This window comes from Haloarcula sp. CGMCC 1.2071 (assembly GCF_037078445.1).
GTDB lineage: Archaea > Halobacteriota > Halobacteria > Halobacteriales > Haloarculaceae > Haloarcula > Haloarcula amylolytica.
This window is the reverse complement of record NZ_JAYMGY010000011.1, coordinates 1-57,671: the sequence shown is the minus strand read 5'-3', so window position 1 is coordinate 57,671 and position 57,671 is coordinate 1. Positions and strand designations below refer to the sequence as shown.

At 58.0% G+C, this 57,671-nt stretch carries 51 protein-coding genes (1 of these 51 running past the window's edge); 30 read left to right on the top strand and 21 right to left on the bottom strand.

Annotated features, from left to right (window positions below):
• The 4 genes in view from VI234_RS16935 to VI234_RS16920 are tightly spaced (at most 8 nt apart) and all read left to right on the top strand, a layout consistent with a single transcriptional unit that may run on beyond the window.
• Positions 1-846, top strand: partial view of an ABC transporter substrate-binding protein gene (locus VI234_RS16935; protein WP_336330661.1) — the 3' portion only. The gene continues 402 nt to the left of window position 1, outside the view; 846 of the gene's 1,248 nt are visible here — the last part of the coding sequence; its start codon lies off the left edge, out of view; it ends in the stop codon at positions 844-846.
• An 8-nt stretch (positions 847-854) separates the two neighbouring features.
• A complete protein-coding gene (locus VI234_RS16930) occupies positions 855-2,879 on the top strand; it encodes an ABC transporter permease (protein ID WP_336330660.1) in 2,025 nt (674 codons plus the stop codon).
• Positions 2,872-3,636: an ABC transporter ATP-binding protein gene (locus VI234_RS16925; protein ID WP_336330659.1), complete on the top strand. Its 765-nt coding sequence runs from the start codon at positions 2,872-2,874 to the stop codon at positions 3,634-3,636. The genes VI234_RS16930 and VI234_RS16925 overlap by 8 nt, the downstream gene beginning before the upstream one ends.
• The gene (locus VI234_RS16920) at positions 3,633-4,355 is read left to right on the top strand and encodes an ABC transporter ATP-binding protein (RefSeq protein ID WP_336330658.1); all 723 of its coding nucleotides are present in this window, start codon (positions 3,633-3,635) and stop codon (positions 4,353-4,355) included. Before VI234_RS16925 ends, VI234_RS16920 begins: the two co-directional genes overlap by 4 nt.
• Positions 4,356-4,611: 256 nt before the next feature.
• Here VI234_RS16920 and VI234_RS16915 read toward each other — a convergent pair whose 3' ends face one another.
• Both VI234_RS16915 and VI234_RS16910 read right to left on the bottom strand, forming a co-directional pair.
• Entirely contained in the window at positions 4,612-5,364 is a 753-nt protein-coding gene (locus VI234_RS16915; protein WP_049942837.1) for an IclR family transcriptional regulator, read from the bottom strand.
• A 1,181-nt stretch (positions 5,365-6,545) separates the two neighbouring features.
• On the bottom strand, positions 6,546-7,676 hold the full coding sequence (locus VI234_RS16910; RefSeq protein WP_336330657.1) for an ABC transporter ATP-binding protein: 1,131 nt from the start codon (positions 7,674-7,676) through the stop codon (positions 6,546-6,548).
• Positions 7,677-7,807: 131 nt separating this feature from the next.
• On the opposite strand from VI234_RS16910, the gene VI234_RS16905 reads away from it, so the two are divergent.
• Together VI234_RS16905 and VI234_RS16900 are read left to right on the top strand one after the other, a co-directional pair.
• Positions 7,808-9,025 carry an aminotransferase class V-fold PLP-dependent enzyme gene (locus VI234_RS16905; protein WP_336330656.1) on the top strand — a complete coding sequence of 406 codons (1,218 nt, stop codon included), beginning with the start codon at positions 7,808-7,810 and terminating at the stop codon, positions 9,023-9,025.
• Between the two features lie 44 nt (positions 9,026-9,069).
• Entirely contained in the window at positions 9,070-9,774 is a 705-nt protein-coding gene (locus VI234_RS16900; protein ID WP_008308403.1) for a PIG-L deacetylase family protein, read from the top strand.
• A 39-nt stretch (positions 9,775-9,813) separates the two neighbouring features.
• Here the strand turns inward: VI234_RS16900 and nagZ are convergent, their stop codons facing one another.
• The 4 genes from nagZ to VI234_RS16880 form a co-directional block, all read right to left on the bottom strand.
• Positions 9,814-11,385: a beta-N-acetylhexosaminidase gene (gene nagZ, locus VI234_RS16895; RefSeq protein ID WP_049942839.1), complete on the bottom strand. Its 1,572-nt coding sequence runs from the start codon at positions 11,383-11,385 to the stop codon at positions 9,814-9,816.
• A 75-nt stretch (positions 11,386-11,460) separates the two neighbouring features.
• Positions 11,461-12,378 carry a carbohydrate ABC transporter permease gene (locus VI234_RS16890; protein ID WP_008308406.1) on the bottom strand — a complete coding sequence of 306 codons (918 nt, stop codon included), beginning with the start codon at positions 12,376-12,378 and terminating at the stop codon, positions 11,461-11,463.
• 1 nt (position 12,379) lies between these two features.
• On the bottom strand, positions 12,380-13,240 hold the full coding sequence (locus tag VI234_RS16885) for a carbohydrate ABC transporter permease (RefSeq protein WP_008308407.1): 861 nt from the start codon (positions 13,238-13,240) through the stop codon (positions 12,380-12,382).
• A 332-nt stretch (positions 13,241-13,572) separates the two neighbouring features.
• Positions 13,573-14,940 (bottom strand): extracellular solute-binding protein, encoded by a 1,368-nt coding sequence (locus VI234_RS16880; RefSeq protein WP_336330655.1) that lies wholly within the window; start codon positions 14,938-14,940, stop codon positions 13,573-13,575.
• Positions 14,941-15,183: 243 nt separating this feature from the next.
• On the opposite strand from VI234_RS16880, the gene VI234_RS16875 reads away from it, so the two are divergent.
• The 4 genes from VI234_RS16875 to VI234_RS16860 all read left to right on the top strand — a co-directional run bounded on the left by VI234_RS16875 (position 15,184) and on the right by VI234_RS16860 (position 19,827).
• Positions 15,184-16,191: an SIS domain-containing protein gene (locus VI234_RS16875; protein WP_336330654.1), complete on the top strand. Its 1,008-nt coding sequence runs from the start codon at positions 15,184-15,186 to the stop codon at positions 16,189-16,191.
• A 177-nt stretch (positions 16,192-16,368) separates the two neighbouring features.
• The gene (gene dgoD / locus VI234_RS16870) at positions 16,369-17,517 is read left to right on the top strand and encodes a galactonate dehydratase (RefSeq protein WP_008308410.1); all 1,149 of its coding nucleotides are present in this window, start codon (positions 16,369-16,371) and stop codon (positions 17,515-17,517) included.
• Positions 17,518-17,569: 52 nt separating this feature from the next.
• Complete coding sequence (locus VI234_RS16865) at positions 17,570-18,316, top strand: IclR family transcriptional regulator (RefSeq protein ID WP_336330653.1); 747 nt, start codon at positions 17,570-17,572, stop codon at positions 18,314-18,316.
• A gap of 452 nt (positions 18,317-18,768) precedes the next feature.
• Positions 18,769-19,827 (top strand): glucose 1-dehydrogenase, encoded by a 1,059-nt coding sequence (locus VI234_RS16860; RefSeq protein WP_008308412.1) that lies wholly within the window; start codon positions 18,769-18,771, stop codon positions 19,825-19,827.
• A 588-nt stretch (positions 19,828-20,415) separates the two neighbouring features.
• Here VI234_RS16860 and VI234_RS16855 read toward each other — a convergent pair.
• Complete coding sequence (locus VI234_RS16855) at positions 20,416-21,000, bottom strand: HD domain-containing protein (RefSeq protein WP_008308413.1); 585 nt, start codon at positions 20,998-21,000, stop codon at positions 20,416-20,418.
• A gap of 1 nt (position 21,001) precedes the next feature.
• On the bottom strand, positions 21,002-21,721 hold the full coding sequence (locus tag VI234_RS16850) for an EthD family reductase (RefSeq protein WP_008308414.1): 720 nt from the start codon (positions 21,719-21,721) through the stop codon (positions 21,002-21,004).
• 104 nt (positions 21,722-21,825) lie between these two features.
• Here VI234_RS16850 and VI234_RS16845 point away from each other — a divergent pair, with 104 nt between their 5' ends.
• Together VI234_RS16845 and npdG are read left to right on the top strand one after the other, a co-directional pair.
• A complete protein-coding gene (locus VI234_RS16845; protein WP_336330652.1) occupies positions 21,826-23,187 on the top strand; it encodes an NAD-dependent succinate-semialdehyde dehydrogenase in 1,362 nt (453 codons plus the stop codon).
• A 132-nt stretch (positions 23,188-23,319) separates the two neighbouring features.
• Positions 23,320-23,991: an NADPH-dependent F420 reductase gene (npdG, locus tag VI234_RS16840; protein WP_008308418.1), complete on the top strand. Its 672-nt coding sequence runs from the start codon at positions 23,320-23,322 to the stop codon at positions 23,989-23,991.
• Between the two features lie 113 nt (positions 23,992-24,104).
• On the opposite strand, the gene VI234_RS16835 is transcribed toward npdG, so the two are convergent.
• The 6 genes from VI234_RS16835 to VI234_RS16810 all read right to left on the bottom strand — a co-directional run bounded on the left by VI234_RS16835 (position 24,105) and on the right by VI234_RS16810 (position 31,929).
• A complete protein-coding gene (locus tag VI234_RS16835; protein WP_336330651.1) occupies positions 24,105-26,105 on the bottom strand; it encodes an AMP-binding protein in 2,001 nt (666 codons plus the stop codon).
• A gap of 70 nt (positions 26,106-26,175) precedes the next feature.
• Positions 26,176-26,559 (bottom strand): PaaI family thioesterase, encoded by a 384-nt coding sequence (locus VI234_RS16830; protein ID WP_008308422.1) that lies wholly within the window; start codon positions 26,557-26,559, stop codon positions 26,176-26,178.
• Positions 26,560-26,725: 166 nt separating this feature from the next.
• Positions 26,726-27,730 carry an LLM class flavin-dependent oxidoreductase gene (locus tag VI234_RS16825; RefSeq protein WP_336330650.1) on the bottom strand — a complete coding sequence of 335 codons (1,005 nt, stop codon included), beginning with the start codon at positions 27,728-27,730 and terminating at the stop codon, positions 26,726-26,728.
• A gap of 86 nt (positions 27,731-27,816) precedes the next feature.
• Positions 27,817-29,085, bottom strand: a complete 1,269-nt coding sequence (locus VI234_RS16820; protein ID WP_008308427.1) for a M24 family metallopeptidase — start codon at positions 29,083-29,085, stop codon at positions 27,817-27,819.
• Positions 29,086-29,201: 116 nt separating this feature from the next.
• Positions 29,202-30,164, bottom strand: coding sequence for an NAD-dependent epimerase/dehydratase family protein (locus tag VI234_RS16815; RefSeq protein ID WP_008308429.1), 963 nt, complete (start codon positions 30,162-30,164; stop codon positions 29,202-29,204).
• Positions 30,165-30,225: 61 nt separating this feature from the next.
• Positions 30,226-31,929, bottom strand: coding sequence for a thiamine pyrophosphate-binding protein (locus VI234_RS16810; protein ID WP_336330649.1), 1,704 nt, complete (start codon positions 31,927-31,929; stop codon positions 30,226-30,228).
• Positions 31,930-33,194: 1,265 nt separating this feature from the next.
• Here VI234_RS16810 and VI234_RS16805 point away from each other — a divergent pair.
• From VI234_RS16805 to VI234_RS21320, 11 genes are all read left to right on the top strand, one after another.
• On the top strand, positions 33,195-34,400 hold the full coding sequence (locus tag VI234_RS16805; protein WP_008308434.1) for an ABC transporter substrate-binding protein: 1,206 nt from the start codon (positions 33,195-33,197) through the stop codon (positions 34,398-34,400).
• 186 nt (positions 34,401-34,586) lie between these two features.
• Complete coding sequence (locus tag VI234_RS16800) at positions 34,587-35,705, top strand: pyridoxal phosphate-dependent aminotransferase (RefSeq protein ID WP_008308436.1); 1,119 nt, start codon at positions 34,587-34,589, stop codon at positions 35,703-35,705.
• A 333-nt stretch (positions 35,706-36,038) separates the two neighbouring features.
• Positions 36,039-37,136, top strand: a complete 1,098-nt coding sequence (locus tag VI234_RS16795) for a branched-chain amino acid ABC transporter permease (RefSeq protein ID WP_008308437.1) — start codon at positions 36,039-36,041, stop codon at positions 37,134-37,136.
• Positions 37,133-38,440, top strand: a complete 1,308-nt coding sequence (locus VI234_RS16790; RefSeq protein WP_336330648.1) for a branched-chain amino acid ABC transporter permease — start codon at positions 37,133-37,135, stop codon at positions 38,438-38,440. Before VI234_RS16795 ends, VI234_RS16790 begins: the two co-directional genes overlap by 4 nt.
• Complete coding sequence (locus tag VI234_RS16785; RefSeq protein WP_008308439.1) at positions 38,433-39,260, top strand: ABC transporter ATP-binding protein; 828 nt, start codon at positions 38,433-38,435, stop codon at positions 39,258-39,260. The genes VI234_RS16790 and VI234_RS16785 overlap by 8 nt, the downstream gene beginning before the upstream one ends.
• Complete coding sequence (locus VI234_RS16780) at positions 39,257-39,961, top strand: ABC transporter ATP-binding protein (RefSeq protein WP_008308440.1); 705 nt, start codon at positions 39,257-39,259, stop codon at positions 39,959-39,961. Before VI234_RS16785 ends, VI234_RS16780 begins: the two co-directional genes overlap by 4 nt.
• 682 nt (positions 39,962-40,643) lie before the next feature.
• Positions 40,644-41,792, top strand: a complete 1,149-nt coding sequence (gene pdhA, locus VI234_RS16775) for a pyruvate dehydrogenase (acetyl-transferring) E1 component subunit alpha (protein WP_008308441.1) — start codon at positions 40,644-40,646, stop codon at positions 41,790-41,792.
• Positions 41,789-42,805, top strand: a complete 1,017-nt coding sequence (locus VI234_RS16770; RefSeq protein ID WP_336330647.1) for an alpha-ketoacid dehydrogenase subunit beta — start codon at positions 41,789-41,791, stop codon at positions 42,803-42,805. The genes pdhA and VI234_RS16770 overlap by 4 nt, the downstream gene beginning before the upstream one ends.
• Position 42,806: 1 nt before the next feature.
• A complete protein-coding gene (locus VI234_RS16765) occupies positions 42,807-44,339 on the top strand; it encodes a dihydrolipoamide acetyltransferase family protein (protein WP_336330646.1) in 1,533 nt (510 codons plus the stop codon).
• Positions 44,339-45,772 (top strand): dihydrolipoyl dehydrogenase, encoded by a 1,434-nt coding sequence (gene lpdA / locus VI234_RS16760; protein WP_336330645.1) that lies wholly within the window; start codon positions 44,339-44,341, stop codon positions 45,770-45,772. The genes VI234_RS16765 and lpdA overlap by 1 nt, the downstream gene beginning before the upstream one ends.
• Before the next feature lie 1,722 nt (positions 45,773-47,494).
• Positions 47,495-47,830 carry a DUF7576 family protein gene (locus tag VI234_RS21320; protein ID WP_023842931.1) on the top strand — a complete coding sequence of 112 codons (336 nt, stop codon included), beginning with the start codon at positions 47,495-47,497 and terminating at the stop codon, positions 47,828-47,830.
• Between the two features lie 81 nt (positions 47,831-47,911).
• On the opposite strand, the gene rdfA is transcribed toward VI234_RS21320, so the two are convergent.
• A complete protein-coding gene (gene rdfA / locus VI234_RS16755; protein WP_008308448.1) occupies positions 47,912-48,526 on the bottom strand; it encodes a rod-determining factor RdfA in 615 nt (204 codons plus the stop codon).
• 128 nt (positions 48,527-48,654) lie between these two features.
• Positions 48,655-49,539 (bottom strand): universal stress protein, encoded by an 885-nt coding sequence (locus tag VI234_RS16750; RefSeq protein ID WP_008308450.1) that lies wholly within the window; start codon positions 49,537-49,539, stop codon positions 48,655-48,657.
• Between the two features lie 354 nt (positions 49,540-49,893).
• On the opposite strand from VI234_RS16750, the gene VI234_RS16745 reads away from it, so the two are divergent.
• The 3 genes from VI234_RS16745 (at position 49,894) to VI234_RS16735 (ending at position 51,235) form a co-directional block, all read left to right on the top strand.
• Positions 49,894-50,184, top strand: a complete 291-nt coding sequence (locus VI234_RS16745; protein ID WP_008308452.1) for a DUF211 domain-containing protein — start codon at positions 49,894-49,896, stop codon at positions 50,182-50,184.
• A gap of 6 nt (positions 50,185-50,190) precedes the next feature.
• A complete protein-coding gene (locus VI234_RS16740; RefSeq protein ID WP_008308454.1) occupies positions 50,191-50,772 on the top strand; it encodes a VIT1/CCC1 transporter family protein in 582 nt (193 codons plus the stop codon).
• 73 nt (positions 50,773-50,845) lie between these two features.
• Positions 50,846-51,235, top strand: a complete 390-nt coding sequence (locus VI234_RS16735) for a DoxX family protein (protein WP_008308456.1) — start codon at positions 50,846-50,848, stop codon at positions 51,233-51,235.
• Between the two features lie 242 nt (positions 51,236-51,477).
• Here VI234_RS16735 and VI234_RS16730 read toward each other — a convergent pair whose 3' ends face one another.
• Complete coding sequence (locus VI234_RS16730) at positions 51,478-51,618, bottom strand: hypothetical protein (protein WP_336330644.1); 141 nt, start codon at positions 51,616-51,618, stop codon at positions 51,478-51,480.
• 626 nt (positions 51,619-52,244) lie between these two features.
• Between VI234_RS16730 and VI234_RS16725 the strand changes: the two genes are divergently transcribed.
• Positions 52,245-53,201, top strand: a complete 957-nt coding sequence (locus VI234_RS16725; RefSeq protein WP_442905030.1) for a DUF7139 domain-containing protein — start codon at positions 52,245-52,247, stop codon at positions 53,199-53,201.
• Positions 53,202-53,365: 164 nt separating this feature from the next.
• The gene (locus tag VI234_RS16720; protein ID WP_014030841.1) at positions 53,366-54,394 is read left to right on the top strand and encodes a hypothetical protein; all 1,029 of its coding nucleotides are present in this window, start codon (positions 53,366-53,368) and stop codon (positions 54,392-54,394) included.
• Positions 54,395-54,483: 89 nt separating this feature from the next.
• Here the strand turns inward: VI234_RS16720 and VI234_RS16715 are convergent, their stop codons facing one another.
• Positions 54,484-54,957 (bottom strand): hypothetical protein, encoded by a 474-nt coding sequence (locus tag VI234_RS16715; protein ID WP_336330643.1) that lies wholly within the window; start codon positions 54,955-54,957, stop codon positions 54,484-54,486.
• A gap of 81 nt (positions 54,958-55,038) precedes the next feature.
• Between VI234_RS16715 and VI234_RS16710 the strand changes: the two genes are divergently transcribed.
• A complete protein-coding gene (locus VI234_RS16710) occupies positions 55,039-55,740 on the top strand; it encodes a hypothetical protein (protein ID WP_442905029.1) in 702 nt (233 codons plus the stop codon).
• A gap of 69 nt (positions 55,741-55,809) precedes the next feature.
• Here VI234_RS16710 and VI234_RS16705 read toward each other — a convergent pair whose 3' ends face one another.
• Together VI234_RS16705 and VI234_RS16700 are read right to left on the bottom strand one after the other, a co-directional pair.
• Positions 55,810-56,625 (bottom strand): DUF7093 family protein, encoded by an 816-nt coding sequence (locus VI234_RS16705; protein ID WP_239642263.1) that lies wholly within the window; start codon positions 56,623-56,625, stop codon positions 55,810-55,812.
• An 87-nt stretch (positions 56,626-56,712) separates the two neighbouring features.
• Positions 56,713-57,003 (bottom strand): hypothetical protein, encoded by a 291-nt coding sequence (locus VI234_RS16700; RefSeq protein WP_336330641.1) that lies wholly within the window; start codon positions 57,001-57,003, stop codon positions 56,713-56,715.
• Positions 57,004-57,113: 110 nt separating this feature from the next.
• Between VI234_RS16700 and VI234_RS16695 the strand changes: the two genes are divergently transcribed.
• Positions 57,114-57,320, top strand: a complete 207-nt coding sequence (locus tag VI234_RS16695; RefSeq protein WP_049942843.1) for a hypothetical protein — start codon at positions 57,114-57,116, stop codon at positions 57,318-57,320.
• Between the two features lie 166 nt (positions 57,321-57,486).
• Here the strand turns inward: VI234_RS16695 and VI234_RS16690 are convergent.
• Positions 57,487-57,671: hypothetical protein (locus VI234_RS16690; protein ID WP_336330640.1), on the bottom strand; the 185-nt coding region annotated here is incomplete at its 5' end.

Here is a 57,671-nt window from a genome sequence, read left to right as displayed (position 1 = left end):
CAATCTGAGCATATCTACTTCCCCGGCGGCGCAGCGGTGCCGATCACCGGGTCCGCCTGCAACGAATGGGTGTTCCGCTTTGAAACGAATACTGCACAGATCGCCGAGGCGATATCGGCGTATTCAGTCAACAATCTGGGGAACAACGTCTGGTTCCACTACGCGGACTACGCGTACGGCGACTCGGTGTACAACCGCACGAGCAGACGAATGGAGAACGCCAGCGACGACTACACCGAGGTCGGGACATCAACGTCGGCGTTGGGTGCCAGCAACTACGGTTCGTTCATCACGCAGATCAGCAACTCCGACGCTGACGTGGTCGTGTTGGGGATGACCGGTGGTGATCTGGTGAACTTCACCAACCAGGCCGCAGATCAGGGCCTCACCGACCAGATTGCTGTTGTCGGTCCGACCCAGACGTTCCAGAGCGTCCGTGCCGGGACCGGGTCGAACAGCGTCGGCACCTTCGGCGGCGCTCGGTATGACCCCTCGCTCGAGACCGGGGACAATCAGGCATTCGTCGAGGCCTACGCCAGCGAGAACGACAGAGAGCCCGGCAACTTCGCCCGCGTCGGCTACGACTCGATGCGGCTGATGGCCAAAGGAATGAACGAAGCCGGGAGCACCGAACCGGGGGATGTCCGAGACGCCCTCGAAGGAGGCACGTTCACGACAGTGCTGGGGGACATCACGCTTCGGGAGAGCGATCACCAGGCCACCAATCCGACGTGGATGGCCGAACTCGTCGCGGGCGATGGCGACACAGCGGATGTCGAACTCCTCGAGCAGGTCCCGGGTTCGGAGACGCTGCCACCGGCCAGTGACCTCGGCTGTGAGATGTAGGTAGTACGATGGTTGCTGCCGATTTCATCGAACAACTGCTGAATGGCCTCACCCTTGGGATGGTTTACGTCCTGCTAGCCGCCGGACTGTCGGTCATTTTCGGCGTGATGGACGTGATCAACTTCTCCCATGGCGAACTGTTCGCACTCGGTGCGTATTTCTCCCTCAGCATCATCGCGCCGTTCGGCGCGGGGACTGGGTTCTGGATCGCGATAGTGGTTGCACCGGTCGCCGTCGGTCTCATCGGTGCCGCTATCGAGCGAACGACTGTCCGACCGCTGTACGGTCGAGACCCGCTATATCACATTCTCCTGACGTTCGGGCTCGTGCTCGTAATCAACGACGGCATCCGTCTTATCTGGGGGACACAGCAACGACAGCTAGCTGTCCCGGAGTATCTGAGCCGACCAGTGTCCATACTGGGCGTCCAGGTGTCCGTGTACAATTATTTCATGATCGTCTTTGCGGCGCTGCTCGCGGTAGTGACGTGGTACCTGCTGAACCGGACGAAGTACGGGATGATCATCCGTGCCGGATCGCAGGACCGTGAAATGGTCCGCAACGTGGGTATCGACATCGACCAGTACTACACGCTGGTCTTCGGTGTCGGTGCGGCGCTCGCTGCTGTCGCCGGGATCGTCCTCGGTGGCTACCAGAACGTGAACACCGGGATGGGGAACAGCGTCATCATCCCGGCGTTCGTTGTCGTCGTCCTCGGCGGCCTCGGTAGCTTCAGGGGTGCCGTCTTCGGCGGGTTGCTCGTCGGTGTCGTCCAAACGCTGATGCGGGCCTACAGTGGGTCTGTCGTGGCAACGATCGGAGACGTCACGCTGAGCGTTCCCAATCTCGAGGGGTTGACTGTGTACCTGCTCATGATCGCCGTGTTGCTCGTGAAACCGCAAGGACTGTTCGGAACGCGAGGTGAAGAGTCGGAAAGCGAGGGAGAGATTCTCGTCGGGGGGTACGGCGGGGTACTGGCGGACAGCACGCGGGTACGGCTCGGCGGTATCGCCGTTGTCGCGCTCGCGCTCGCCCCACTCGCGATTCTGTTCATGGGCGACCAGTACTACCTCGTCGTTCTCAACGAGATCCTGATCTGGGCAATCTTCGCATTGAGTCTCGATATCGTGATGGGCTATGCCGGCCTGGTCCCGCTGGGCCACACCATGTTCTACGGCGTCGGTGCGTACACCGCCGCGCTCGTCATGTTGCACTATTCGCAGTCGGTTTTCGTCGTCTTACTCGGGGCGATTCTCATCTGTGCCGTCCTAGCTTGGATCGTCGGCAGCCTCTCGATTCGGGTGTCCGGCGTGTACTTCGCCATGATCACGCTGGCGTTCGCGGAGCTGCTCTACAGTGCTGTGTTCAAGTTCGACTTTACCGGCGGGAGCGACGGTCTGCTGGGCTTCGAGGCGTTCCTCGGATTCGGTACTGTCGGGGCGTCGCTCTCGAACATCGAGTTCGGGCTCCTCGGCTACGAACTCGGACAGCAGTTCGTGTTCTACTATCTCGCCCTGCTCATCGCCGTGCTGTCGCTCCTGTTCGCTCGGCGCATGATGAACGCGCCGTTTGGCAGTGTCCTGCAGTCGATTCGGGAAAGCGAGGAGCGAGCGGAGTTCATCGGGTACGACGTCAACAGATACAAGCGCCGAGCGTTTGTCATCAGCGGCGGAATGGCTGGACTGGCTGGCGGCCTCCTCGCAGTTAGTCCATCGACTGTCATCATTTCGCCGGACCAGACCCTCAACTGGATCCACTCTGGTGAAGTCATCGTCATTGCGCTGTTCGGTGGAATGGGGACACTATACGGTCCCATGATCGGCTCCGGTGTCTTCTTCGGTGCCGAGGAGTTCCTCTCGTCGTACACCGACCAGTGGCGGCTTATCATCGGGACGATGTTTATCCTGTTCGTGCTGTTCGTCCCACGCGGTATCGTATCGATTCCGTCTCTCGTCGCACAACGGCTGGAGACGGCCAACAACGCGGACGGTCCTGTTGACATGGATGAGCCGGAAGTGAGAAGCGATGACTGAGACTGTACTCGAAACGGACGGACTGACGAAGCGGTTCGGCAAGCTCACCGCCGTTGACGACGTGTCGCTGTCGGTTGCGGACGGTGAGTTCAGGAGCGTTATCGGGCCAAACGGGGCCGGGAAGACAACGACGTTTAACCTCATCACTGGCGCACTATCGCCGTCAGCGGGCGTCGTGCGGTTCAAAGGTGAGGACATCACTGACGTCGCGCCACACGAACGGGTTGGCCGCGGACTGGGCCGGTCGTTCCAGATTACGAACGTTTTCGGTGGTCTCACCGTTCGAGAAAACGTTCGGCTGGCAGCACAGTCCGTCCACAGTGACGAGATCAACCCCGGCGAAGCGCTGTTCCGTGACAAGAACGGCTTCGACGAGATCGCGGAGCAAACCGGGACAGTACTGGAACAGATCGGGCTCCAAGACAGGGCTGACGAGCACGCGGAGGCCTTGGCGTACGGCGATCAGCGACGACTCGAACTGGGGCTCGTGCTGGCGACAGACCCCGACCTCGTCATGCTCGACGAACCGACCGCAGGAATGAGTAGCGAGGAAACACAGGCCACGATGAACCTCATCGATGAGGTCCTCTCAGACCGGTCGTTGATGCTCATCGAACACGATATCGACCTCGTGATGCGTGTTTCGGACCGGATTACCGTCCTTACTCGCGGCGAAGAACTCGCAAGCGGGACACCCGACGAGATCGCAAACAACGAAGACGTCCGCGATGCGTACCTCGGTGGTGTCCGCGAATGACCGACCCGCTCCTCTCTCTCGAAGATGTCCGGGCCGGGTACGGGATGACCGAGGTGCTACAGGGCGTCTCGATGGATGTCGAACGCGGAAGCGTTGTGTCGCTGGTCGGGCGCAACGGCGTCGGCAAGACGACGACGCTACGGTCGATTGTCGGGAACATCACCCCGACTGGTGGGTCAATAACGTTCAATGGCGACGATATCACGACACTCAACGCCGAGGCGACGATCCGGAGCGGCATCGGGTTCGTTCCCGAAGAGCGACGGATCTTCCCCGAGTTGACCGTCCGAGAGAACATCAGAATGGGCGAAATCGGCGCCGAGTCGCCTGACGGGCCGTCAGTCGACGACGTGCTGGACATGTTCGAGAACCTCGCGGAGCGAGAACACAAGGACGGGTCGGTCCTTTCCGGTGGCGAACAGCAAATGCTCGCGGTCGGCCGTGCCCTGACTGCCGACCCGGATCTGTTGTTGCTTGACGAACCGACGGAAGGGCTCGCACCCTATGTCGTCCGACAGATAGAGGACCTTATCCTCGAACTGAACGAACAGGGTATCACGGTGCTGGTTGTCGAGCAGAACATCCCGGTCGCACTGGAGGTCTCGGAGTACACGTACATCCTCGAAAAGGGCGAAATCGTCCACAAGGGGACTGCGGCGGAGATCCAGAACAACGAGGACGTACTCGACAGACACCTCGGCGTCGGTGTCACTGACTGACTATGGCGACAATCGCCGGGCGACGACCCGATCCCCGGTCACTTGCCGTATAGCGCAGGGCCCCGTCGGGACGGGGCTTACCGACCATAGTTCGAACTCCATGCACCGAGCAGTAGCGACCATCAGTGTGTGAACATACCCCATGGCTCGTTCTATTCTATTGAATCGGTTTCTATCGTGTCAAAGCGTTATTCCGGAGGTATCGAGCGGTTTCACAGGTTTCTTGTCCAGAATAGCGGTGTTCGAGTCAGTAGAACTACTGATACGAGAGATTCACCTGTAGCTCGCCGGAGATTCCACGGATGAGGTCCGTCAGTTCGTTTTCGATGCGTTCCGAGTCCAGCCGGTTCGCTGGTCCCGAGACGCTGATGGCACCGTACGTGTTGCCGGCGTTGTCTACCAGCGGGGCACCGACGCCGGCCACGCCTTCGAGGAACTGGTCGATGCCGTAGGCGACGCCGCGGTCCTGAATCTCGTCGAGTTCTGCTTCGAGTTCCTGCCGATCCCGACCGTCGGGGAGAGGGTAGTCGTAGCTTTCGAGGATTGTCTCCCGCCGGTGTTCCGGCAACACTGAGAGGATTGCCATGCCACCAGCGAGCCTGTACAGTTCGGTGTACTGGCCGATCTGTGAGTTTGTCTGAATCGCCCGACTGCCGAGCGCTTTGGCCAGGAAGACCGCCTTTCCGTTCTCTTCGACGATCCACCACGCTTTCTCGTCGGTTTCGTCGGCTATCTCGTTCAGTTTCGGGGCGACCTCCTGGTACATTTCCTGTCGCTCGCGGACTTTCATCCCGATATCCAGAAACCGCAAGCTCAGCCGATACGCCTTGTTCTGGTCCTGGACGACGTAGCCTCGGCTCTGGAGTGTCGAGAGATGAACGTGGACTGTGCTCTTGGGCATCTCCACTCGCTCTGCCAGCTCAGTGACGCCGAGTGCCTGTTCCGTTTTCAGTGCTTCAATAATGTCCAGCACCCTCCCGGCGGACTCTATCGGGCCTTGTCCTGTCATACGCGTATATTCGGCTAACTGTTTATAAAATTATTCAACAAGATTGAATCATGTGCCCGGGGACTGTGCTATCAGGTGTATTCCCAGTGGCGTCGCGACGACTGAACCATGATATACCTACCCAAAACTCGGCAATCCAGTAACCCTCCTAAATTCCGTCCGTTCCGTTTACGTACCTACTGACCACTGTATTGCCACTGAGAAACGGAGTAAGGCGGTGTCGTCCCGGTATTCTAGTGCCGGCCGATGCAGATGTCGGACGCTGGCACTTTTGCTGTACACCACGCTGTTCAATCAGCTTGAACTCGGCCGCAGCATACGAAATACAAATGAGAACATAGCGAGGATAGCAGCGTTACCGGGACTAGTCCTGTCACAGTCTCCCAGTCCGCTTCGATTCGCCTTGTTCGTGCTCAGCACTCTCCTTGCACAACCGCAATCACTTCTCGTATCGCCTCGATACTGGTCTGCTGCACTCCAACGCCGATACTATCACCTACAGCCGGTAACTCTCAGGCCGACTCTGAAAAAGATAACATCCGTACGCCTGTTATCTTATGGGCGTATCTCTGCGGTATGCGCGCTCCAGAGTCGCAGTGCAACCATCCGGCCTACAGTGAGGGTTGTTCACAGGTGTTGAATCTCAGTCAGGGTTACATCTGTCTCTCCGCTACTCTCGACCGCCTATAGTAGCCATTGAAAATCAATGCACACCTGATCGCCCGACGGCAGTTCGATCAGTGTGTACATCGTTTCAATTATTACTATAGTGAGACGTGTAGATAAGCCGACCACTCCGATAATATCTGTACGCCTGTTATCTGAAGGCAACGCAGATGTCGTATTACGAAACACAGCGCCGTTGCGGTCCTGACGCCTCAAAACGACAACAGTTCATATCGCAAGTGACTGCGCCTCGCTGGTGACTGCGTGAATACATTTCACATTACGAAACGAACTCCCATACTCGCTCGCAGAGCGGGAATATTGAATACTAAGTAAGCACGTCTCAGATAGTCTCGTCAGCCAGCCCTGCTCTCAGCGCGCTGTTAAAGCGGGTCCGTTCCGCGGTGCTTCCTCCCAGTGGCTCCTTGGGTATTCTCCCGGCCGTCACTACCACTGGGAACCCTTCACGGGTACTCTCAAGCCACATTCTATCGAGCGTTGCGGAATGAGCAAAATCAGGCTGCAACCGGACTCTCTTCGTCGATTTCCGTTTCACTGTTCTTGATCGCAGTGCCGGAGTCCGCATCAAAGAGATGGATGACCTCCTCTGGGAACCGCAATCCGACCGTGACGCCATTCCCGAGGTTTGACCCATCCTCGACGGTGACCGTATACTGCTGCCCGTCGATAGTCACGTACACATGAAACAGGTCCCCAAGTGGCTCGACGACGTCGACGGTCGCGGTAACGGTCTGCTCCGGGCCAGTCGCGGTGCTGAGCTGAATATCTTCGGGCCGGACACCGAGGATGACTTCCTCGTACCCGTCGAGCTGGGCGGTGGTTTCAGCGGACAGCCCGTAGGTAAACTCCTGGTGCACTAGCGACCCGTCCTCGACAGCGGCAGGAATGAAGTTCATCGAGGGCGACCCGATGAACCCGGCGACAAACCGATTGGCTGGACGGTGATAACACTCCAGTGGCGTTCCGACCTGCTGTAACACGCCGTCGTCCAGAATAGCGATACGGTCGCCCATCGTCATTGCCTCCGTCTGGTCGTGAGTAACGTAGATCGTTGTCACGTCGAGTTCGTTCTGGAGGCTCTTTAGTTCGGTCCGCATTTTCGTCCGGAGTTTGGCATCCAGATTGCTCAGTGGCTCGTCCATCAAGAACACCGCTGGGTCCCGAACGATTGCTCTCCCGAGCGCCACCCGCTGTTGCTGGCCCCCAGATAGCTCCTTTGGCGGATCATCAAGCAAGTCCTCGATGCCCATCATCTCGGCTGTCTCGGTTACACGCTGTTCAATCGTTTCTGTATCCAGATCCGTCGTCATCTTCAACCCGAACGACATGTTCTCCTCTGCGGTCATATGTGGATAGAGCGCGTAGTTCTGAAAGACCATCGCGATATCGCGGTCACGGGGCTCGGTGCCGATAACAGACTCGTCTCCGATCAGAATATCGCCCTCAGTCACCGTCTCAAGCCCGGCGACCATCCGCAAGGTTGTCGATTTTCCACAGCCGGACGGGCCGACCAGTACCAGAAACTCGCCGTCGTTTAGCGACATATTCACCGTATCGACAGCGACAACCTCGTCGCTCCCGTCGGAAAACGTCTTGATAAGGTTATCGAGCTCTAACTGTGCCATGCGATACCTGTTATTGTTCCACAGAGATATATAATAGTTTGTGTTCTTCGATTATAGATGGGAACCTTTCATATACCTGGAGCGGGTTTGAGTTCGTATACGGGACTAGCGGTAGTGAAAAGAGCACAACTATGGTTCCATTCACAACAGAGTCAGAGTCGGTGTATCGTCAGTTGGATGTCACGCCGGTCGTCAATGCAGCGGGCACAAAAACGCGGATTGGCGGCAGCCTCATTCGAGAGGAAGCCGCGGACGCCATGCGCGCTGCTGCCGACGAATTCGTTCAGCTGAGTGACCTAGAGGCAACGGCTTCCGAACAGATCGCTGAGATCGCCGGGTCGGAAGCCGGATACGTTTCGCCGGGTGCTGAGGCCGGCCTGTTGTTGGCCGCGGCTGCCGCGATCGCGGGGGACGACCCGAAAACTATGTCGGAGTTACCCCATCCGACAGACGCACCAAACGACATCGTGATGCCCCGGACTCACCGGACGGGGTACGACCACGCACTGCAAGCGGCTGGCGCAAACATCGTCGATGTCGGGACAAACGATTACCACCTCGGCACTGGCGCAACAAACGTGGAACCCTGGGAGATCGAAAGCGCCATCGACGAAAACACTGCCGGGGTCGCGTACGTCCAGAAAACATACACACAGCCGGACCTCTCGACGGTCTCGGAGATCGCACACCGACACGATGTCCCCGTGATTGTCGACGCTGCCGCCGAGGTGCCGCCCATTGAGAACCTCTCTCGTTTCGTCGAGCAGGGAGCCGACATGGTGGTGTTCAGCGGTGGCAAAGGAATCCGCGGCCCACAGACGACGGGTATCATCGCCGGCAAACGTCAGTATATCCGTTCAATCGCTGTGCAGCATCAGGATATGCACGTCGACCGCCGGGTCTGGAACCCACCCAGCTCGCTTATCGAGACGGAACGGTTCGATGGGGTCCCCAGACAGGGAATCGGACGGTCGCTCAAGGTCGGTAAGGAGGAACTTGTCGGCCTCATTCGCGCGCTGGAACTGTTCATCGAGGAGGATCAGGAAGCGATTGTCGCCGAGTGGGAGAACCTCGCCGAAAACATGGCGAGCCAGCTCGAGGCAGCGGGCGTGGAGACCACAGTCGTCGCTGGTGGTGAGCAGAGTGTTGCTCCACGGGTCGTTGTGGATATAACTCACTCCCAATCTACCCTCTCGGCAGCCGCGCTGGTGACAGAACTGCAGCGCGAGGACCCGCGCGTGTATGTCGGTGAGGACCGCATCGACGAGGGAGAGATCGTTCTCAACCCAATGTGTCTCGACGAAGACGGTGCTGCGTACGTCGTCGACCGCCTGCTCACACATCTGTAACAGAGAAAAGATATAAATAATAACTTACAATACCATAGCATAGTATGGACGTCCTCGTAGTAGTTGCCCACCCAGACGACGCAGATGTCTTCTGTGGCGGTACGATAGCAAAGCACGCTGAACGCGGTGACGAGGTCAGTATCGTACACATGACTCGGGGAGAGTACGGCGGGCTGCGAACGGACTCACAGGAAGCCGTCGGGAGGGTCCGTGAACAGGAGGCCCGCGACTCGGGGGCGGTGTTAGGCGCCTCGGAAGTCGCGTTCCTCGAGTTCAAAGACGGGCGGATCACTTACTCCCTGGAGAACCGTGTAGAGATGGTGGATGTCATCCGGGAGTACGACCCGGACGTCATCCTCACGCACTACAAAGACGATCTGCATCCAGACCACCGAGCGACGTCACGTTTAGTTACGGACGCGTACTACATGGCTTCGCTCCCCCTCGTTGAGACGGATTTCGAACCCTGTGATCCGGACAACATCTACTACTTCGGCAAGCCGACATCGGAGTTTACACCCTCCATGTTCATCGATATCGATGGGTATCTGGAACAGAAGGTCACGGCGATCAAGAAACACGAGTCACAGGTGGAGTTCCTCGTCGAGCACGGGGGCATCGACGCCGAGTTCGACAACCTCATCGACGGACTTCGCGCCGAGAATCTCGTGTTCGGGAAGCAGGCCGGTGCCCGCAGTGCGGAGGGGTTCGTCCCGCTGCACGAGTCCGCACAGGAGTTTCTCGGATAGGGTCGCCAGCGTTTCACCAGCACTGTCGTTGAAGCTACCTCAGTCGGGAATCGTGACCGGAAGCGTCCCCGTTGGGTCGACTGTCCCTGCCAGTGCTTTCGCCGCTGCCTGAATCGCACCTGGCGAGTAGCCGTACGTCGTCAAAAACGTAGCCGCATCTGGACAGACAGAGAGGTCGTATGGGTTCCGTACGGCAAGGACTGCCAGCCGGTCGTGGTGCGCAATGAGTGTCCGGAGCGTCGCTGCCTGTGACTCGTTTGCCAGGGCATCGTAACTGACAGCGACAATCTGCTCGTTCGCTGCCGCTATCTCGACAGTCTCACCGGTCGCCACTGTCTGTGTCGTGATTTCAAACCCGACCTCGCTGAGCGCAGCAGCGACCATCTCTGGGTCGTATCGCTCGTCCTCGGCGGGCGACCCCCGCGTCCCGGTAAAGCTGACCACATGCAGGTGACGCGACGTATCGAACGGCAATGTCTCGCTGTCGTCCCTGACGAGTGTTACCCCACAGTTTGCGATTTCGGTTGCAAGCTGTTTCGATTCGGTCGCACAGCGATTCCACTCCGGCTCTTCGGCAGTCTCAGATGCACCCATCCGTTGCTGTTTACAACGCCGGATGCGCTGCAGCGACCGGTCGATTCGCTCCTCGGTAAGCCGTCCCGTTCGGACGGCGGCAAGCACGGCCTCAATCGCTGCACGCTGTCGCTCGAGCGTATGTGAAACAGTGACGATATCACACCCGGCCTCGATTGCACGGACAGCCCCTTCGGCGGGACCGACGCCTTCGGCAATCGCATCCATCTCGAGACAGTCCGTGACGAGTAACCCATCAAACCCCAATTGCTTTCGAAGCAGTGCTGTCTGGACTGCCGACGATATCGTCGCTGGCAGTTCGTCGTCACCTGTTATCGCCGGAAAGGCAACGTGTGTGGTCATGATCGCGTCGATACCGCTCTGTATCGCCGCTTCGAACGGTGCGAACTCCACGCGTTCCAGTCGGGATCGCTCGTGGGCGACCACCGGCAGGTCGAGATGTGAATCGACTGCCGTGTCGCCATGACCGGGGAAATGCTTCCCACAGGCCGCGACAGCCACGGACTGGAGGCCCTGGGCCATGGCTGCGCCCAGCGCAGCCACACGCTCGGGGTTTTCACCGAAGGACCTGACGCCGATTACGGGGTTGTCCGGGTTGTTGTTGACGTCGAGGACTGGCGCGAGGTTCAGATTGATTCCGAGGCTCCGTAGCTCCCGTCCGACGGTCACACCTGCTTTCCGAGCCATCGCTTCGTCATCACAGGCCCCAATGAGCATCTGACTCGGCAGTTGCGTGCCCCAGTCGAGGCGTGAGACGACGCCACCCTCTTGATCGGTGGCGACGAACAGTGGGAGGCCAGCGCCGACTGCTGTGGCTTCTGACTGCAACTCCGCCGAGAGGGCTGCCACCTGCGCGGGCGACGTAATATTTCGGGTGAAATAAATGATGTTGCCGAGGTTGTACTCACGAATCAGTTCCCGTATCCCATCAGTCGGTTCGGTGCCGTCAAAGCCAGCCATGAATAACTGGCCGACTTTCTGTGCTAATGGCATACTCGCCACCGTCTGAGTCTGCATATGACAACATCCGACGTGCTGGGGATATAAAACTACGTTTGGAATCGCGAACCGCCACAAAACTGGAGCCGAAGATTACTGCTTGACACTCCCGGACGTCAGCCCGGAAACGATCTGCCGCTGGAACACGACGAAGATTGCGAGCAGTGGGACAGCGGCGAGCGTCGAGGCAGCCATCATCTGGCCCCACATCGTCTGATCCTGCTGCTGGAAGTTCTGAATCCCAATGGAGAACGGCGTGACGTTGTCGGTCGCCAGGACCGACGCGAAAAGCACCTCGTTAAACGCGAGCAGGAACACGAACATCCCAGTCGCGGCCAGGCCCGGTGCTGCAAGCGGCATGACGACGCGGAACAGGGCCTGTGTCCGCGTACAGCCGTCGATCCGCGCGGCTTCCTCCAGCGCGGTCGGTATCGTGTCGAAGTACCCACGAAGCATCCAGATGGTGAACGGGACGGTAAACGTCGTATAGAGGAATATCATTCCATGGTACGTGTCTTTCATCGGCACGTTCGCCGACTGGTCCATGACGATGAACAACAGAAACATCGGGATGAGGATGAGTACTCCGGGGATCATCTGCGTTGCGAGTGCCCCCATCTCGAACTTCTCCTTGCCGGGGAACTCATATCGCGACAACGAGTAGGCAGCCAGTCCACCGATGAACAGCGAGAGGACCGTTGTCACACTCGAAATGATCAGGCTGTTAACGTAGTAGTCGACGAGCGGGAACCGCTGGAACATCAGGAAGTAGTTCTGGACATAGGGGTCCGCCGGAATTATGTCGAGCCCGAGCTGCAGCACTTCATCACGGGTTTTGAACGACGTCGTGAACATCATCCAGACGGGGAATATCGCGAATATGAGAACGAGGATGAGCACGGAGCGCCAGAGTAGTTGGTACACGAGCTCTTTGCCGTCGGCAGTCAGTCGCATTTCGTCGGGCACCACCGTACTTTCTGACCCAACGGCAGCCATGAGCGAACTGAGCATCTCAGATAGCACCTCCGTCGTAGCTCGACGCCACAACGCGCTTGTAATAGACGTATGCGATGGTCATAGAGAACAGGAACAGCATCGCGCTGAGCGCGGACCCGATCCCGTACGCACTCTGTTTGAAGCCAAAGGAGTAGATGAGCAACATCAGGACGTTCCCCGATTCGCTCGGTGACCCGCCCAGCAAAATATACGGGACGGGGAAGTTGATGAAGGTCCAGAGGATCAACAGCAGTAGAATGACGGCAGAGACGGGCTTCAACTGTGGCAGCGTCACGTACCGCAGTTTCCCCCATCGGCCGGCCCCGTCTATCTCTGCAGCCTCGTACAACTGCTCCGGTACCGACTGCAGTCCGGCGTACAACATGATCGCCGCATACGGGAAGTTCCGCCAGACGTTCGCGATGATTATCGCGTACAGCGAGTTCGGGCCCAGAAGCCAGAACAGGGACCCCTCGATGAGTCCGGCCTGCCGGAGTAACGCGTTGATGACTCCAGTATCGCTCCGGAACATCATCCGCCAGGTGAGAAGCGTGACGACAACCGGTGTCACGTACGGAATCAGAATCACGGTCCTCGCGACAAGCTTCCCTCGGAATTGCTTATCGAGGGTGAGTGCGGTGACGAGCCCGAGAACGTACGTCCCTACGACCGAGCCAACCGTGTACAGAATGGTGACTTTGAGCGAGTTCCAGAACTGTGCGCCATAGATCGTATCCTTCTGGAAGACCTTCGCGAAGTGGTCAAGCCCGACGAACGTCTCTGGGCGGAACCAGTCAGTGTATCTGAGCGACGGGAACTCGTAGAAACTCATAACGAACCCGAGGATGACTGGAATCCCGTGGACGAGAAGCATCATTGCCAGAGCCGGGGCAATGAGCTTGAGCCCGAAGCGCTGGCTTGCAGGTAACGAGCTAACGTATGGGATATGAACCGCTGGGAGTCGACGTCTGACTCGCTGGTACGCGGACAGGAGCATACACAATCGATTATTATGCAATGTATTTAATCGTTCTGCACGACGTAGAGTGACACGGTCCCGACACAAAGCTATAGTAGCCGTTGAAAATCAATGCACACCTGATCGCACGACGGCAGTGCGATCAGTGTGTAAATCGTTTTAATTGCTACTATAGTAGCTATTCGACGGGACAAGCACAGACCCACACTCCAACGATCTGTTTCCGGAGTTTATCCCTGAAGCGCGTTCTCTGCCTGCATCGCAGCCTGTTGGAGTGCCTTCTCGGTATCGCCTTCGGACCAGGAGTCCGTTGCTGCCTTCGTGAGTACCTTCGTGACAGCCCCCTTGATCGCTCCGGAGACATCACCCCAGCCCACGACTTGCGGCGCTGTCTTGGCGTTTGTGTTGTTCAGAACGTCTTCACTGAAGGACTGATACAGCTCACCCTGGAAGGCGTCTTGCTCGAAGCTACTCTTGATCGTCGGCAAGAAGCCAGAGCCCTTCGCGAGTTCTGCGTTGACCTCGGGCTGCATCAGATACTCGATGAAGGTCGCGGCTTCGCTCTTCTTCTTCGTCCAGGGATGGATGCCCATGAGGTTCACTCCGAAGAAGGTCGACGACTCTCCCCGGGGACCGGCCGGCGGCTTGCCGACGCCGAGTTCGGCGTCGATATCGTTTGCTACCCTGAGCCCCTGCCACGTCGAGGCTATCCGTTTGCTGCTAAACGCGTTGTTCCGTGCAACGCCGTTCCACTCGACTGAGGCCTGTGGGGACGCTTTGTGCGTCGTCGACAGGTCCTTGTAGAAATTCAGCGCCTCCACCGCCGCGTCGCTGTCGAATGTCGGCTTGGACCCGTCGATCACGCTCCCGCCGTTTTGCCAGATGAGCATCATATAGTACTGGACGACTGCCCAGTTGTTCGCACCAGGAATGCCGAACAGGTACCTCGTGTTGTAGCCTTCCTGTTCCCACTTTTCGGCCTGCGTGTTGTACTTCGACGCATCATTCGCGAGTTCGTCCCAGGTCGACGGAGGGCCGTCGATACCGGCTTCCTCGAACAGCGATTTATAATAAATGTGCCCGCGGGGTCCCCAGAACCAGGGGAACCCAGCCCGGACACCGTCGAATTTGCCGATCTGAAGCGGCGAATCATAGATATTGTCTGTCGGCATCGAGACGCCGGCTTCTTCGAGGTCCATCCAGCCGTCGGAATTGACCTGTTGTGGCATCCACGTCGATGCGATCTCCTCGACGTCCGGACCGGTCCGAGTGGAGATACTGTTGTTTTGCTTCTTCCGAGCGACGCCCCAGCCCATCGTCTCGAAATCCACGCTGATCCCGTGTTCTTTCTTCAGTATGGGATTGTGCTTCTCGTAGAACGTCTCAATGTGGTCATTGACGAAGTGACGGACAGTGAGTGTCGTTATATCGTTCGATTGCTCCCCGGTGCTCGCGCCGGAGTCGCCATCCCCGCCGTCCCCGTCGGAACTCTCTGAACTTTCGTTGCCGCCACAGCCCGCGAGCAGCGTGACCGTTGCCGCTCCGGCGCTTTTGATGAAGCGACGTCGCTTGCCACTCCGCAAACTACTGTCTGACATATGCTATCACCAACGACCCATGTAGTATATATAATTAATTGTTTAGGATATTCTTCGCAACAGATCCTACAGCCTATCACAAATACCTATCGTATGGTTTTATTATCCACTGCCATCAATCAGTAATCTAAGTGATCGCAGAGCGAGTCCGATCAGTCAGACAGTCGCTGGCTGACCGGAGCGTCTCTGCCGGCGTTGTCGTTGAAACAACTGACCACGGTGCCGCCCCTTGAACACCAAAACATGACTACACACGCAGTCTACGACGAGATCCGAACCGGTATCGATCGACTGAATCATTTCGAACTGAGTACGCACGACCTTTCCGAGCCACGCGAGCGTATTGCACACGCTGACCGAGTCCACTTCATCGGCTGTGGGTCCTCGTACTGGACCGGCGTGATCGGTCAGTATGCGTCTTTCCAGAGCGGCATCGATGCAACGGCGCACGCCGCGTCAGAATACCTGTTCGCCGGTCCGCCGATTACTGAGGAAACGGTTGTCGTCGCCTACTCCCAGTCCGGCGAGACGTCTGAAACCGTTACAGCCGCTCGACGAGCAAAAGAGGGGGGTGCGGTCGTTATCGGTGTTACAAACAGTGACGATTCGACGCTGGGGTCAGTAGCGGACGAGGTCCTCGTCACGCCGGCGGGGACCGAGAAGGCAGTCCTCGCTACCAAAACAGTCGATGCCGCGCTGATGCTGACGTTCTCGTTGCTCGAAAGCAAATACAGTGAGTACACACCGAGCGAACTGCAACGCACATGCCGGAACGTCATCGATCAGGACTTTCAGGCAGCCGTCGCCGTCCTCGCGGAGGCCAAGACACTCTACACTCTCGGACAGGGGATCGAATATGGACTTGCAGGCGAGGCGGCGACGAAGTTCGGCGAGGGTGCACTGTTGCATACGACAGCGCTCCCGACACCGGAAATCAGCCACGGTCCCATCGCAAACGCTGCCGGTGAGCCGGCACTCGTCATTGCGACCCGAGAATCGAAGTCGTCGTTGACCAGCGAGGTCGTTTCAAAGCTACGCGACGCCGGAGTGACCACAATTGTCCTGCGGCGGCCGACGAACGACTACGGTGGAGACATCTCAATCGAACTCCCGTCCCAATCGCCAGACCACCCCATAGTCCCGTTGAAGATTCTGCAATCGCTCACGTACAAGACGGCCGTGAAGAAGGGATACGATCCGGACGATCCACCGGAACTCTCGAAACATATCGAGTGGAGTGCGCTGGGATAGCGGGCTACACCAGCAACCCTAGCGAATGGCACGTATCGATCTGGAGTCCTGTCGATAGCTGCCAGCGGGACGAACGCCACGATACACAGCCGCACAACCGATATTAATCCCGGCGGGCGCTGGATTATGCAGATTATATCATGAAGGTTAATCACACTCCGGATACGATGCGGCAGTATGCAAATCACCGGATACGAACTGTTCGAAATCCCTCCCCGCTGGGTCTTCCTGAAACTAGAAACCAACACCGGAGTTCTGGGGTGGGGTGAGCCCGTCATCGAGGGGAGAGCGAAAACAGTTCGAGCGGCGGTCGAGGAGATGCTGGACCAGTATCTCATCGGGAAGGACCCGTTTAGAATCGAGGATCACTGGCAAGCGCTGTACCGTGGCGGGTTCTATCGCGGCGGACCGATCCTGATGTCTGCAATCGCTGGTATCAATCAGGCGCTCTGGGATATCAAGGGAAAACACTTCGGTGCACCTGTGTACGAACTGCTGGGTGGCAAAAGCCGCGATAAGGTCAGAGTGTACAAATGGATAGGCGGTGACCGGCCTGAGGATGTCGCTGCAGAAGCGACGCGGTTAGCCGAGGCTGGCTACACCGCACTCAAAATGGATGCGACGAATCAGACCCGGTTCATCGAAACAAAGGCGTCGCTCGACGAGATCACAGAACGGATTCAGCACGTTCGAACAGCAGTCGACGACCGAGTGGATATCGGGATCGATTTCAGAGGCCGAGTATCAAAATCGATGGCCAAGACCCTCACCAACCGCCTCGAATCCGTCGAACCGATGTTCATCGAAGAGCCGGTGCTTCCCGAGAACATCGAACACCTTCCGAACATCGCGGCCCAGACACGCGCACCAATCGCAGCAGGTGAGCGACTGTATTCGAGATGGGATTACAAAGACCTCCTCAAAACGGGGGCGATTGACGTGATTCAGCCCGATGTCTCTCATGCAGGCGGTATTTCAGAGATGGTCAAACTGGCTAACATGGCGGAGTCACACGACGTCGCCATTGCACCGAACTGCCCACTGGGTCCAATTGCGCTGGCTGCGTCGATCCAGGTCGATACGGTCGTTCCGAACCTGTTAGTCCAGGATCAGGGGTTCGACGTACACTCTGAGACGACCAGTCCCGCACACGACCTGCTGAATTCGAACCCGTTTGCGTTCGACGACGGCTACCTGAAGACGCTGGACGGCCCGGGACTGGGTATCGACGTAGCGCTAGACGTCGTTCGGGAGAAGGCAGAAGCCGATCTCGACTGGCACAACCCGATATGGCGGCACGAGGACGGCAGCGTCGCCGACTGGTAACGATTGTTTCATAATAATAAAAACTTAAGCTATAGACGGGAGTAGTAATCTTATGCCCGATAAAACTGAGACAGCAACACTTTCGGCACCGATGAAGACGTTCGCCATCGTCGACGTGCTCAGAGACGCCGACGGGCCGCTTGGCGTCTCAGAGGTGGCCGAGCAACTCGGGTACACTCGGAGTACGACATACAAGCACCTGAATACGCTGTTGCAGTCAGGCTACGTTACAAAGAGTACAGGGAACTATCAGCTGACGTTACAGTTTGCCGATATCGGCGAACACGTCAAATCTCAGGCACCCATCTACCACGATACGAAGCCCCAGATAGACCAGATATCGGCGACGACCGGCGAGTCCGCCGGACTGGTTATCAAGTGCGAAAAGCAAATTGCCGACGTCTATCATACCGCCGTTGACGACTCTCCGAGACACGTAAACTCCCCGTGTTTTCACTGCAGCGCTCCGGGAAAGGCAATCCTCGCGGCGACCGACCCAGAGGCGGTCGATGCTATTTTAGACCACACTGGTCTGCCTGCAATGACCGAGAACACGATTACGGATCGCCAGACGCTCACCGCCGAACTCAACAATATCCGGGACCGGGGTATCGCGTTTGAGCGTCGCGAGCAGTATCCAGACGTAAACTGTGTCGCGGTTCCGATTCAGGACCAGTCTACAACCGCAGCCGTGTACGTGGCAGGACACGCTGAACGGCTGAGCGGGAAGCGGTTACAGGAGGATGTCCCCGGGATGATTCTGAGCGCCGTCAGGCAACTCAATGCGGAGCAAATCTGAGTCATTCGTCAGCCATCCCTGTTCACGGCCATTATCAGGACAGCCAATCGGCAATGCCCAGTACAGTCGCATCAACCCCGGTCCTATTTGATCGACGGCAGTTTCAGCAATGCCAGACATATCTCAACAAAAACTTTCATCCGAGATAGAGTATTTCTTTTAGCGAAACTATTTGAGAGCGTGCCGCGAATGAAATAATAGGCGTACACTTATTATACCAATCCACTTAGTTGAACCCAGCCTCTCCCAAATCTGCACATATCATCCTGTAGCCGTGCTGGACCGGTCCGCTTTCATCTGCTTGCCGTTCCACCGCTGTCGTTCAGTATGCTTCCCGCATCCCCACAGCTTTTCATAATACGAAATAATTTCGCCGAACTCCCTCTGTCGATTGGTCGAAACATTCAACTGTTGATGGATGGTGCGTTTCACTCACGGGGATACCTACAACAATGGATGCAATCGCTGTCAAGCGGGGGAAGACTCGGCCAGAACGCATCGACATCGAGCGCCCGGAACCGGACGAGGGAGAGGTGCTCGTGCGGACGCTCCGTGTTGGCATCGACGGAACGGACTTTGAGGTGCTATCGGGATCACATGGCGAGTTTCCCGAGGGCAGCGACTACCAGATACTGGGCCACGAGGCCGTCGGCGTCGTGGAGTCCTCGAACGGGACCGCGCTGAACGAGGGAGAGATTGTCGTCCCGACAGTCCGGCGGCCCGCAAACACGTCGAGCCGGTTCTTCGAGAACAACGAGCCCGATATGGCTCCACCAGGTGAGTATGTCGAACGGGGGATTGCGGGGGCGCACGGCTACATGGCCGAGTACTTCACCACACCCGCATCGTTTCTCGTCCCAATTCCGGAACCACTGGCAGATGTCGGATTTCTGGTCGAACCGATCAGCAATGCCGAAAAGGCACTTGAGCTGGCACAGCGCTCCAGATCGACCTTCGAGTGGCAGGATTCTGCCGGACTCGTCCTCGGAAACGGACCGCTAGGACTGCTCACATTGGCGATGCTTGCAGACCGGTGTGAGCGGACGTACTGTCTCGGCCGTCGTGAACGGCCGGACCCGACCATCGACATTATCGAGGAACTAGGGGCTACCTACGTCAATTCTCGACAGACGGCCGTCGACGAGATACCCGATGTCCACGAGCCGATGGATCTGGTGTTCGAGGCGACGGGGCACGCAAAACACGCGTTTTCGACGGTCGAGGCACTCGGTGCGAACGGAGTCGGCGTCCTCCTCGGTATCCCCGAGGATTGGGAATTCACTGTCAATGGCGGGGCGCTTCACAGGCAGTTGGTCCTCCAGAACAAAGCGTTGCTCGGGAGCGTGAACTCCAACGTCCGGCATTACAAACGCGCTCGTAACACACTTGCAGAATACCCGGACTGGTTCCTTGCGTCTATCATGACGACCCAGTGTTCGGTGTCGGAGTTTGCAGACGCATTCGAGGAGTCACCGGAGACTATCAAATCGTACATCGAATTCAGCACATAAGCTGCAGCATACCATCGATATGTGCATATTCACTTGAGAGAGTGGTATCCCCTCCGCATTTCTACATAAATAATCGCCTTAGTCACTCTTTTGACGAGAAAATTCGATACCGGGCTTCTCTGGAGGCATTTATGTCGACAATATTGTTATATGAAGATACCTACGGCATGTTTAGACGTAAGTATCTGTTGAGAGCGTAGAAATACATTGAACCCTCAAAATGAAACCCTCAAAACTGCTTCCGTACACATTATTTAGCTGCTGAATCCCAGAGCACGTTCGAAGCGGTCGACTGTTTTGTTATTGAATGCACAGCTATCCCTTCGGTTGTCCCCCAAAACGCGTTCGGAGACTGACGATGTGGTCTCGACTCATTGCCGCACGGACAGTGGACGCGCTGCGTCGTCCCGCCCCGCCCGCTCGAAATGCGAGTGAGGGTAATCGTGGTTAGTGTCTCCGCGTACCGTCGAACCCGAAGGTGTCAGCGAACTTTGAAGGGGAGATAGCATACCTCCGACCAGTGATCGCAAATGGACTAATTTCGCCGGTCGACGCCTTAGCAGAGCGCGCTATCGTTCGCGCCAGTGGCTACGTCTGGGAGTACTCATCGACCCACTCCTGCAGCGTGATGCCCATCGTTGACTGCGTAATCGCGTTCGAGGACGCGGAGTTCGCACTCTTGACGAGTTCGGCTTCCAGTGTCCGCGTCGGAATCTCGCCGATAAAGTGCGGAATCGCTCGCTGGACCGCCAGCGGACAGCCGACCTCGTGTGCGAGTGCATAGCCCGACAGGGAGTGTGGGACCTCTTCGGTTGCGTATCTCGGGTCCGGGTCGAGGAGCTTCTCGTCCTCGACGAAGTCGACGTACTCGTAGCACTTTCCGACGTCGTGGAGTAGTGTGGCTGCCACGATGACGTCCATATCGGGATCGGCACCGTGGAACTCCTGCTGCTCGATAGCGGATTCCCGTGCGATTCTGGTGACACCGCGGACGTGCCTGACGTTGGTTACCTCGTGGATGTTCCAGGCGTAGGGGATATCCGTAATGTCGCGCCAGCCACCTCGGTCGAGCGCGAGTGTCCACGCCTCGATGACGTTGCTGCGGAGGCTGTCCGACGAGATGTAGTCGAGTTCCGGGAACGCCTCCGTGACTTGCTCCTCGTAGTCGGGCATACTACCCCTCGTCCTTGACGAGCTGTTCCTGGCCGATAAACCGGGGCCGCTCGTCGATAGCCAAGAAGTTATCCACGTCCTCGCGGGCCGCTTTCGCTTTCCCTCTGTCAGGCGCGTAATCCCGCGATCCTTCGCTGCCGAGCGCGTCGTATAGCTTCTCGAGGTCGTCAAAGTAGAGCTCGGCGACGCCGTCGAACTCGGCGTTCTCGGGGTCAGTGGGGATGACCGTATTGTACTTGACGACGCCCTCGATCTCACGGGCGATCGGCGTATGGTTGGTCTGCCAGTAGTCGACGAACTCATCGTGTGTCATGTCGTCCTGCCGGACGAGAAACGCCGAGTGCTTGTAGAGGCCGTCGGTGTCGCCGTCGACCTCGTCTTTCTGGACGATCTCCTCGCCGATAATACGCGGCCGCTCCTCGACAGCAAGGAAGTTGTTCACGTCCTCGCGGGCCTTCGCGGCGACCGCTTTCGTGGGGTCATAGTCACGGGAGCCGGGACTACCCAGCGCCTCGTGCAGGTCCGCAAGCGTCTCGAAGTACAGCTCCGCCAGTCCGTCGAATTCGGCGTGTGCTGGTTCTGTTGGAAGGACTTGCTGGTAGCGAACCACGCCCTCGATGTCCTTCGCGATCGGCGTATGATTGGTCTGCCAGTAGTCGACGAACTCCTCGTGAGACATATCGTCCTGTCTGACTAACAGGGCTACGTGCTTGTACATCATCAGCACATTTCTGACCTATGAATATAAAAGCTAACGCTGTCGTCTATCAGATTAGTTAGGTCAGTAAAGATTAATGTACGCGTGACGCCGAAGACTGAACCGATATGGAGTCAGTAAACCCAGCCACGGGTGAGCGGCTAGACGTGTATGACCCCGATGCTGACGACGCAGTCGAACGAAAACTGGACCGAGCCGCATCGACGTTCGAGGAATGGCGTGATGTCCCGTTGCGTGAGCGCGAGCAATTGCTTGTAAACGCCGGCGAGGTCCTCCGGGAGAACAAACAGCGGTACGCAGAGCTGATGACCCGGGAGATGGGCAAACCCATCACTCAGGCCGTCGCTGAAGTCGAAAAGTGTGCCTGGGCGTGTGACCACTACGCTGAATACGCGCACAAATATCTCTCCGATGAGCACCACCCCAGCCCGCCGGGGACAGAAGTAAAGACGGTCCACGACCCGCTCGGGCCGGTACTCGCGGTGATGCCCTGGAACTACCCGTTCTGGCAGGTCGTTCGCTTTGCCGCGCCCTATCTCACTGCCGGCAACGTCGGCCTCCTCAAACACGCCTCGAACGTTCCCGGGTGTGCGCTCGCGCTCGAAGAGGTGTTTACCGAAGCGGGCTATCCCGAAGGCGCATTCCAAACGTTGTTGGTCGGCTCTAGCGACGTCGACGGCGTTCTCGCAGACGACCGCGTTCGCGCGGCGACGCTTACCGGAAGTGGTCCCGCTGGTCGTGCCGTCGCCGAAACAGCCGGTAAACATCTGAAAAAGACCGTGCTGGAACTCGGTGGGTCCGACCCGTTTATCGTCCTCGACGACGCGGACCTCGATGCTGCCGTTGAGACTGGGGTACAAGCACGGACACTCAACGGCGGACAATCGTGCATTGCCGCCAAGCGCTTCATCGTTCACACAGACGTCTACGAGGAGTACGTTGATCGGCTCGTCGCTGCCTTCGAAAACCTCACTGTCGGCGACCCGATGGCCGACGAAACCGACGTCGGCCCGCAGGCTGATCCGGACCTCATGGCCGAACTCCACGAACAAGTACGGGATAGCGTTGCCGACGGTGCAACGGTGCTGACTGGCGGCGAACCGCTTGACCGGCCCGGGGCCTTCTACCCGCCGACAGTACTGACTGACGTTCCTTCAGGGTGCCCTGCTGACACCGAGGAGACGTTCGGCCCAGTGGCGACCGTCTACGAGGTCGCCGATGCGGAGGAAGCGATTGCAGTCGCGAACGACACCCGTTTCGGGCTGGGTGCGAGCCTCTGGACTGCGGACAGGGAACGCGGCCAGCGTCTGGCACGAGAGGTCTCCGCGGGCTGTGTCTACATCAACGAGATGACCAAATCAGATCCGCGGGTTCCGTTCGGCGGCATCAAAGACGCCGGCTACGGTCGTGAACTCTCGGAGATGGGAATCAAAGAGTTCGTCAACAAAAAGACGGTCTGGGTCGAATAACCGTTCGCGTTTTCAACTGGGTGGTCTTCACATTGCTGACGCGCTCGGCTCTCGTCTGCCAGCATCAACTACGATCCAGCGGTTCGCGCGATAGAACAAACCTTCTTGTTTCAAGGGACATTATGCAAGCGCATGGAGTTAGCAATACTGGGCGGTACTGGTGACATCGGTGAGGGACTCGCGATGCGGTTTGCCTCGGACACGGACCATACGATTACGATCGGCTCACGGGACGCTGCAAAAGCCACCGACCGGGCGAGCGCGTACGAAGAACGACTGTCCGATCACGGCGTCGAGACTGGAATCAACGGGACAGACAACAGTAGCGCCGCGGCCGGTGCAGACGTGGTTATCCTGGCTATTCCGCCACACCACGTCGGCGATACGGTTGAAGCACTGACTGCGGATGACGTGCTCTCGGACCAACTGCTCATCAGCCCTGCCGTCGGGATGAACGGCGACGGGGATGGGCTCCACTACCGACCGCCGTCGACGGGAAGCGTAACTGAGTTTGTCGCGGAGCGGGCCCCTGAATCGGTTCCAGTGGCCGGCGCGTTCCATAACCTCGCCGCGGACCGGCTAGCGGATCTGGAGGCCACGCTCGATGTGGATACGCTAGTGGTCGCGGACGACCCGGCGGTCAGTGAACGAGTCGTGGCGCTAACCGATGACCTGGCGGGCGTCCGACCGATCCCTGCTGGGCCGCTTTCGAACGCCGCGGAAGTCGAGAGTCTGACGCCGCTGCTCATCAACATCGCTCGATACAACGAGGATATGCACGATGTCGGTGTGAGCTTTACGTAGACGCCGGCCGCGCTTCCGTCCGCCGCCGCGGTTCGATAGTATCGTAGCGAGATCGGCGACGTCCTCGCGTTTGCCTGTATCTGTAAACAGTCGCAACCAGGTCGGGAATTATCTCATCGCGCGTTGTCGATTTCGTCGATCGCGTCGGGGTTTTCGATACTCGAGAGGTCCCCCAGTGCTGCCCCCTCGTAGACGTTCTGAACGATTCGACGGACAATCTTTCCCGACTGGGTCTTCGGGAACGCGTCGACGAAGTGGAGTTCACGCGGTCGGAACGGCTTGCCGAGCGCAGTCCCGACCTGCGTCCGCAACGTCTCGCGAAGCTCGTCTGATTCCTCGTACCCCTCGTTGCAGATGACGTATGTGACGACCGCGGTCCCCTTCGTTTCGTCGTCCGCACCGATCGCAACAGCGGCGTTGACCGCATCGTGTTCGATGAGTGCGCTCTCGACCTCGGCCGGGCCGACCTTCCGGCCGGCGACGTTGAGCACGTCGTCCGAACGACCGTGCAGGAACCAGAAACCGTCCTCGTCTTTCTGGGCCCAGTCGCCGTGGTCCCACATATCGCCGAACCGCGACCAGTACTCTTCGAGGTACCGCTCGTCACCGCTCCACAGCGATTTTGTCATCGACGGCGCTGACGACTGACAGACCAGATACCCCTTCTCGTTGGCTTCGGCGACGGATTCCCCCTGTGCATCGACGACGTCGATGTCCATGCCGAGCGCCGGGCCGCCGAGCGTCCCCGGCTTCAGCGAATGCAGCGGCGTCGGCTGGAGGAAACAGCCGAAAATCTCCGTTCCCCCGGAGATGTTCATAATCGGTGTCGTCCCGCCGCCGACGTTCTCAAGGAACCACTCCCAGGAGTCCGGGTCCCACGGCTCACCGGTCGAACCCAGCAGGCGCAGCGTCGAGAGGTCGTGTCCCTCCAGCCACTCGTCGCCGTGTTTCTGTAGCGCACGGATTGCTGTCGGTGAAATTCCGAACACCGACAGATTGTGGGTGTCGATCAGCTCCCAGAACCGGTCCGGGTCTGGATAGTCGGGTGCCCCCTCGTACAGGAAGACGGTTCCACCGTGGGCGTGATTGCCGATTAGCGTCCACGGCCCCATCATCCAGCCGATGTCCGAGACCCAGAAAAAGCGGTCTGCGGGCTTGTGGTCGAACGAAAAGAAGATCTCCTTCGCCGGCTGGACGAGCCCGCCAGCGTGCGTGTGGACGATACCCTTGGGTTTGCCCGTTGTCCCGGACGAGTACAGCAGCATCGACTCGTGATCGGCGGGAAGCGACTGGGTCTCGTAGTCGGCAGACTGGGAACCGACTGCATCCGCCCACCATTCGTCACGAGCGGGGTCCCACGAGAGGGCAGACTCCGCAGAACCTAGCCGATTGTAGACGATTGTGTGCTCGACGTGGCCGGCCGCTTCGATAGCCTCGTCTGCGGCCGACTTCAGGTCGATTTCGCTTCCCCGACGGTAGAAGCCATCACCGGTGAACAGGACTGAACACTCGGCGTCTTCGATGCGGGTTGCTGTCGCGTCGACCCCGAAGCCGGAGAAGATAGGGACGGCAATCGCACCCACTTTGAAACAACCATACAGTAGCGGGACGATTTCCGGGACCATCGGCATGTACAGCCCGACGGTGTCGCCGGTTCCGACACCGCGCTCTTCGAGTGCATTGGCGACTTGATTGGCCTGCTGGTGGAGTTCGTGATAGGTGACCTCACGGACGGTCCCGTCCTCGCCTTCCCAGATTGTCGCGACGGTATTTCGGTTCTCTGAATCTGGGGCCGCGTGACGGTCGACGACGTTGTGAGCGATATTGAGTTCTCCACCGACGTACCAGTCCGTGAACTGCGGACCGTCTGTGTCATCGCGGACTTGCTCGTACGCCTCGTAAAATTCCAGGTCGAGATAGTCGACTATCTCGTCCCAGAACCAGTCAAGTCCGGACGCCGGCTCACCGTCGATATCGGTGACCGTCCGTCTGTGGAGTTCTTCGAAGGTCTCGATGCCGTGCGCTTGCATGAACGCGTAGACGTTGCTCTGGGTGACGAACGCCTCGCTCGGTTCGTACCGTACCTCCTCGAGTGCTGTGAGTGAGTCTGACATTGGATTCAAGTGGCTGTGACAGTGTCCGGAAGCTGTGCAGTCGCTGCAGTCGAGCTACCGTCTAGTTGAGCTACCCCGTCTTGTAGACGCCGCGTGCGTCCGCGACCTGTGTGCCGTCTTCAGCGTACACGTCAACACTGACGACACCAACGTCTCCCCCGTGGCGAACCACGTCCGCCTCCGCTCGGAGGTCACCTGTCCCGGCTTCGAGGTAGTCGATACGCATGTCAATGGTCGGCACCGGCTGGTCGACGAGGGACACGAGCGCGGCCCCGCCAACGGTGTCTGCGAGCGTGAATGTAACGCCGCCATGGGCCATTATCTGGTCTTCGTTCCACGACAGTTCTTCGCGCATTTCGATATGGCCTTCGGCGTACCCGTTGTCGACTGTGGTTATTTCGATATCGAGCAGGTCGGCAAACGGCATGTTCTCGAAGAACGCTTCGATGTCCATACTCATCTATTCGGTTCTTCACCTGGGGAAATAAGTATTGGTGTTCACAGGGGGCCGGACCACACGGGCGGCATCAAGGGAGTCCCCTGGCGCTCGTAGTGTCTCAGTCCCTTTGGCCCGGACTTCGTCTGGCGTCTCGCCGGTCACAGACACGATGTCCCAGTTCTCACCTGACCTTCGGCTGCACCTCTTCACCCAGCCGCCGGATACACTCGGCCATCTCCTGCGTTCCGGTTCCCGGGTGGTACGTCCGGAAGATGAAGTGAATGTCGTCGCCCAGCGCCTCGCGGTACGTTTCGAGTTCCGCCGTGACTTGCTCGGGCGTCCCGAAGATAGCCTGTTCTTTGAGTTCCTGTTTGCGGTCTTCGTCCAGTTCCGCAACCGTCTCGCCGGAGAATATCTCCTCGTACCGGCGCTGGATGTAGAGGTAGCCGTCGCGCATCCGCTCCCACGCGTCCTCGCGGGAGTCGCCGACGAACCCATGCTGCAGGACATATACCTGAAAGTCGCCCTCGATATCCTCGTCGTCGCGGACGTTACGGATGTCCTCAACACGCTTGCGGACGCCACCGACTGACAGTGACGACGGGGCACACCATGCGTCGGCGGTTCGGGCGGCCCGCCGGACGGCAGGCCGCGACGCGCCTCCGAGCATGAGTGGGACGTCGTGGGCAGGCTTCGGTGTCACGGTGACGTCCGACGAGATGTCGTGGAACTCCGGGTCGTAGTTAAGCGGCCCGTCAGACCAGGCCCCGCGAAGTGTGTTGACCGTATCGACTAGCCGCTCGGCCCGTTCGTCGTCAGGAATCCCGAAAGCGTCAAACTCGGAGACGTTGGAGCCAATCGCCAGCCCGAGCGTCGTGCGGCCACCGGATATCTGGTCCACCGTTGCGATATCCTCGGCGAGCCGGATCGAATCGTACAGCGGCGCGAGTGCGATGCAGGACCCGATTTCGATGTCGTCGGTGACTGCGGCTAACGCCCCAAGCGCCGGCGTGACGCCCGATAGATAGTCGTCGTCGAGGAAGTGATGCTCTGAGACCCAGGCGCTATCGAGACCCGCATTGTCGATAACTTCCCCCAGTTCGAGCATTTCGTCGTAAATCTCGCTGGTTTCGCGGTCGTCGTCCGGGCGCTGCTGACAGGTAAACAGGCCTGTTCCCAGTTGCATAAATCCCCGTTACGGCGCGACCGACTTAACGGTAGTGGCGCGCCGGCACCCAAACAGTGCGTGAGACCGGCCGCGATGCCTGCCAGTCAGTAGTCGATCCGAGTGATCTCCGACACGGGCCACTCACTGAGGATTTCGACGCCGTTCTCACGGACGACGACCATCTCCTCTACGCGGACGCCCTGCCGCTCCGCGGGCTGCATCGTCTCGACAGCCATCGTCATGCCCTCCTCGATTTCAATCGGGTGGTCCGGCGAGAGCCCGCGCCAGATGAGCGGCGTCTCGTAGAGCTGTAGCCCCAGCCCATGGGCCCAGTGGTTGGTCGTCATCTGCCAGAACTCGTCGGCGTCGTACCAGTCCATATGCTCCCCCTCTCTGTCGGGGAAGCCCTTGCAGATCTCGTCGGTCGTGGCCCCCGGCTCGATTCGTTCGAGGACGTCGTAGAGGTCGTCACGCGCTTTTTCGTAGGCGTCTTTCTGTGCCTGCGTCGGTTCGCCCATGCTGAACGTTCGGTAGTAACAGGAGCGGTAGCCCAGGTAGCCGATGTTGTAGAAATCCGCGTAGACGAGGTCGTTCGGCCGGATCATTCGGTCGGTCGTGTTCGCCTGGTGTTTCGGCCAGGTGTTCGGACCAGCGGTCACGTAGCCACCCTGGGCCATCGCGCCGTGGCCCCAGAGTTCGCCGACTGCGTCGCCCCAGACTTCCGATTCCCGCTTGCCCGGTTTTGCACTCTCCGTAATCTTCTGGAAACCCGCTTCACAGATGGCAGCGACCTGTCGCAGACACTCGACCTCGTCGCGGGTTTTGGTCTTCCGCGCGTCGAGCATGATGTCGGTCGCTGCACTGGTGTCGACATCGACGCCGCGGTCCTCGAACTTCTGGATGAGCGTCCCGTTCCCCACGTCGATACCCATCGGCTCCCGGTCGACACCGTACTCCTCCATGGCCGTGTACACCGTCTCGGCCATCTTGTCTTTGAGCCAGTCACGCGCGGAGGCGCTGCCTGACGCCCGGGGAACGTTGCCGAGCCCGGGACAGGCATACCGGATGTCGTCGAGCCAGGGACAGTTGAACCGCTGGTTCGATGCGTGGTCCGCAGTGTCCCAGTGGACTACGTCGCCGTCTTCGGTCAGGAGCGTGTAGTGATCTGCCCCGCTCCCACCGGTCATCGCCAGCCCAGTGACGTACCGGACATTCGGGTCATTGATAAGCAGCATCGACCCCAGTTCGGAGTCCTGCAGTCGGTCGAGGGCTCGCTCTTTGCGCTCGCGTCGCATCCGCTGGACGTCGATCCGCTCTTCCCAGTCGACGGCCATGGTGCCACGCGTTCCTTCCATGAAGTCGCGCTCGTACATCACCTGTGCGTACACGGAGGTCCCTAATCAAACACCGGGTTCACCCTGATACAATGAGGCAAACACGCTCGCAGCCACTCCTGTTCGGAAGCACGCACACAGCCGGCGGGCCAGTGTCAGAGCGGTTCGAGCCCGTTCTCTTCCCGGAGCGTGTTGATGTAGGACCGGAACCCGGATTCGAGGTCGTACTCGACCTCGTAGCCGAGATCGTTCTGCGCAGCGGTCATATCGAGATTCTGCGTCCAGGGGAGTTCGCCCTCGTCGGAGACATCGAGGTCGGCGTCCGGGACGATTTCCCGGACAGCGTTGGCGGCTTCACGGATAGTCGCGAGGACGCCGCGGACGTTGTAGATACGCTGGCTGAGGTTGTCCTCGTCAACGAACGTCGCTTTCCGGAACGCCTGCGCGATATCGCGGGCGTGTTGCCAGTCGATCACCTGGTCACCGTACTCGACGCTGAACGGTTCGCCGAGTGCCGGTTTTTCGATGATGTTTGCGAGGAACGCCGACCCACCGGTTTCGCGGTAGGGGCCGTACGCGACTGTCGGACGAAGCCCAACGTGGTCAACGCCGTAGTCCTCGTGGTAGACACGGGCCTGATGTTCGTTGTACTCCTTGGTCGCGCCGTAGAGCGTGTCAGGATAGACGAGTTCGCTCTCGTCAACGTACTCGGCGGCGTAGTTGTGTGGCGGCGCGTACACTGCAGCGCTGGAGGCCCAGGTGACACGCTCTATCTGGTCGTCGAGGGTGCGTGCGGCCTCGAAGACGTTGTTCGTCCCTTTGATGTTGACATCGAGGCCAGCCCGCGGGTTGTCCCGTGCTGTGTTCGTCAGCAGTGCCGCAAGGTGAACGATGTGTGTCGTCCCCGTCTCCTTCACCGCCCGGATCACGTCCGTCGCCTCCGAGACGTCACCGCGTCGGATGGTCACGTCGTCGGCGACACCCAACTTCGAGAGGATGTGGTCGTCCGTCGAGAGGTCGTAGGCGACGACGTCGTGACCGTGTTCGATGAGGTCCTCGACCACATACGAGCCGAGGAAGCCGGTTCCACCAGTGACAAGCACCGTCGTATCTGTCATTGTTATATCAGTGTGTGTTCCGTGGTTGATTTATATTCTTTGCTAACCCGTGTCTGGGACGTCATTCGTGGAGCCCGCCGACTTCCTTGTAGAACGACGACTGGAGGGACTCGACCATCTCTTCGTCCCGGTCGATGCGAACGTCGATGACGAACGGGACATCGGCGCTGGTCCCCTCAGCGAGTGCATCCGCGAGTTCAGCAGGCGTCACAGCCTGCGTCGCTTCGGCACCGAACGCCTCGGCTGCCTTCACGAAGTCGGTATCGTGGAACTCGACGCCGGCGATATCGCCCGCCTCGTGTTGCATCTGACGGACCATCCCCAGGCTGGTGTCGTTGAGGACGACGAACGTGGGCGCGACGCCGTTCTCGACGGCTGTCTCCACACTCGTCATCGTCATGGTGAAGCCACCGTCGCCGGCGACGGCGATGACATCTTTTTCCGTCGTGATGGCGGCGGACACCGCGGCCGGCGTTGCCCATCCCATCGCGCCGACGCCACCGCTGCCGTAGTAGGTCCCGGTGTCCGGTGTCTGGAGGTAGTTCAGCAACCAGAATCGGTTATTGCCCGAGTCGGCGGTCACGATGGTCTCCGAATCAACCACTGCCTCGATCTCCTTGACTGCCCGCTGTGGCTTGATCGGCGACGCGTCCGACTCGCATCTGGGGGCGTAAAACGACTCCTGCGCCGCGGCCGCACGGTCGCGCGCCCAGTCGTTTCCAGCGCTCTCGGGGAGGTTTGCCGCCAGGTCGTCGAGGCTCTGTGCGGCGTCACCGATGAGTGCAACATCTGCGGGGTAGACCCAGCCAGCGTTGCGTGTGTCGATGTCAGCGTGGATGATTGTCTGCTCGTCGGGTCGGATGAACTCCGGTGACTGCCAGTTCGTGTCCATCGGGTTCATCCGACAGCCCACGACGAGGAGGACGTCTGCCTCGCTGACAACCTGATTTGCGCCCTCGTGCCCGAAGGAGCCGATAACGCCCGCAGCCAGGTCGTGGGTTTCGGGGAACGTCGACTTGCCGAGATAGGAGGTAGTGACGACGGCATCAGTAGCCTCAGCGACAGTTTCGAGCTGGTCGTAGGCGTCGGCCGCGTGAACGCCGTTGCCGGCGATGATGACCGGTCGGTCAGCTTCGCTCAGGGCTGTTATCGCTGTCTGGACGTCCTCGCGGGCCGGTCGCGATTCCCAGTTTTGCACCTGATCGTGGCCGTCCCAGACCGGCGGAATCGGGTCCTCGGGCATCTCCTCGGTGACGGCGTCACCGTCGAGGATTATTGCCGTTGGCCCCGGCCGGCCGGCAGTCGCGTGTTTGAACGCGAGCTGGAGGCTCCGTACCGTCTCCGTCGGTGAGCGCGGGAACCAGTTTTCCTTGGTGTAGGCATCGAGCGCGGACGGCAGGTCCAGTCCGCCGTAGTCACCGCGAGCCTGCTGGTACGGCGCGAGCGTCGAATAGTCGCCACGCTCGCTCGCCTCGGTAATGACGACCATTGGGGAGGAAGCGAGCTTTCCCTCCATCTGGCCGATCGCGCCGAGGCTCCCGATCCAGGGGCCCTGCCCCGCGAGGACCCCGGGATTGCCGGTGAGGCGCCCGTGCATCTCGGCCATGACGCTGGCTTCGCGCTCGTCGCGCGGTCGAACCATCTCGACGTCGGCATCCGGTACGTGATCGAGAATCTCGATGGCACGACCGCCGGGATATCCGAAGACGTACTCGACGCCTTGTTCGTCCAGTTCTTCGACAAGGCGCTTTCCTGTTTCAGTCATGGGTAGTGAATTTGGGAGTCATTATCGATTGTCGCGTTACGTCCCACTGTGGGTGACTCCCAAGATATAGAGTTTGGGGTCAACGTTGCACCAATCCCGGTTGCACGGACGTACTATTCGGGGCCCTGCGAAACTAGATGTCCTGCCGCGGTGTTCAAGTAATTCGACCAAGCCATAGTACCAATTTCTAGCAGACTCGGTCCTTTGACCGCTCGGATTCCTCGTTATAGCTCCCGAAAACTGTTCTAATAGTTAGAACAGAATAAATTCCAGTGAAGAATATATAGATTCATATATCCACAGAAGTGATAGATTATCCGAATAGTCGGTAAAGCCCCTCTAAGTTCGACTTCACCTACTGAGTAAGACACCTGAACCTTGGAGCATCGGATACTACGGTTGGGGGATTACAGCGTTACTGTTGTAACAGCGTTTGTCACACGATTTCCGCATACTGTTACACTCATATAGCTGTAACAGAACTGCTGTGCAGGCTCGTTTGTCATTGTCCTCATATCTTTGTTATTTCCCTCGACGAATAACTCTTGCTTGGAGCGGAACTATCGGTTCTTCGATGCTGTAGAGGCAGTAGCGGTTCTGAGGAGTCCGTAGCAGCTGGGGACTTATTCACCGAACTACAGACGGGGGTTCAGTGGGCGTGGCTGTCTGTTTGTTCGAATAATTCGAACCACTACGCTCTACGATTGATTTATATACCAGAAACCTCCGGATAGCTGTCTGTCCGAGCGGAGAGTGACGACGGATCGCCGAATCTGAGACCCCATTCCGGTACCGGACTGCGCGTTCGGTATAGCTATAGTAGCCATTGAAAACCAATGTACACCTGATCGAACGACGGCAGTGTGATCAGTGTGTACATCGGTTCAATTGTTACTATAGTCCAGTGCTGGTGCTCGATTGGACGCTCGAACCAGAACTCTCGCATCGGATACCCGTACCTATGTGGGCCAGAAGTGCGCTGTAACGGTTATAGGGCACGTCGAGCGCCCTGTCGCGGACACCGTTCGTATGGTTCGAACGAATATCGGCACTGGCGCGGCACGCACAAGACAACGTGGACAATACAGGCACGTCAGGTGAGAGCCTTTTGCGTATCGGTGTGTTCGAGATCGGATCGGACTCGTCCCTCTTAGGGCCCGTTTCGTCTCTGAGCAGAACCGCTACGGTTCATAATAACGTTTATCACGAAAGATGGTGTCATGGGTAGTGTTGCGATGCACGATACAGTCAGCCGTCGAACTGTCATGAAGAGCATTGGTGCCGCAGGCGCTGTCGGACTTGCAGGCTGTTCGGCAGATGGTGGTGATGGTGGCAGCGAGAACACCATCAGCATGGGTATCCTAATGGGAGTCACAGGTGGTCTGTCCGAAGTGGGTCCCGCGATTCGGGACGCAGCAGAACTAGCCGTAAAACAGGTCCGAGACGCGGACAACGGGTTCGCAGTCGATACGCAGTTTGAGAATACGGAGACCAAGCCCAGTCGGGGTGTGAGTGGCGCGGAAGCCCTCGTGAACGGTGGCTACCCGATGATTTGCGGGGGGTTGGCGTCATCGGTGACACTGCAGGTCGCGGAGAACGTCGCAATCCCGAATCAGACGGTGATGTGCTCACCATCGGCGACGTCGCCGGACGTCACATCACTGGAGGATAACGACTTCGTGTACCGGACGCCGCCGACCGATAAGTTGCAAGGATCACTGCTGGCACAGATAGCGGCCGAACGGCTTGAGAAGGAGAGCGCAGCTATCCTCTTTCTCAACAACGCGTACGGGAACGGCCTGTCGAACGGATTCACGAAGACGTTCGAGGGGGAGTACGGCGGTGAGGTCCTGAATCAGGTCTCGTACTCGGCGGGTCGGTCCTCGTACACCTCCCAGTTGCAGAACGTGCTTGACGGTGACCCGGAGACGCTCGTGATTATCGGCTATCCGGAGAGTGGGAACAAGATCTTCCGGAACTTCTACGAGAACTTCGACAGAGCGGACATGGATATCCTGGTGCCGGACGGGCTCAGGGCCGATGACTTGCCCGGGAATGTGGGCCACGACATGACAAACGTCCGCGGGACCAATCCGTCCTCGGCCGGACCGGGAATCGAGTACTTCAGGTCTGCATACGAAGACGAGTACGACTCTGCACCGGGACCGTTCAATCAGCAGTCGTTCGATGCTGCGGCGGTTCTGCTGCTGGCACGCGCGGCAGCCGGTGAAGATGCTGGGACCGCAATCCGCGATCAAATGCGGGCAGTCACAGAACCAGGCGGCGAAACAGTCGGACCCGAAAACCTTGGAGAGGGTGTTTCGCTGGCGGCCGACGGGAACGAAATCAATTATCAGGGCGTCTCGGGCCCGGTTGAGTTCGACGAGAACGGGGACCTGGCCAGCGCCGTGTACAACTACTTCAGGTACACGGAGGACGGCACAGAGAATATCGAACAGGTGGAGGTGTAACCGAAATACTGCTGGGCTTTCTCCTCTAACTGCAATTGCCCCTCAGTATGACAGTCGAAGTGGATTTTGTACCATTGCCGTGGCTCAGATAGAACCTAGTCATCATACTGTCTGGCAAAGTTGAAGGGACGGCACCTGTCGTACAACCGAAAGACTATAATCAAATACCGTTATACTCATGAACTGATGTCTCAGTACGCAGCACGCGTCGAAGAGATGGATATCAGCGGCATCCGAGAAGTCTTCGAGGCGGCAGGCGAAGACGCAATAAACCTGGGTCTCGGTCAGCCTGATTTCCCAACTCCAGAACACGCCCGGGAGGCAGCGACGAGTGCGATTCAGGATGGGATGGGCGACTCATACACGTCCAACAAGGGCATTCCAGAACTCAGAGACGCCATCAGTGAACGCTACGCCACCGACAACGGACAGGACATACCGCCCGAAAACATCATCGCCACTGCCGGCGCAAGCGAGGCGATTCACGTCGCCATCGAAGCCCACGTCCAGCCAGGTGACGAAGTGCTCTGCCCCGACCCCGGGTTTCTGGCCTACGAACAACTGGTGCTACTCGCCGGCGGCGAACCGAAGCGGGTCGAACTCAGAGATGACCTGACCCTCGACCCCGCTGCTGTGGAGGACGCCATTACGGACAACACGTCACTGTTTATCGTTAACAGTCCTGCGAACCCGACCGGTGCGGTGCAATCGAAGCGGGATATGGCGGAGTTCGCGCGGCTAGCGGATGAGCACGAAGTCATTTGCCTCTCCGACGAGGTCTACGAGAAGATCGTCTTCGACGGTGAACACCACTCACCGGCGGAGTTCGCTAGCTCCGATAGGGTCATTCAGGCCAGCGCGTGCTCGAAAACGTACTCGATGACGGGGTGGCGGCTCGGGTGGGTGGCGGCCAGTTCGGAGCGGATCGAACGGATGCTCCGGGTGCACCAGTACGTGCAGGCGTGTGCCAGCGCTCCATCGCAGTACGCTGCTGAAGCGGCGCTTACCGGCCCACAGGAACCGGTGCGAGAGATGGTGTCGGCCTTCGAAGAGCGTCGAAACGTACTTCTCGATGGGTTGGAGGATATCGGCCTCGACACACCAGTGCCGAAGGGAGCGTTCTACGCGATGCCCCACGTCCCGGACGGATGGACCCAGAAGATGCTGGACAACGACGTCATCGTGGTTCCTGGCGAGGCATTCGGGCCGAGCGGTGAGGGACAGGCGCGGATCTCGTATGCTACGAGCACAGCTGAACTGAAAGAGGCGCTGGAAGTGATGGGAACGGTCACGGATTCTCTGTAGCGCGCCAGCAGGGACTCGCGACTGACTTCGCCTTCCGGCAATCGGTTTCATATTTCTCGTCGTGGACATAGATACATATGCGATTCAAGGAAGCACTGCCGAAGTCGGGAGCGTATGCGCCCGCGGTTGTGTACTGACCCCTGGTATCAACGCTGAACCCTGATATCAACGCCTGCGGTTGCAAAGCTCGCCTGACTTAGTTACAATGTCTGATATGTGTTGGTAATTACCGTGTGTAGTACTAGCATGAAACGGGCGTATATCTTCGGTTCCCTGTGATTCTATGACGATTTTACATCAAGATTTTTAACACTGGGTACAGAGCACGATAATATGGCGGCACGAGACTACTACAGCCGTGGACAGAATCTACTATACAACCGCCCAGTACTCGTTATATTCGCCGTTATCGGCGTGTTTCTCGTATTCGACATCCTTCGACAGTTAGGCACTGGCACAATCGTCGTCACAGACCTCATGAGTTATCTCTGGAACGGACTGGTGCTTGGGATGTCGCTTGGACTGGCCGGTGTCGGCCTCTCGATGACGTACAGTATCCTCAATTTCGCGAACTTTGCCCACGGTGACTTGATTACGAGCGGTGCGTTCGCCGGATGGGCGACAGCGTTTCTGATTGCGGGCCTGGGGGAATTCTCCGTCGAAGCGCTCGTCCTCATCGGCGGCCCAATCGCAGTCGGTTCGAATGAGCTCGGAATAAACGTCGTCAACACCCCACTGGCGCTTCTGGCTGGATTACTCGTCGCCGCGGCCCTCACAGCCGTCCTCTCGCTTTTGCTGGATCGAATCGTGTTCAAACCGATGCGCAGTGCCGACGGCGTGACGCTGATGATTGCCAGCGTCGGCGTCGCACTGTTCCTTCGTAATTTTCTCACCTTTTCGTTCCTGACTGACAGCCGCGGATTGACAGGCGGCAACGTCCCCCAATTTACCATCGCGGATGTCACGTTCGGAGGGCACCAGATTACGCTGGTCGTCGTCGCCGCACTCCTGATGCTCGGCACGCACATTCTGCTCCAGTACACCAAAATCGGCATGGCGATGCGCGCAATGGCTGCGAACAAAGACCTCGCAAAAGTCACGGGCATCCCAACGGAGCGCGTCGTCAAGCTCACATGGATTATCGGCGGCGGGCTTACCGGGTGTGCGGGCTTTCTTATCGCGTTACAGCAGGGAACGCTCACAGTTACAATGGGGTGGGACCTGCTGTTACTGGTGTTCGCAGCGGTCATCCTCGGCGGTGTCGGCTCGATCTACGGCGCAATGGTCGGCGGGGTCATCCTCGGCATCGCGAGTCGACTCGCGCTCGTCTGGATCCCGGCTAGCTTCCTCCTGGTTGCGGCATTCGTCATTATGATCGTCATGCTGCTCGTGCGCCCGTCGGGTCTGTTCAGTGGGAGGACGACGGCATGAGTACGGGTTCCATTCAGGCGCGGGCTGAGGGCTGGCTTGGCAACAATGACGTGCGCCTGCTTGTCGCGCTTGCTCTCGCGATCGGGGGACTGTACGCGCTTTTCAGTGTCGTTCTCGGGTTCCAGCTGAACGGCACAGTCAACACGCTCCGTCGTGTTGCGTTCCTCTCGGCGATCTACGCCATGTTAGCGCTCGCACTGAACCTCCAGTGGGGGTACGCGGGCCTGTTCAATCTCGGAGCGGCCGGGTTCATGGCGATCGGTGTGTACACGATGGGGATACTGGCCGCCCCAGTGACGGCCAGTCCACCCGGCTTCGGGCTGCCGCTTCCGGTCGCCATCGTGGCTGCTATCCTCGTGACCGGGGTCGTCGGCGGCCTCGCAGCGTTGCCGGCGATCCGACTCCGTGCCGACTATCTCGCAATCGTAACTGTCGCGTTCTCGGAAATCGTACGCCTCACACTCCGTGCCCCGGAGTTCGCGAACACTCGCATTGCCGGCGTCGCATTCGGGACTGGCGGTGCGACGGGCCTGTCCCTCCCATCGAACCCGATCCGGATTCTCTTTTACACAGACCCGGCCGCAACAGCCCCGGCGCCCAATGCACTGGGTGCGGCGATGTTCAGCGCCGTGGAACCACTGGGAATCGAGCAGACGCTGGTCATCGGCTGGGCGTACGTGGTCGTGCTGTGTCTCTGTCTCGGCCTCCTGTACTGGCTGATGATCCGTATCGGGAAGTCACCCTTCGGCAGGGTCCTCAAGAGCATCCGCGAGGACCAGCAGGTCACGCAGGCGCTGGGGAAAGACACGCGCCTGTTCAAGATCAAGACGTTCGCGCTCGGCTGTGCGCTCATGGGCTTGATCGCCATCCTCTGGCGGCTCTCCGGAGGCTATGCATCGCCACGGATGTTCAAGCCGATACAGACGTTCTACATCTTCATTGCGCTGTTTATCGGCGGGACTGGGTCGCCAACGGGAAGTATCGTCGGCGGTGCTCTGTTCGCGAGTCTGCTCTTCGAGGGACCCTCGTTCGTCCGCCGGGTCGTGGCAGAGTATCTCCAGCTCAGCAACGCCCCCGACACGCTTGTCGGTGCCCTTGCCGAGCTGGGGACCCTTGATGTCACGCCGCTGCTGGCCTATTCCGTGCAGGACGTGAGCATCTCCGCGCTCCGTCTCATGCTGTTAGGTATCGTTCTGGTGTATCTCATGCAACGGCATCCGGACGGGCTGCTTGGCCATCGAAAAGCAATCGCATCGAGCGTTGACCTCTCACAACAGGCGACTCGCGAGGACGACAATGAGTAAGAACGCGCACTCAGCACGGAGCGACCAGACCCAGAAGGGACAGCAAGAGCAGATACTCAAAGTGGAGAACCTACGAAAGACGTTTGGCGGTATTACCGCTGTCGCCGACGTCTCTTTCCACGTCGAAAAGGGGTCGATCACCGGTCTGATTGGCCCGAACGGGGCTGGCAAGTCGACGACGTTCGACCTGATTACCGGTGTGCAACGCCCGGACGGGGGCGAAGTCGAGTTCAACGACACGGAGATAACGGGGTACCGGTCGGATCAGGTCGCAAACCAGGGCCTCGTCCGGACCTTCCAGATCGCACGGGAGCTATCGGAGATGACCGTGCTGGAAAACCTGCTGCTGGCACCACAGAACCAGGCCGGCGAAGCAGTCTGGCGAGCGGTCCTCCCGCGAGCCAGAACGAAGGTCGTCGAACAGGAAAAGGAGCTCCGGGAACAGGCCTGGGAGATGCTCGAACTGTTCGAGATCGAACACGTCGCGCACGAATCCGCCGGCAATCTCTCAGGGGGGCAACGGAAGCTTCTGGAGATGGCGCGCGTGCTCATGACCGACCCCGAGATGGTGCTGCTGGACGAACCGCTTGCGGGAGTCAATCCGACACTCGAGGAGAAACTCATCGACCGGTTGCACACGCTCAAAGAGCGTGGCTACACCTTCCTCTTCGTCGAACACGATATGGACGTTATCATGAACAACTGCGATACGGTCATCGTTATGCATCAGGGAAGTGTTCTCACAGAGGGGCAACCGGAGGCAGTGAAAAACAACGACAGAGTGCTCGACGCATATCTCGGGGAAGAGGTGAAAATATGAGTTTGTTGTCGGTGCAGCAGCTGGACGCCGGGTACGGCGACCTGCAGATCCTCACAGATGTCGACATGGAAGTCGGAAAGAGTGAGTACATCACCATCGTCGGCCCGAACGGCGCGGGCAAGTCCACTGTGATGAAGTCGGTGTTCGGACTGACGACGTACATGGGGGGCGAGATCGTATTCGATGACAGGGACATCGCTGGCGAACAACCGGAAGATATCATCTCGTATGGGCTGAGCTTTGTCCCCCAGAGCAACAACGTGTTCGAGCCGCTGACGGTCACGGAGAACCTCAAGATGGGTGCATACACGCTGGACCAGTTCCCGGAAGAGCGGCTACAGGCAGTTTACGACCGCTTCCCGATACTGGAAACGCGGTCAGAGCAGAAGGCGGGCACACTTTCAGGCGGGCAACAGCAGATGCTGGCGATGGGCCGTGCGCTCATGCTCGATCCCGATCTGTTACTGCTTGATGAGCCAAGTGCAGGCCTCGCACCGGACCTCGTCGACGAGATGTTTGACCGCATCGACGAGATCAATGACGCCGGAACCGCTGTCCTCCTCGTCGAGCAAAACGCCAAAGAGGCATTGCGGCGGTGCGACCGCGGCTACGTCCTTGTGCAGGGACAGAACCGACACGAAGACAGTGGTGAAGCACTTCTCAACGACCAGCAGGTTCGCGAGGACTTCCTCGGCGGGTAGCTCCCGTCCCCAAGCACTGGCTTGGAGACTGCTTTTTGCCACAGGAAGGCGTCGACACGAGATACTGTACGGGCCGTCGAGCCGGCACGGGCCGTTGAGTCCTTGACGGCCCATAATCAGCGAACGGATTTCCACACTGCAGCCCCGGATTCAGTGTAGTTGTAGATATTTAAACGTATTTAGTTCTTCACAGCACCTCGTTATATCGACCTATCCGTATTAGCGTCTGAATATATGTTGTGTTACCATCATCACAAGATAGGGAGGGTGGATATAATAGTCAAATATGTTGTACTTGTCGTTGTCTCTACGTCCTTTTGGACCAGTAACTGTCACCGCTCACACCGGGATATCTACTGTGGCGTGTGAACGAATGTCGCACAAACAATAAGTATCTACCATGTCAGACTCCACATATGCATCCGGGCTCGAACCCTATCGCCTGCCACGCAGGTCAGCTGTCCCGGCAGTTAATGGATTGGGCACTGCCCTCTTCCACAGCTCCATTTTTTACATTTTCGACATTTAAACTGGCGTAGACTGCCAGCGCACAGGTGGTCCCTGTGCCCGGTGGAAAACGCCAGCCTTGAACACGCTCGGGGAGCCGTACTCAGCGGCTGTTCGGGTTATCAGGGTCTGTTGAGGGAGCGTCTGTCAAATACAAAAAACATCATCGAAAACAATGAATATGAAAAACGAAGCAGGAAGCAAGGACGTGCCAGCGGCCGTCAGAGAAGACTCGGATCTAGTCCAGGTACTGGATGCTGAAGGCAACGTCTTACCACAGGCGTCTGTTCCGGACATTTCAGACAGGCAGTTACTTGAGTTGTATGAGACTATCAAGCTCGCTCGTCACTTCGACCAGCGGGCGATCAGCTTCCAGCGACAGGGGCGGCTAGCGACGTACGCACCAATGACGGGCCAAGAAGGGTCACAAGTCGCCACGAGCCTGGCACTTGCCGAGCAGGACTGGCTGTTCCCGACCTACAGGGAGCACGCGGCGAAGTACGCCCACGGGATGGACCTTGTGTCCCTTTTCGAGCCACTGAGAGGCTATCGGGACGGGTACGCGATCCCCGATGACGTCAACGTGATGCCGGAGTACATTCCGATTGCGACCCAGGTTCCACAGGCCATGGGAATGGCGTGGGGACACAAGCTACAGGGAAAGACCGATACGGCCGTCCTGTGTCACCTCGGCGACGGTGCGACCTCCGAAGGAGACTTCCACGAAGGACTGAACTTCGCCGGGGTGTTCGACGTCCCAGCTGTATTCGTCTGTAACAACAACCAATGGGCGATTTCGGTCCCCCGCGAGCGACAGACGGCGAGCGAAACCATCGCTGAAAAAGCACAGGCCTACGGTATCGACGGCGTTCGAGTCGACGGGCTGGACCCGCTGGCGGTCTACAAAGTCGCCAGTGCGGCACTGGAGAAAGCCCGGAATCCGGGTCCCGGAGAGCTACGTCCAACGCTTATCGAGTCCGTCCAGTATCGCTTCGGTGCACACACCACTGCGGATGACCCGTCTGTGTACAGAGACGAATCGGAAGAAGAGGCCTGGCGCGACCGCGACCCTGTGGACCGCATTGAAACGTACCTGTACAACGAGGGCATCCTCGATTCCGACCTTGAGAGTGAGATCCAGGACAGTATCGAACAAGAAGTCAGCGAGGCGATAGAAACGGCGGAACAGACAGAGACGAGTCCGGACAACATCGTCGAGCACGTGTACGAGGACGTTCCAGCGCGGCTCGAAGAACAGCGGGACGAACTGAACCGGCTGCGCGAGAAGTATGACGACGGCGCGTTCTCGGAGGTGCTGGAATGAGTTCGACAGCCAGTACGCAGACGGGGCAAAACGCACAGCGTCTCACCCTCGTCGAGGCGATACAGGACGGGCTGTACACGGAAATGTCACGGGACGACAGTGTCGTCGTTCTGGGCGAAGACGTTGGGAAGAACGGCGGTGTTTTCAGAGCAACCGACCAGCTCTACGAGGAGTTCGGCGAAGACCGCGTCATCGACACGCCGTTGGCAGAGGCCGGCATCGTGGGTGCATCGATCGGTCTCGCCCAGACCGGGATGAAGCCTGTGCCCGAGATGCAGTTCATGGGCTTCATGTACCCTGCATTCGACCAGATCGTCAGTCACGCTGCGCGCCTCCGGAGCCGTAGCCAGGGACAGTACTCGGTGCCGATGGTGATACGGGCTCCATACGGCGGTGGAATCCGGGCCCCGGAACACCACTCCGAGTCAAAGGAAGCGTTCTTCGTGCACGAGCCCGGCCTCAAGGTCGTCTCGCCGAGCACCCCCTACGATGCGAAGGGACTTCTGGCGGCGTCCATCCACGACCCGGATCCGGTCATCTTCCTCGAGCCGAAGTTGATCTATCGGGCCTTCCGTGAAGACGTCCCGGCAAAACCGTATGAAGTATCGCTGAGTGAGGCTGCTGTCCGGCGGGAGGGAAGCGATATTTCAGTCTATACGTGGGGAGCAATGACCCGGCCCGCCCTGATCGCCGCGGAGAACCTCAGCCAGTCACATGGCATCGATGTCGAGGTCATCGACCTGCGGACCCTGTCACCCCTCGATGTAGAGACGATTACGAACTCGTTCAAAAAGACCGGCAGAGCCGCGATTGTACACGAAGCACCGAAGACCGGCGGACTAGGGGCGGAAATCGCAACGACGATCCAGGAGGAAGCGCTCGTTCATCAGGAAGCGCCAATCAAACGAATCGCCGGCTTCGATGCCCCCATGCCGCTCCATTCGCTGGAGGATTACTATCTGCCACAGGCGGTCCGTATCCAAGACGGCATCCGCGAAACAGTCGATTTCTAACATGGTACGCGAATTCGAACTCCCCGATGTCGGTGAAGGCGTCGCCGAGGGCGAACTGCTTCGCTGGCGGGTTGCGCCGGGCGATTCAGTTTCGGAAGACCAGCCAGTAGCGGAAGTCGAGACCGACAAAGCCGTCGTCGACGTCCCGTCCCCCGTCGACGGTGTTGTCGAAGAACTCCGTGCCGCGGAAGGTGAGACAGTCCCAGTCGGTGACGTGATTATCGTCTTCCGGGTCGAAGGGGAAGCCGAACCGGACGGAACTGAAACGCCTGCAGACGACGCCACTGCGGACAGCGGGTACCAAACCGACGACGAAGCACCAACACAGCCAGTCGAAGATACGCAGTCAGAACCAGCGGTGACACAGCGCGTCCAGGTCGCCGCTCCGCCGTCTGTGCGGCGTCTCGCCCGTGAACTGGGCGTCGATATCTCCAGCATTGCGGACTCGTCTCCGGGACGTATAACGGAGTCGGATGTCCGCGCGTACGCGAACACGGACTCTCACTCCTCGACGCAGGCGCAGTCAAACCAGCGGACCGCTGCTGCAGAGCGACAAAAACAGCAGGCAACTTCGACGCAGTCTGTCAGCCCAGTTCAGGCGAGAAAAACGGCAGACCGGGAGACGACGGTGGCCGTCCCGAAGACCAGACACGTCGCAGCCGAGGAAGGGGTCGATCTCGACAATGTCCCCACTGATGAACGAAAGGACGGAGAACCCTTTGTCACGCTCGAAGCGGTCCGAGAGTACGCAAAGGCCCAACAGCAGGCACAGAAAAAGGATCAAGAAGCGGTAGCCGAGAGGGCAGCGGCTGACGAGCCGGCGCGCCCGGAGTCTCGGACGCCGTACAACGGGATCAGACAGACGATCGGAGCCGCGATGACGGAGTCGAAATATACGGCCCCGCACGTCACGCATCAGGACGAGGTCGACGTTACTGCGCTGGTCGACGCTCGTTCGAGCCTCAGACAGGCGGCCGAGGAGCACGATATACGACTGACGTATATGCCGTTCGTGATGAAAGCGTGTGCCGCGGCCCTACAAGAGAACCCACAGGTAAACGTCTCCCTCGACGAAGCAAACGAAGAAATCGTCGAAAAGGAGTATTACAACATCGGTGTCGCAACGGCGACTGATGCCGGGCTGCTGGTTCCCGTTGTCGAGCACGTTGATGCGAAAGGCCTGCTCGAAGTCGCATCGGAAACCAACGAAAAAACCCAGAGAGCGAGAGAACGGGGTCTTTCGCCGGAGGAGATGCGTGGCGGGACGTTCACTATCTCGAACATCGGCGGCATCGGCGGGGAGTACGGAACACCGATCATCAATCAGCCGGAAAGCGCAATCCTGGCACTGGGAGAGATCAAAAAGAAGCCACGGGTTGTCGAAGCCGATGGTGAAGAGACGATAGAACCCCGTCATGTGATGACACTATCGCTGTCGTTCGACCACCGAGTGCTCGACGGCGCAGACGCCGCACGGTTCACGAACTCCATACAGAAGTACCTGCGAAATCCAAACCTGCTATTACTAGAATAATGGTCGTCGGAGATGTCACTACCTCGACTGACGTACTGGTTATTGGCGCGGGCCCCGGCGGATACGTCGCCGCAATCCGCGCTGCACAGCTTGACCTCGATATCACTCTCGTTGAAAAAGGAGCGTACGGGGGAGCCTGTCTCAACCGTGGCTGTATCCCCTCTAAAGCGCTGCTAAACGGTTCAGAACTGGCATCGGAGGCGGGCCAGGCGGAGGAACTGGGGATTTACGCGGACCCAACAGTGGCGCTCGACGAGATGATGAGCTGGAAAGACGGCATCGTCGACCAACTAACGAGCGGTATCGAGCAACTGTGTACGGCAGCTGGCGTGAATCTGTTAAAAGGGACTGCCGAATTTGCTGCTGAGAACAAGATCAGAATCGTCCATCAGGGAGAGGGGCAGGGCTCTGAATCGTTGAAATTCGACCACTGCGTCATCGCAACGGGGTCCCGGCCGATCGAAATTCCGGGGTTCGACTTCGATGACGAGCGCATCGTCTCCTCCGACGGCGCTCTGAACTTCGAAACGGTACCCGACGAACTCGTCATCGTCGGAGCCGGATACATCGGCATGGAGCTAGCGACAGTCTACAGCCGACTCGGGAGCGACGTCTCGGTAATTGAGACCCTAGAGCAGGCGCTTCCCGGCTATCAGGAGGACATTGCCTCGATAGTCCGACAGCGAGCAGCGCGTCTCGGCGTCGACTTTCACTTCGGGTACACGGCGGACAGCTGGGCAGAGTCGGACGGTAAAGCCGTCCTGACTGCTGTCCCTGCCGACGAGGCGGCGCACGATAGCGATATCGAACTCACTGCTGACAGAATACTCGTTGCCGTGGGTAGACGCCCGGTGACTGACACGCTCGGTATCGAAGCTGCCGGCGTCGAAACCGATGCTCAGGGGTTCATTCCAACGGATAGCAGATGTCGGACGAACAAGGAGCACATTTTCGCGGTCGGCGATGTGGCGGGTGAGCCGATGCTGGCACACAAGGGCTCGAAAGAGGGAGAAGTCGCAGCAGAAGTAATCGCTGGCGAGCCCGCTGCGGTCGATTATCGGGCACTCCCGGCTGCGGTGTTCACCGATCCGGAAATCGGAACCGTCGGGCTGACGGAGGACGAAGCTGCGAACGAGGGTATTACCCCAGTTACAGGTGAGTTCCAGTTCCAGGCGTCTGGACGGGCACTAACAGCGAACCGGACAGAGGGCTTTGTCCGAATTGTCGCCGCAAAAGAAACCGAACGTGTGATGGGTGCACAGATCGTCGGTCCGGAGGCATCCGAGTTGATCGCAGAAATCGCAGCCATGATCGAAATGGGTGCAAAGCTTCAGGATATCGGCTCCACCGTCCATACGCATCCAACATTAAGTGAAGCGGTTATGGAAGCCGCACAGAATGCGAGAGGGAAAGCAGTACACAGACAAAACTGACTGGTCGATATTGACTCATCAGAAACCAGATCTACGACCAAAACCGTTGAATATACAGCCAGCTATGGCCTATCCGATACTGTTTACTGAAACGAAACAACAACTCGGGAATAGAACCCTCGCTGAGCGACCGCTACGTTCTTTTCTGGGTATAGATTGAAGCTATAGTCGCCATTGAAAATCAATGTCCACCTGATCGAACGACGGCAGTGCGGTCAGTGTGTACCTCGTTTCAATTGTTACTGTAGTCTCCAGCGTCGGACAACAGATACGTTCCAGATTCAGTCGTTCGCGACTGTTTGGCTTGCGGCACCGTCACTGGCACTCAGTTTGCTCTCCTCTTCTTCGGGTCTCGGTACGTCTGTTGGAAGGTTTTCGTACAGAATTCCTTTGCTCGCGTTGTAGCATGTCATGCGATGTCATGGCTGATGAACTCATATAAAACCGTCCCTTATTCTGTACCGCCGAATATTAATATTCCGAGGATATTTATATATTGACCAATTTTCCAGAACGAGGTTATAGAGTATTTGTTTGGATTCGGTGTCGATGTGGATACACGACCTGTTTTTTGCGCTGAAAGTTCAGCTACTGTCTCGTATGCTATCACTTCCTGTCATCTGTCTTTTCTATGCTGTCGGATACAATCCAAAAATATTAGATTATATACTATCTCGTTGTAGACCTAATATTTGTTCTGATCGCAATCCAAACAGGTGTGTTAGATATCTGGGTATTGTGATGTCATGCATTCCTCTTCACAGAAGAAATGCTCCGTTATCTCTCCGTTCGGATCACGTATCGTAACCCCGCTGAACTTCATCTGTTCGCTGATCACTTGTCCACAGTAATCACAGCGGTAGTTCGGTGACCCACCGACCAAGACTCGAGTCGACTTGTTTTGGATATTCAGTTCGGCAGCGGCCGTGTTGCCGCTGGCTTCCATAGCGTACCGAGCAGTTGCTAGTGACTGCTCCGCCTCAGTTTGTCCATTCATCGTTTGTATCGATTCGTTGTTGACAGGGGTCGGACTCGTTCCGTCGACTGTTACACATTACTCTGGATCGCTCTTGTCGCTTTACCGCCGTTTTCCGCCTATGCCGGGTTACTGCCCGGACTGGGGTGGGCTACGTGGGTTACCGGGGAGAAAGTGTAAAAAACGTATAACCGGACGTTACAGCCGCTAATTGGCTCGCTTTCCGGGGCGGTTCTACCGTTTTGGTACCCGGTTCCATACCTCCCAGTACGGGACTTCTGTATTTAATCATTTGGTTAGTCCCTATTATAGTAGCCATTGAAAATCAATGCACACCTGGTCGCCCGACAGCAGTGCGATCAGGTCTCCATCGTTTCAATTGGTACTATAGATGTCTTAGAGTGATGACCGCTGCAGGCCCCGGCTACGTTGTGCAGCCTCGCTGGACTCACAGGTTTGGGCCAGTTATTTTCGTTGGATGTGAACGCCACTCACGGAACTATTAAGTGAACATCCATTAAAGATAGAGACATGAATCCGGGCGCTGACTGTACGGCTTGGCAGGCAAGCCCGCTGTCCCGGCACTTGATCGGTGCAGACCCCCTCACATCCGGTTTTACGTTTTTTACATTTTTCAAATTTTAAACTGACGTAGACCACCACAGTGCGGGCAAACGCCGGCACACAGGTGGAAAACGTCGGTCCTGGCTGGTTCCCAAACACCAGCCGACGGTTTTCGGGTCGCGATGACCCATCTCACGAAGCGCTGCGACACCAACTACAAACCCATAATCAGCGACATCATGAACGCACAAAACACGCAGGAGTACCGTAGCCAACAATCAGCAGACATCGCAAACGCGGACCGAGCGCGGAGTGCAGCCCCCGAAAGCGTTGAGAGCCAATCTATCAGGGTCGTAATTAGCTCGATTGAAACGCGACACTGCGATCACTGCGGCGCATCAATTGACGACAACGTCCGGTATCGTAATGTCACGACCAGAGATAGTGCTGGCAACGTCTCGGAATACGCGTTCTGCGGTGTCGACTGTAAGACCGCTCGGTTCCCGAGGCTCGGCTGACCGCCGGCTGGCGTGGCGCATTGTCGGTTTACAGGACCATACTGGGGTTTTGGCGTCGGTTCGATAATACGGTCCGAGTCCTCACGCGGATTGACAGTCGCAGCCACCCTGTTCCAGAAACGCTACAATATCGTAGCTATGGCCGCAGTCCTCACACAGCACCTGCACCTCGTTGATGACGTTGAAATCGCCTGCCGAGATGGCGTCGTTCTTTTCGAGGCTCTCGATAGTCTGCCTCGTTACAGCGGTGGTTCGGCCCCGAAGCCGCTGTATTGAGTCGATGGCGTTTTCCTTCCGTTCTGCGGGCGTCCGCTCGGGTCGGGCCGCCCCACGGTCGTTCTTGAGATAGCGATACACCGTCTGGTGGGAGATAAAGTCGTCCATCACCGATTCGATATCGACCCCGCTCTGTTCGAGACGGGAGCGTATGAGCGGGGCGTCCGCGTCATCTTCGCGAAGTGATTGATAGACCTGCTGGATGTCGCCACTCAATGTCGGTGCGTCGCTCCCTTCGATGGCGGACTCGAGCACCGACTGATTGAAGTAGTCCGCGAGGTCTCGGGTACTTTCTTCCTCCCCGTCGGCGCCGACCCACCGATCTTCGAGTTCTACACCCATCCCGACAAGATCGTATTTTCGAATTACGGCATCCACCTTGTTCGTTCCCCCACCGGACTGTGAGTCGTCTGCGGTCATGATCCGATTTACATGAACGCCATAGTTACTAAACACTCCCGCATATCGGGAGGTTTGGCGAGGTCCCTCACGCGGAGAGCTTTATCAGGCCCGTGCTCTGGTGTGTGTCGGCCGATTCACGGACTGAACTACTCATTTGATGCGGATTCAGGCTCGCGAACCCACGCCACCGGAACTGTGGACTGCCGGACGATTTTGGCGCTGACACCACCCATGACGTACCTGCTGAAGTCAGTCTGTCCGTGGGTCCCCATGATCGCGAGATCGATTTCGTTCTCGTCGATGTAGTCGCAAATCACCTTCGAGGTGGTCCCGTGTTCGATGACGCTGGTGACCGAGTTGAGCGACGTCTCCTCGACTTTCTCGGTCGCTTCGGCCAGAATCTCATTTGCCCGCTCGGTCAACTCCCCCTCTTTCAGGACGGAGCGTGCATCCGGGCCGAGACCGCCGGTCTCGACAACGTGAAGCAGGTGGAGCGTTGCTCCCGTCGCCCTCGCGACATCGATCCCCTCTGCCACTGCGAGTGCTGCGCCACGGCTTCCATCCGTCGGGACGAGGACGTGCTTGGGGGGATACACGAGTGGTCGATCTTCGGCAGGGTTGACCGCAACGACGGGAACCGCTGCCGTATTGATGACGCGTTCGGTGACGCTTCCGAGCAGGATTCGCTTGAGCCCGCGCCGTCCGTGCGTCGGCATAACGATGCAGTCGATGTCGGACTGTTTGCTGTAGTCGACTATCGTCTTGTGCGGGTCACCCTGGAGGACCGCAGAGACGACAGGAACGCCTTCATCTTTCGCAGACTGTGCGGCTTCCGCCACGATGCGCTCCCCTTCTGTTTCGAGAACGTCGATGACCTCTCCACGAATCGTGGTGACACTGTCTCGGCCAGTGTCGGCGACGTTGATGATGTGAATCGTCGCCTCGTGTTCGGCTGCGATCTGTAATGCGTACTCAAGAACCGATTCTGCGGCGTCACTTCCGTCGGTTGGGAACAGGATAGTGTCGTACATAGTGGCGTGCTGGACTGTGGATCAGCTATCTGGGTTGCGGAGGGCGTTCCGGGTTGTCCGTAGGCGGGTCCCTATTTCCGCACTTCCTGATTGTGGCTTCTGGTCCTCGGGCGCTCTGTGCCGTTGCCTACGCATCAAAGCACTCGGCCCGGTATGGTTTCAGAGACATTGTATTCGGAGGCTGTGTGACGGACTACGCAGTGACGTCTAATAATATCTCGCCTACCGAAGCGCTCTCCAGCCATCTGTGGCTGGGACACACAGCGGATTGCTCTACGCCCCCACCAAGGCTGGCGCGTCGGCAGGACGGCGCTGACACACATTTTTAAGCCAATCCCCCCACCGTATTGAGATATGGCAGCAGTCCGACGCCTCGTTATCGATGTACTGAAACCCCACGATCCGCCCCTGCTGATGTTCACCGATCAGCTGGCCGAAATTGAGTGCGTCGAGGGCGTCACTTCGTCTCTGATCGAACTAGATCAGGAAGTACAAAACGTCAAGCTCACGTTCGAAGGCGAAGAGCTGGACTTCGAGGCAATCGAAGAGACGATCGAAAACCTCGGCGGGTCAGTACACTCTGTGGACCAGGTTGCCTGCGGTGACAGCGTCGTGACGGACCGACGGACGTTACAGGATGCCTGACGCGCCGTGACGTCCATTCGACAACTCCTCAGGCGTCTTCTCGGGAAGGACGACGTCCTCGCAATCTCGCGCCGGTACTTCATCTCGAACGGCTTCGACGGGACGCTGACGTGCATCGGCATTATCGTCGGCGCTGTCCTTTCGGGAGTTTCAGACGGCTCCACTGTCATCAAAATCGGACTGGGCGCGGCAGTCGGTCTCGGGACGTCTGCGGTCTGGAGCGTCTGGGAAATCGAACGTGCTGAAACCCGGGCCGAAATCAGACGTATCGAGCGAGCGATGCTCAAAGACCTCGACGATACCCGCGTTCAACGCGACCAGAGCGGTGCCCGCTTCGTACACGCCATGATGAGCGGCCTGGGGCCACTCATCGGGGTTCTGATTCCACTGACCCCGTTCGTTGTCGCGGGGACCGTTGTCACAATGGTAGAAGCAGCACTCATCTCGGTCGGCCTGGGTATCGGTGTGTTGGGTGCGTTCGGCGCTTACATGGGCTCGATTTCGGGTCAGCGGTGGTACGTTGCCGCAGCGCGGATGGGACTCGCCGGCTTGGTCGTCGCAATTCTTAATCTCTTCCTTCCGGGGTGAGAGACCGAGACTCCGTTCTCACTGGAGGACAAATCCCAACTTGCTTTCCACTGGTCCCCATACACGGTAGTAGATGCGTGTTGGCTTGCGACAGTTCAAACGGCCGTTGTGCTACGTGATGGCGCTCCTGTATGTCGTCGCGGGAGGATTGCATTTCGTCGTGCCGGAACTATACGTCCAGATCGTGCCACCGGTCTTGCCGGCGGCACTTGCGCTGGTGTATCTGTCCGGCGTCGCGGAAATCGCTGTCGGGCTCGGCCTGTTGGTGCCCCGGACGCGTTCGTACGCCGCGTGGGCGACGATCGCATTGCTCGTCGCGATCTTTCCCGCAAACGTCTATATGGCTGTCTCCATGGTCACTATCGAGGGGACGGGTGGTGGCGATCCCTCTGTGTTGGTCCGCTGGGCACGGTTGCCGCTGCAAGGCGTGTTGATCCTCTGGGCGTACTGGTACACCGACTGAGCGTGGCGAAAACCCCGAGTGACCGGGCTGGATCGGTCGTATTTCATCGTCTGCGACGGATTGATCGACGCCGTCGTCGCCGGTTGTGGGACGAAGCTGTCGGCGTGGACGTGACCGGTAGCCAGCGCCGCTGGGTCGCAGCGATCGAATCGGACGATGCCACTGTTGTCCCTACGAATATCGCCATATAGTGTGAGACGCCGAGGACTGCCCAACAAGGACCAGAGGGCCGCTCACCGCCATCACCAGAACCGTGCCGAGAGCCAGAACAACCGCGAGCGACCGCCATTTTTCAGCGGATATCCGCTTCGAAGACGCAACGCGATGCCCGCGTCCACGACGGCGAAGTCGTCCGTGAAGAGGACACACGGTACAGATGGCATCTGGCTTCTTGCGCCTCCAAGACTCCGGGGAGCTGCTTTGCCAGATTAGACATGAATAGGTACCGATTGGGAACTAGTATATATCTACACTACATGTGAGTTCACCGTAATGACATAGAGAGATACTGTCTATCCATAAGACATATTCGTAACTGCAGTATAGATACAATGTCGACATGCCCTCCAGTAGTCGTAAACTTCTGTCGACGAACAGTGAACAGTGGCGTCTGGCGCACGAAGACCTCCACATCAGAAACACCACCGATACCAAACATGATGTCCGCATAGAAATATACGACAGCGAGATATGTTGCCATAGAGCCCACTATCAGCTCTTGTCAGGCCAGTCCGGCTGTTCGGTCAACTTGCTACAGGCTGGCTGCTACAGGGTTAAAGCTGTTCTCGATAGACAACATGAATCAGTCGCTGCCGTGACAGTCTCCGACGAGCCCGAACGAACGATCTTCGTCCACATTCAGAACGACGGGATCACCATCAAGGAGGGAGTGACGCCCTCGCGCCCCTGAACCAGCGTGTCGCCGCTCCCCCTCGCTCCCCGGAGGCAGGATCGAACGAAATAGGGTAAGCCCATCTTTAACACCCATCGGAACCAAATAACAAACGGAATGAGCTCTGCATCTACATCGGACAGGTCCCCAGAGTCTGCCGACTCAGTGTCGGGCTATCGCGACACGCTTGCGTCGGTTTATCACGAATATGTCGGCGAACCGGCTAAAGAGCGAGATATCTACGTTGGGTTCGGACTCTTTTTTGCTGGAGTTACGCTTGCCATCGTCGGATTCTGCCTCTTTCTGTACAGTAACGTTCTGGAGTCCGGGAGCGCACCGTACTGGCAGATTCGTGAGGTTGCGCTCGTCGTCGGGTTCGTCGGACTGCCCTCCGTGCTGTTGAGCGTCGTCGTACTCCTCCCAGTCGGTTTCAAGACCCGGGTCGTCAGTGCCGCCGGCACGTTGTTCTGTCTCGCCGCAACGATAATTCTGGTTAATGTCTTTCCGTATGGGTGGACGAACAGTGGCGGAGTCAACGGCAGCGTCTGGACGATCAGCGTTTACGCCACTGGCTTAGTCATGCTTGCGGCCTCAACAGGAGCGGCGCTGGTTGCACACTACCTCGAGAAAGCGGCAACCCCAAGCGACTCAACTGAACCAGTCGAGCCGGCCGAGAGCGAGTCGGAGTCTGTCAGCAAAGCAGATGTGGACGACGATATCGAACAGGCACTAGACGGAGCGGAACTATCGTGGGGTGGTGTCGAACAGCAGCCCAAAACTAAGCGGCTAAATCTGGATATGCCAGAAACGGACTCTGACCTCGATCGGACGGCTATCGAGAATTCCGAGGCGACCACGACACGAGCCGACAGCAATGACGTTGATGACGCAGTAGATGGGCTCAGACAGCTACAGGGTGGCCAATCAAAGACAGAACGAAGCACCGGTACCGAAGAACAGGTCGACGCTCTCACGCAGTTTCGAAATGAGCAGGCCGAAGATGACGATGTGGAAACCGGTGTCAAAGAGCAACGAAGCATTGTTACCCGTCTTCGGTCGTTGTTGTTTGAATAGACTGTCTGCTCACCACGGACACTCCGCTGTGGTTCTCTCGTTGCGTGGGGTAACCCAGAGTAATATGTTCCTACGAACCATTCCGTCTGTTTTCATAAATAACATGTAACCTATTGCAACAAAACAGGATAGTTTTTTCAACTTGGTGGGAGGAATACAACTGTATGCCCCAAGGTCTCGATGTCGGTACGATGAACCTCCTGTCTGCACGCCAAGATGGTAACGAAACGGTATTCGTGCAGCAGCGGAACTCCTTCGTCGAAATTGACTACAGCGACATGGCCGAACAGATGCTGTCGAGAAGTGATGTTCTCCACATCCGCAAGGATGATCGCGTCTACATCGTTGGCGATGACGCCCTGAATTTCGCGAACATCTTCAGTGAGGAGACACGCCGCCCGATGCAAGCCGGGATTCTCTCGAGCGACGAGCAATCAGCTATTCCGATGATCAAGCTCATTACTGAACAGGTAGTGGGACAGCCGGAGTTCCCGAATGAGCGCCTGTTTTTCTCGGTTCCCGCGGACCCAATCGATGCCGATGTCTCGACGCTATATCATCAAAAGACGATTGAATCCCTACTCACTGATATGGGCTACAGCCCGGAACCGATCAATGAAGGGATGGCCGTCATCTACTCCGAGCTTGCCAACCGTGAGTTCACTGGCCTCGGTATCAGCTTCGGCGCCGGGATGACCAACGTCTGTCTGTCGTACTATGCAGTCCCCGTAATGAAGTTCTCCATCGCACGCGGTGGCGACTGGATCGACGAGCAGGCTGCACAGGCGACTGGCACGCCCGTCGATAAGGTCACCTCGGTTAAAGAAGAGGACTTCGCACTCAACTTCGAGACGGACGTCGGCGGTATTGAAGGTGCACTGAGTATCTATTACGACAATCTCCTCGACTATGTCATCGAGAACATCATCAGTGAAGTCGATGAGGAAGATGTCGAGGAGGGACTGGATGTCCCGGTCGTCGTGACTGGTGGGACATCCAGTCCTGACGGCTTCGAAGAGTTGTTCGCCGAACGGATCAACGAATCCGAGATACCGTTCTCAATCAGCGACGTCCGCCAAGCCGAGAATCCATTATATAGTGTCGCACAGGGCGCACTCGTCGCAGCGCGGTCGGAAGAAGAGCGCGAGGGGCAAAACGAGCAGGCCGAAGAATCTGACACCACCGCCGAGTAACGGTTGGTCTCGAATAGAAGCACTGTTCGCCGGCGTCAGCCGGAACATTCTACTGGTCCTCGTCCAGGCAAGACCACTGACGTCGGACGCTACTCAGTTTCGTCCTCGTTTTCGTCGGCTTCAGTTTCCGTGTCTTGGCTATTCTCATCGTTCTCATTAGATTTGGCTGTAACCTCCCCGCTCTGTTCAATTTCGTTCTCGTCGATAACACGGTTCAATTCGTCAGCAGCGTCCTGTCGGAACCTGTTAGCGTCGGACCCCAGAGATATTCCCACCGCGACACCAGCCTGTTCAAGCGAGAACTCTGGTCGGTCTGTGGGCTCGTCCCGTTCCGGAATCGGGACGCTGGGTGTACGGCCGGTGTTTTCGGGTTTACCGGGGTTAGAATCAGGATGCTCGTTGAACCGAGCGAGAGCGAACTCCCAGGACTCTGGGGGGGAAGCCTCGTTGTGATGCGACGCAGAGATGTCTGCGAAGCCGCACGATTCACAGACGATAGCTGTCTGGTCAGCGGTCGCAAGCGTATACGTGCTGAGATCGGATTCGCAGCGGGGACACCGCATACTAGACCATGCGTGCCTCTGCTATACAATGGTTCCGTCAGTTATCGCCGTCCAGGGAACGAGTTATGAGATGGGCGACCGATGTTGGAGGTGATGCCGGAGATCGAGATTACGGACACACAACAGGATGACTTGACGACGATTCGGGAGGATCTCGAAGACGCGTTCATCGAGACGTACGGGCACATTCGTACGCAAGATGTCGTTGACTACCTCCTCGATACATACACACCGCCGGACCAGCTGGAAGACGAGCAAGGCCTGAGCCGTACCGACTACGAGCGACTCGCCTCGGCTGAGTATCCGGAACTCCAACACATCGCCTCCGAGGTGCCAGACGTTCCCGGTAGCGGTATTGAGGCCGACGAGATGCGAGGGAAACTGCTCGCAGCACTTGGAACGAGTGAGCTTGCGGATCGCCTCGCGGATATCGAACCTGAAAAAAGAGCGAACGAGGGGGGCGAGGAGGCGGCCGCCGGCCCAACTAGGCCGGGGAACACGCCAAACGACGGACGTGACGTCGCACAGAACGGTACGCCAACACAGACCACATCGTCATCCGATACCATCGAAAGCGCCGACGCGGCCGAGTCGAACGCGGCAGTTGACGACACTCCGAGTGATACTCTTTCCGCTGCCAACCGTTTGCTAACCGAACATGACGAGAAGTGGACCCGGTCAGACGAGACCGACGAACCATACGAAGTCACACTTCCCGACGGTTCAACGGTGAGCGCCCGGACGAAAGACGACGTCCGAAAACTGCTGTTTCAAAACTACTGAGTACGCTCTCCTCGCGAAAACACTGTTTGACGTCGACCATCCCTCACGAGGGTACGTCCCATCGAGCACCTACGACTCACCATCCGATACGTCCTCGAGGTAGCCGACCCGACACTGTGGGCAAACGTCACCGGGAAAGAACGACGATTCACTCGCGGGGAGTTCGAACTCACACCTCGGACACTGATACGTCGGAACCGAGTCGCTTGTGGTATTCTTTGAGCGGTCCGCCGTATACGACTGCCCGTCTCGACCGTTTCCAATACCCGGTTCTTCGGGGGTTTCAGACGACGGTTCTGCCGTGTCTGTAGCAGCATCATCAATGAGGACTGCATCGTCGCTACTTGACGGCGTGTCGCTGTCGTCATCTGGTTCCTGTGTCTCCGACAGTATCACGGCGTCATCAGTCGTTTCCAGAAGCCCCGATTCGGTCACCGCCGGTGACTCGTCACTCGCCTCCGCATCTGGAGATGTTTCTGCCACATTGTCTGACACGGCCATCGTTGATGCGGGTGGTTCGGTGGGTTCCGTTTCGTCTGCTGCCTGCACCGGGTCTCTCGCTTCAGTCTCGACCTCCGCGGTCTCTCTCACCCCTGCTGGCCCCTTGTTTTCGGTTCTGTGTTCGACTTCATCCGACCGCTCGCCATTCGCTTTCGATTCCTCTGTGGTGGATATCAGGCCTTGATTCTCAGAGATATCTCGGATATGCTCACAGCGCTCGCAAGACTTGTATTCCCGAACAGTTAGAACAGTGCCCCGCTTACCTTCGTCGTACGACTCCTCTATCGTCGACTCCCCGAAGTCGTGTCCAAATAGCTCACAACGCAGTCCCATGCATGGCCATTTACGTCGTACGATTAAGAATGTATTCACCAGCAGTGACATCTTTGTCGCGTTAGCCGCATGCGGGAACGTGTCTGTGACCAGCCTCGCCCCGTCGCTAAAGTAGTTGTCAAACCCGTTTGCTTGCGCTCAACCCCATATTGATTCTGGAACCACTATGAGGAGAGCAAGGAAGACAATGAGGATACCGAGACCAAGTATTCGAAGTACCCCTGCCGAACGTTGTCGGTTCGGAGGAAGGGATTCGGCTAATCCAGAGAACGCAAACGCGATACCCAAAAAGAGCATGTTGTGAGGGCCGTTGAGTACAATACCGAAATACACCCACCCAAGGATGCAAATGAACGAGAAGAGTGAGAATAAGAGGCCCTTCCGTCGTCCGTCTGGTTCACGAAACAGCATCCGTTGAACTGCCTCCATACGTCCTACCAGAAGTTTGACCCGGTAAAAAGTTCCCCTGTGTTGACTGTAACTGAATTAGCATATCTCACTGCTGAGGATTTTAATAACCCCGGGAGTACGCGACAACAATGGGGTTTACAGAGACGTTCGATGCTGCAGAACCGACACATAGACTCGTCTCTCGGAATCTATCCGGTGTTAAGGACTGGGACGAACTCGGCGGTGTGACAGTCGAGAACCGGGCGATTCGCGTTCTGATGGGCTACGGAACCGTTGTCCACCTAGAGCTTGAGCCAAAACACGGTCAATTTGAGACGGTACAACGGGAGCTATAGGAGCCATTGAAAATCAATGCACACCTGATCGCACGACGGTAGTGCGATCAGTGTGTACATCGTTTCAATTGTTACTATAGTGCGGGTTCCCGACTCGAAATGTATCTTTGTCCGTTCGGATCACGAATTTCGAGCGGTGCTTCCCGAGGACCGGGCGTTGATTGAGTCAGTACTCGAAATCCCGGACGGTGATACTGATGCGTGGACGGACCGTCTGTTCTACTTCGACGAACGCTCTTGCGTAGTAGATTGTTGATAGCGAGAGCTGCGGCTGAAAGTCGAAGAGGGCAAGGGCACCGCGCCAGCGGTGCCCGATATGTTCCCAATAAGTCGATTCGTGTCGGAATCGGC

Bases quoted from the DNA above. Each gene is read 5' to 3' on its own strand.
- VI234_RS16720 (WP_014030841.1), top strand. From the start codon at position 53,366: ATGCCCCAAGGTCTCGATGTCGGTACGATGAACCTCCTGTCTGCACGC.
- VI234_RS16890 (WP_008308406.1), bottom strand. From the start codon at position 12,378: ATGCTCAGTTCGCTCATGGCTGCCGTTGGGTCAGAAAGTACGGTGGTG.
- rdfA (WP_008308448.1), bottom strand. From the start codon at position 48,526: ATGACCGCAGACGACTCACAGTCCGGTGGGGGAACGAACAAGGTGGAT.
- VI234_RS16845 (WP_336330652.1), top strand. From the start codon at position 21,826: ATGGAGTCAGTAAACCCAGCCACGGGTGAGCGGCTAGACGTGTATGAC.
- pdhA (WP_008308441.1), top strand. From the start codon at position 40,644: ATGAATATGAAAAACGAAGCAGGAAGCAAGGACGTGCCAGCGGCCGTC.
- VI234_RS16825 (WP_336330650.1), bottom strand. From the start codon at position 27,730: ATGCAACTGGGAACAGGCCTGTTTACCTGTCAGCAGCGCCCGGACGAC.
- VI234_RS16860 (WP_008308412.1), top strand. From the start codon at position 18,769: ATGGATGCAATCGCTGTCAAGCGGGGGAAGACTCGGCCAGAACGCATC.
- VI234_RS16905 (WP_336330656.1), top strand. From the start codon at position 7,808: ATGGTTCCATTCACAACAGAGTCAGAGTCGGTGTATCGTCAGTTGGAT.
- VI234_RS16780 (WP_008308440.1), top strand. From the start codon at position 39,257: ATGAGTTTGTTGTCGGTGCAGCAGCTGGACGCCGGGTACGGCGACCTG.
- VI234_RS16725 (WP_442905030.1), top strand. From the start codon at position 52,245: ATGAGCTCTGCATCTACATCGGACAGGTCCCCAGAGTCTGCCGACTCA.
- VI234_RS16915 (WP_049942837.1), bottom strand. From the start codon at position 5,364: ATGACAGGACAAGGCCCGATAGAGTCCGCCGGGAGGGTGCTGGACATT.
- VI234_RS16875 (WP_336330654.1), top strand. From the start codon at position 15,184: ATGACTACACACGCAGTCTACGACGAGATCCGAACCGGTATCGATCGA.
- VI234_RS16855 (WP_008308413.1), bottom strand. From the start codon at position 21,000: ATGCCCGACTACGAGGAGCAAGTCACGGAGGCGTTCCCGGAACTCGAC.
- VI234_RS16785 (WP_008308439.1), top strand. From the start codon at position 38,433: ATGAGTAAGAACGCGCACTCAGCACGGAGCGACCAGACCCAGAAGGGA.
- VI234_RS16865 (WP_336330653.1), top strand. From the start codon at position 17,570: ATGCCCGATAAAACTGAGACAGCAACACTTTCGGCACCGATGAAGACG.
- VI234_RS16830 (WP_008308422.1), bottom strand. From the start codon at position 26,559: ATGGACATCGAAGCGTTCTTCGAGAACATGCCGTTTGCCGACCTGCTC.
- npdG (WP_008308418.1), top strand. From the start codon at position 23,320: ATGGAGTTAGCAATACTGGGCGGTACTGGTGACATCGGTGAGGGACTC.
- VI234_RS16700 (WP_336330641.1), bottom strand. From the start codon at position 57,003: ATGGAGGCAGTTCAACGGATGCTGTTTCGTGAACCAGACGGACGACGG.
- VI234_RS16885 (WP_008308407.1), bottom strand. From the start codon at position 13,240: ATGATGCTTCTCGTCCACGGGATTCCAGTCATCCTCGGGTTCGTTATG.
- VI234_RS16730 (WP_336330644.1), bottom strand. From the start codon at position 51,618: ATGCCATCTGTACCGTGTGTCCTCTTCACGGACGACTTCGCCGTCGTG.
- dgoD (WP_008308410.1), top strand. From the start codon at position 16,369: ATGCAAATCACCGGATACGAACTGTTCGAAATCCCTCCCCGCTGGGTC.
- VI234_RS16880 (WP_336330655.1), bottom strand. From the start codon at position 14,940: ATGTCAGACAGTAGTTTGCGGAGTGGCAAGCGACGTCGCTTCATCAAA.
- VI234_RS16715 (WP_336330643.1), bottom strand. From the start codon at position 54,957: ATGCGGTGTCCCCGCTGCGAATCCGATCTCAGCACGTATACGCTTGCG.
- VI234_RS16750 (WP_008308450.1), bottom strand. From the start codon at position 49,539: ATGTACGACACTATCCTGTTCCCAACCGACGGAAGTGACGCCGCAGAA.
- nagZ (WP_049942839.1), bottom strand. From the start codon at position 11,385: ATGCAGACTCAGACGGTGGCGAGTATGCCATTAGCACAGAAAGTCGGC.
- VI234_RS16815 (WP_008308429.1), bottom strand. From the start codon at position 30,164: ATGACAGATACGACGGTGCTTGTCACTGGTGGAACCGGCTTCCTCGGC.
- VI234_RS16810 (WP_336330649.1), bottom strand. From the start codon at position 31,929: ATGACTGAAACAGGAAAGCGCCTTGTCGAAGAACTGGACGAACAAGGC.
- VI234_RS16710 (WP_442905029.1), top strand. From the start codon at position 55,039: ATGTTGGAGGTGATGCCGGAGATCGAGATTACGGACACACAACAGGAT.
- VI234_RS16795 (WP_008308437.1), top strand. From the start codon at position 36,039: ATGGCGGCACGAGACTACTACAGCCGTGGACAGAATCTACTATACAAC.
- VI234_RS16920 (WP_336330658.1), top strand. From the start codon at position 3,633: ATGACCGACCCGCTCCTCTCTCTCGAAGATGTCCGGGCCGGGTACGGG.
- VI234_RS16900 (WP_008308403.1), top strand. From the start codon at position 9,070: ATGGACGTCCTCGTAGTAGTTGCCCACCCAGACGACGCAGATGTCTTC.
- VI234_RS16930 (WP_336330660.1), top strand. From the start codon at position 855: ATGGTTGCTGCCGATTTCATCGAACAACTGCTGAATGGCCTCACCCTT.
- VI234_RS16800 (WP_008308436.1), top strand. From the start codon at position 34,587: ATGTCTCAGTACGCAGCACGCGTCGAAGAGATGGATATCAGCGGCATC.
- VI234_RS16745 (WP_008308452.1), top strand. From the start codon at position 49,894: ATGGCAGCAGTCCGACGCCTCGTTATCGATGTACTGAAACCCCACGAT.
- VI234_RS16910 (WP_336330657.1), bottom strand. From the start codon at position 7,676: ATGGCACAGTTAGAGCTCGATAACCTTATCAAGACGTTTTCCGACGGG.
- VI234_RS16805 (WP_008308434.1), top strand. From the start codon at position 33,195: ATGAAGAGCATTGGTGCCGCAGGCGCTGTCGGACTTGCAGGCTGTTCG.
- VI234_RS16835 (WP_336330651.1), bottom strand. From the start codon at position 26,105: ATGTCAGACTCACTCACAGCACTCGAGGAGGTACGGTACGAACCGAGC.
- VI234_RS16820 (WP_008308427.1), bottom strand. From the start codon at position 29,085: ATGTACGAGCGCGACTTCATGGAAGGAACGCGTGGCACCATGGCCGTC.
- lpdA (WP_336330645.1), top strand. From the start codon at position 44,339: ATGGTCGTCGGAGATGTCACTACCTCGACTGACGTACTGGTTATTGGC.
- VI234_RS16850 (WP_008308414.1), bottom strand. From the start codon at position 21,721: ATGATGTACAAGCACGTAGCCCTGTTAGTCAGACAGGACGATATGTCT.
- VI234_RS16770 (WP_336330647.1), top strand. From the start codon at position 41,789: ATGAGTTCGACAGCCAGTACGCAGACGGGGCAAAACGCACAGCGTCTC.
- VI234_RS16695 (WP_049942843.1), top strand. From the start codon at position 57,114: ATGGGGTTTACAGAGACGTTCGATGCTGCAGAACCGACACATAGACTC.
- VI234_RS16925 (WP_336330659.1), top strand. From the start codon at position 2,872: ATGACTGAGACTGTACTCGAAACGGACGGACTGACGAAGCGGTTCGGC.
- VI234_RS21320 (WP_023842931.1), top strand. From the start codon at position 47,495: ATGACCCATCTCACGAAGCGCTGCGACACCAACTACAAACCCATAATC.
- VI234_RS16790 (WP_336330648.1), top strand. From the start codon at position 37,133: ATGAGTACGGGTTCCATTCAGGCGCGGGCTGAGGGCTGGCTTGGCAAC.
- VI234_RS16705 (WP_239642263.1), bottom strand. From the start codon at position 56,625: ATGTCACTGCTGGTGAATACATTCTTAATCGTACGACGTAAATGGCCA.
- VI234_RS16765 (WP_336330646.1), top strand. From the start codon at position 42,807: ATGGTACGCGAATTCGAACTCCCCGATGTCGGTGAAGGCGTCGCCGAG.
- VI234_RS16735 (WP_008308456.1), top strand. From the start codon at position 50,846: ATGCGTGTTGGCTTGCGACAGTTCAAACGGCCGTTGTGCTACGTGATG.